The sequence below is a fragment of the Aureimonas sp. Leaf427 genome, assembly GCF_001425485.1.
Taxonomy (GTDB): Bacteria; Pseudomonadota; Alphaproteobacteria; order Rhizobiales; family Rhizobiaceae; genus Plantimonas.
Genome location: NZ_LMQW01000052.1, coordinates 224365 through 282035, shown reverse-complemented (window position 1 = coordinate 282035; position 57671 = coordinate 224365). Strand labels below are relative to the sequence as shown.

General features: G+C 68.3%; 47 protein-coding genes (1 of these 47 running past the window's edge). 17 read left to right on the top strand and 30 right to left on the bottom strand.

Going from position 1 to position 57671, the window contains the following annotated elements:
* From odhB to ASG62_RS23850, 13 genes are all read right to left on the bottom strand, one after another.
* Positions 1-860: the 5' portion of a 2-oxoglutarate dehydrogenase complex dihydrolipoyllysine-residue succinyltransferase gene (gene odhB / locus ASG62_RS23910; RefSeq protein ID WP_056692485.1), read on the bottom strand. It extends 418 nt beyond the left edge of the window; only the first 860 of its 1278 coding nucleotides appear in the window; the start codon lies at positions 858-860; its stop codon lies off the left edge, out of view.
* A 142-nt stretch (positions 861-1002) separates the two neighbouring features.
* The gene (locus ASG62_RS23905) at positions 1003-3987 is read right to left on the bottom strand and encodes a 2-oxoglutarate dehydrogenase E1 component (protein ID WP_056692488.1); all 2985 of its coding nucleotides are present in this window, start codon (positions 3985-3987) and stop codon (positions 1003-1005) included.
* A 200-nt stretch (positions 3988-4187) separates the two neighbouring features.
* Positions 4188-5090, bottom strand: a complete 903-nt coding sequence (gene sucD, locus ASG62_RS23900; protein ID WP_056692491.1) for a succinate--CoA ligase subunit alpha — start codon at positions 5088-5090, stop codon at positions 4188-4190.
* A 23-nt stretch (positions 5091-5113) separates the two neighbouring features.
* Complete coding sequence (locus tag ASG62_RS23895) at positions 5114-5506, bottom strand: PIN domain-containing protein (RefSeq protein WP_057180613.1); 393 nt, start codon at positions 5504-5506, stop codon at positions 5114-5116.
* Positions 5460-5753 carry a hypothetical protein gene (locus ASG62_RS26840; RefSeq protein WP_056692498.1) on the bottom strand — a complete coding sequence of 98 codons (294 nt, stop codon included), beginning with the start codon at positions 5751-5753 and terminating at the stop codon, positions 5460-5462. The genes ASG62_RS23895 and ASG62_RS26840 overlap by 47 nt, the downstream gene beginning before the upstream one ends.
* Positions 5754-5814: 61 nt before the next feature.
* The gene (gene sucC / locus ASG62_RS23885) at positions 5815-7005 is read right to left on the bottom strand and encodes an ADP-forming succinate--CoA ligase subunit beta (RefSeq protein WP_056692502.1); all 1191 of its coding nucleotides are present in this window, start codon (positions 7003-7005) and stop codon (positions 5815-5817) included.
* An 86-nt stretch (positions 7006-7091) separates the two neighbouring features.
* On the bottom strand, positions 7092-8057 hold the full coding sequence (gene mdh / locus ASG62_RS23880) for a malate dehydrogenase (RefSeq protein ID WP_056692505.1): 966 nt from the start codon (positions 8055-8057) through the stop codon (positions 7092-7094).
* Positions 8058-8613: 556 nt separating this feature from the next.
* Entirely contained in the window at positions 8614-9783 is a 1170-nt protein-coding gene (gene zapE, locus ASG62_RS23875) for a cell division protein ZapE (protein WP_056692508.1), read from the bottom strand.
* 336 nt (positions 9784-10119) lie between these two features.
* Positions 10120-10656, bottom strand: a complete 537-nt coding sequence (locus ASG62_RS23870; RefSeq protein WP_056692510.1) for a protease inhibitor Inh/omp19 family protein — start codon at positions 10654-10656, stop codon at positions 10120-10122.
* Positions 10657-11072: 416 nt separating this feature from the next.
* Positions 11073-11735: a carbonic anhydrase gene (locus ASG62_RS23865; protein WP_056692514.1), complete on the bottom strand. Its 663-nt coding sequence runs from the start codon at positions 11733-11735 to the stop codon at positions 11073-11075.
* Between the two features lie 72 nt (positions 11736-11807).
* Positions 11808-12590: a DUF429 domain-containing protein gene (locus ASG62_RS23860; protein ID WP_056692517.1), complete on the bottom strand. Its 783-nt coding sequence runs from the start codon at positions 12588-12590 to the stop codon at positions 11808-11810.
* A 25-nt stretch (positions 12591-12615) separates the two neighbouring features.
* Complete coding sequence (pdxY, locus tag ASG62_RS23855) at positions 12616-13503, bottom strand: pyridoxal kinase PdxY (RefSeq protein ID WP_413814231.1); 888 nt, start codon at positions 13501-13503, stop codon at positions 12616-12618.
* A gap of 11 nt (positions 13504-13514) precedes the next feature.
* Complete coding sequence (locus ASG62_RS23850) at positions 13515-13742, bottom strand: hypothetical protein (RefSeq protein ID WP_244487522.1); 228 nt, start codon at positions 13740-13742, stop codon at positions 13515-13517.
* Positions 13743-14000: 258 nt separating this feature from the next.
* Here ASG62_RS23850 and ASG62_RS23845 point away from each other — a divergent pair, with 258 nt between their 5' ends.
* The 3 genes from ASG62_RS23845 to ASG62_RS23835 all read left to right on the top strand — a co-directional run bounded on the left by ASG62_RS23845 (position 14001) and on the right by ASG62_RS23835 (position 16248).
* Entirely contained in the window at positions 14001-14630 is a 630-nt protein-coding gene (locus tag ASG62_RS23845) for a LemA family protein (protein ID WP_056692523.1), read from the top strand.
* Between the two features lie 149 nt (positions 14631-14779).
* Positions 14780-15613 (top strand): TPM domain-containing protein, encoded by an 834-nt coding sequence (locus ASG62_RS23840; protein WP_056693143.1) that lies wholly within the window; start codon positions 14780-14782, stop codon positions 15611-15613.
* Positions 15607-16248, top strand: coding sequence for a TPM domain-containing protein (locus ASG62_RS23835; RefSeq protein WP_056692526.1), 642 nt, complete (start codon positions 15607-15609; stop codon positions 16246-16248). The genes ASG62_RS23840 and ASG62_RS23835 overlap by 7 nt, the downstream gene beginning before the upstream one ends.
* 833 nt (positions 16249-17081) lie before the next feature.
* Here the strand turns inward: ASG62_RS23835 and ASG62_RS23830 are convergent.
* Together ASG62_RS23830 and ASG62_RS27340 are read right to left on the bottom strand one after the other, a co-directional pair.
* On the bottom strand, positions 17082-21980 hold the full coding sequence (locus ASG62_RS23830; protein ID WP_056692530.1) for an NAD-glutamate dehydrogenase: 4899 nt from the start codon (positions 21978-21980) through the stop codon (positions 17082-17084).
* 356 nt (positions 21981-22336) lie between these two features.
* Complete coding sequence (locus ASG62_RS27340) at positions 22337-22477, bottom strand: hypothetical protein (protein ID WP_164470474.1); 141 nt, start codon at positions 22475-22477, stop codon at positions 22337-22339.
* 197 nt (positions 22478-22674) lie between these two features.
* Here ASG62_RS27340 and ASG62_RS23825 point away from each other — a divergent pair, with 197 nt between their 5' ends.
* Positions 22675-24132 (top strand): MFS transporter, encoded by a 1458-nt coding sequence (locus ASG62_RS23825; RefSeq protein WP_056692532.1) that lies wholly within the window; start codon positions 22675-22677, stop codon positions 24130-24132.
* Positions 24133-24189: 57 nt separating this feature from the next.
* A complete protein-coding gene (locus ASG62_RS23820; protein ID WP_162246005.1) occupies positions 24190-25230 on the top strand; it encodes a DUF4424 family protein in 1041 nt (346 codons plus the stop codon).
* Between the two features lie 3 nt (positions 25231-25233).
* Here the strand turns inward: ASG62_RS23820 and holA are convergent, their stop codons facing one another.
* Genes holA through leuS form a run of 3 tightly spaced genes read right to left on the bottom strand, consistent with a single transcriptional unit; the run spans position 25234 to position 29485 of the window.
* Positions 25234-26280, bottom strand: coding sequence for a DNA polymerase III subunit delta (gene holA, locus ASG62_RS23815; RefSeq protein WP_056692541.1), 1047 nt, complete (start codon positions 26278-26280; stop codon positions 25234-25236).
* 6 nt (positions 26281-26286) lie between these two features.
* The gene (locus ASG62_RS23810; RefSeq protein ID WP_056692545.1) at positions 26287-26847 is read right to left on the bottom strand and encodes a hypothetical protein; all 561 of its coding nucleotides are present in this window, start codon (positions 26845-26847) and stop codon (positions 26287-26289) included.
* The gene (leuS, locus tag ASG62_RS23805; RefSeq protein ID WP_056692547.1) at positions 26834-29485 is read right to left on the bottom strand and encodes a leucine--tRNA ligase; all 2652 of its coding nucleotides are present in this window, start codon (positions 29483-29485) and stop codon (positions 26834-26836) included. The genes ASG62_RS23810 and leuS overlap by 14 nt, the downstream gene beginning before the upstream one ends.
* Before the next feature lie 431 nt (positions 29486-29916).
* Here leuS and ASG62_RS23800 point away from each other — a divergent pair, with 431 nt between their 5' ends.
* The 5 genes from ASG62_RS23800 (at position 29917) to ASG62_RS23780 (ending at position 35358) form a co-directional block, all read left to right on the top strand.
* Entirely contained in the window at positions 29917-30588 is a 672-nt protein-coding gene (locus ASG62_RS23800) for a YggS family pyridoxal phosphate-dependent enzyme (protein WP_056692550.1), read from the top strand.
* 342 nt (positions 30589-30930) lie between these two features.
* On the top strand, positions 30931-32001 hold the full coding sequence (locus tag ASG62_RS23795; RefSeq protein WP_056692552.1) for an AI-2E family transporter: 1071 nt from the start codon (positions 30931-30933) through the stop codon (positions 31999-32001).
* Positions 32002-32183: 182 nt separating this feature from the next.
* Positions 32184-34133 carry an acetate--CoA ligase gene (gene acs, locus ASG62_RS23790; protein WP_056692557.1) on the top strand — a complete coding sequence of 650 codons (1950 nt, stop codon included), beginning with the start codon at positions 32184-32186 and terminating at the stop codon, positions 34131-34133.
* Between the two features lie 632 nt (positions 34134-34765).
* Positions 34766-35053: a type II toxin-antitoxin system RelE/ParE family toxin gene (locus ASG62_RS23785; RefSeq protein WP_056692560.1), complete on the top strand. Its 288-nt coding sequence runs from the start codon at positions 34766-34768 to the stop codon at positions 35051-35053.
* Positions 35053-35358 carry a HigA family addiction module antitoxin gene (locus tag ASG62_RS23780; RefSeq protein ID WP_056692563.1) on the top strand — a complete coding sequence of 102 codons (306 nt, stop codon included), beginning with the start codon at positions 35053-35055 and terminating at the stop codon, positions 35356-35358. Before ASG62_RS23785 ends, ASG62_RS23780 begins: the two co-directional genes overlap by 1 nt.
* 25 nt (positions 35359-35383) lie before the next feature.
* On the opposite strand, the gene ASG62_RS23775 is transcribed toward ASG62_RS23780, so the two are convergent.
* Positions 35384-36697 carry an SAM-dependent methyltransferase gene (locus ASG62_RS23775; RefSeq protein WP_056692566.1) on the bottom strand — a complete coding sequence of 438 codons (1314 nt, stop codon included), beginning with the start codon at positions 36695-36697 and terminating at the stop codon, positions 35384-35386.
* Between the two features lie 483 nt (positions 36698-37180).
* Between ASG62_RS23775 and ASG62_RS23770 the strand changes: the two genes are divergently transcribed.
* Entirely contained in the window at positions 37181-37597 is a 417-nt protein-coding gene (locus ASG62_RS23770; protein WP_056692569.1) for a hypothetical protein, read from the top strand.
* Between the two features lie 3 nt (positions 37598-37600).
* Here the strand turns inward: ASG62_RS23770 and ASG62_RS23765 are convergent, their stop codons facing one another.
* Positions 37601-38089 carry a thermonuclease family protein gene (locus ASG62_RS23765; RefSeq protein ID WP_056692572.1) on the bottom strand — a complete coding sequence of 163 codons (489 nt, stop codon included), beginning with the start codon at positions 38087-38089 and terminating at the stop codon, positions 37601-37603.
* A gap of 173 nt (positions 38090-38262) precedes the next feature.
* Positions 38263-38478 carry a DUF1674 domain-containing protein gene (locus tag ASG62_RS23760; RefSeq protein ID WP_056692576.1) on the bottom strand — a complete coding sequence of 72 codons (216 nt, stop codon included), beginning with the start codon at positions 38476-38478 and terminating at the stop codon, positions 38263-38265.
* A gap of 178 nt (positions 38479-38656) precedes the next feature.
* On the opposite strand from ASG62_RS23760, the gene htpX reads away from it, so the two are divergent.
* From htpX to purH, 5 genes are all read left to right on the top strand, one after another.
* Positions 38657-39622: a zinc metalloprotease HtpX gene (htpX, locus tag ASG62_RS23755; RefSeq protein ID WP_056692581.1), complete on the top strand. Its 966-nt coding sequence runs from the start codon at positions 38657-38659 to the stop codon at positions 39620-39622.
* A 140-nt stretch (positions 39623-39762) separates the two neighbouring features.
* Positions 39763-41103: an RsmB/NOP family class I SAM-dependent RNA methyltransferase gene (locus ASG62_RS23750; protein WP_056693148.1), complete on the top strand. Its 1341-nt coding sequence runs from the start codon at positions 39763-39765 to the stop codon at positions 41101-41103.
* Between the two features lie 372 nt (positions 41104-41475).
* Positions 41476-43134, top strand: coding sequence for a heparinase II/III family protein (locus ASG62_RS23745; protein WP_244487523.1), 1659 nt, complete (start codon positions 41476-41478; stop codon positions 43132-43134).
* A gap of 52 nt (positions 43135-43186) precedes the next feature.
* Positions 43187-43357 (top strand): hypothetical protein, encoded by a 171-nt coding sequence (locus ASG62_RS26835; RefSeq protein ID WP_156382335.1) that lies wholly within the window; start codon positions 43187-43189, stop codon positions 43355-43357.
* A gap of 123 nt (positions 43358-43480) precedes the next feature.
* The gene (gene purH, locus ASG62_RS23740; protein WP_056692587.1) at positions 43481-45145 is read left to right on the top strand and encodes a bifunctional phosphoribosylaminoimidazolecarboxamide formyltransferase/IMP cyclohydrolase; all 1665 of its coding nucleotides are present in this window, start codon (positions 43481-43483) and stop codon (positions 45143-45145) included.
* A gap of 85 nt (positions 45146-45230) precedes the next feature.
* Here the strand turns inward: purH and ASG62_RS23735 are convergent, their stop codons facing one another.
* From ASG62_RS23735 to rho, 7 genes are all read right to left on the bottom strand, one after another.
* Positions 45231-46229 carry a ParB/RepB/Spo0J family partition protein gene (locus ASG62_RS23735; RefSeq protein WP_056693151.1) on the bottom strand — a complete coding sequence of 333 codons (999 nt, stop codon included), beginning with the start codon at positions 46227-46229 and terminating at the stop codon, positions 45231-45233.
* Between the two features lie 20 nt (positions 46230-46249).
* Positions 46250-47047 carry a ParA family protein gene (locus ASG62_RS23730; RefSeq protein ID WP_056692590.1) on the bottom strand — a complete coding sequence of 266 codons (798 nt, stop codon included), beginning with the start codon at positions 47045-47047 and terminating at the stop codon, positions 46250-46252.
* A gap of 79 nt (positions 47048-47126) precedes the next feature.
* The gene (rsmG, locus tag ASG62_RS23725; RefSeq protein ID WP_056692592.1) at positions 47127-47783 is read right to left on the bottom strand and encodes a 16S rRNA (guanine(527)-N(7))-methyltransferase RsmG; all 657 of its coding nucleotides are present in this window, start codon (positions 47781-47783) and stop codon (positions 47127-47129) included.
* A complete protein-coding gene (gene mnmG, locus ASG62_RS23720) occupies positions 47773-49650 on the bottom strand; it encodes a tRNA uridine-5-carboxymethylaminomethyl(34) synthesis enzyme MnmG (protein WP_056692593.1) in 1878 nt (625 codons plus the stop codon). The genes rsmG and mnmG overlap by 11 nt, the downstream gene beginning before the upstream one ends.
* Before the next feature lie 55 nt (positions 49651-49705).
* Positions 49706-51010: a tRNA uridine-5-carboxymethylaminomethyl(34) synthesis GTPase MnmE gene (gene mnmE, locus ASG62_RS23715; protein WP_056692594.1), complete on the bottom strand. Its 1305-nt coding sequence runs from the start codon at positions 51008-51010 to the stop codon at positions 49706-49708.
* Positions 51011-51062: 52 nt separating this feature from the next.
* A complete protein-coding gene (locus tag ASG62_RS23710) occupies positions 51063-51536 on the bottom strand; it encodes a YbaK/EbsC family protein (RefSeq protein ID WP_056692595.1) in 474 nt (157 codons plus the stop codon).
* A 28-nt stretch (positions 51537-51564) separates the two neighbouring features.
* On the bottom strand, positions 51565-52830 hold the full coding sequence (gene rho / locus ASG62_RS23705; protein ID WP_156382334.1) for a transcription termination factor Rho: 1266 nt from the start codon (positions 52828-52830) through the stop codon (positions 51565-51567).
* 334 nt (positions 52831-53164) lie between these two features.
* Here rho and ASG62_RS23700 point away from each other — a divergent pair, with 334 nt between their 5' ends.
* Positions 53165-55669, top strand: a complete 2505-nt coding sequence (locus tag ASG62_RS23700) for a glucose/quinate/shikimate family membrane-bound PQQ-dependent dehydrogenase (RefSeq protein WP_056692602.1) — start codon at positions 53165-53167, stop codon at positions 55667-55669.
* 287 nt (positions 55670-55956) lie between these two features.
* Here ASG62_RS23700 and hemJ read toward each other — a convergent pair whose 3' ends face one another.
* Both hemJ and hemE read right to left on the bottom strand, forming a co-directional pair.
* Complete coding sequence (gene hemJ / locus ASG62_RS23695) at positions 55957-56391, bottom strand: protoporphyrinogen oxidase HemJ (protein ID WP_056692606.1); 435 nt, start codon at positions 56389-56391, stop codon at positions 55957-55959.
* Positions 56388-57416 carry a uroporphyrinogen decarboxylase gene (gene hemE, locus ASG62_RS23690; RefSeq protein WP_056692609.1) on the bottom strand — a complete coding sequence of 343 codons (1029 nt, stop codon included), beginning with the start codon at positions 57414-57416 and terminating at the stop codon, positions 56388-56390. Before hemE ends, hemJ begins: the two co-directional genes overlap by 4 nt.
* Between the last annotated feature and the right edge of the window lie 255 nt (positions 57417-57671).

The following is a 57671-nucleotide window of genomic DNA, read 5'->3' as shown; positions in this document are numbered from 1 at the left end:
GCGTAGTTCTTGTAGATGAGGTCGGTGCCGTCGATCTCGGCGTTCACGGCCGGGATCTCCTTCAGCGCATGGACGACCGCCTTCGTGAAGAAGCCCATGAAGCCGAGCTTCACCTTGTGCTTCTTCTCGAAGAGATCCTTGTACTTGGTGCGCAGCTGCATGACCGCCGTCATGTCCACCTCGTTGAAGGTGGTGAGCATGGCCGCCGTGTCCTGCGCGTCCTTCAGGCGCCGGGCGATGGTCTGGCGCAGGCGCGTCATCTTCACCCGCTCCTCGCGCGGGCCGTCGGCGGCCGGCGAGGCGGCGCGGGGCGCGGCGGGAGCCGCCGGCGCCTTCTCCGTGACGCCGCGCGCCAGCGCCGCGAGCACGTCGCCCTTCAGAACCTGGCCGCGGCGGCCGGAGCCGTCGACGTCGCCCTCCTTCAGGTTGTTCTCGGCCATGATCTTGCTGGCCGAGGGGGCGGCGGGCATGGACGTGCCCTTGGCCTCGCCCGAAGCCGAGCCGGCCTCGGCGGGCGCGGGATCGGCCTTGGCACCGCCGCCGTAGTCGGCGGTCTGGGCGGGAGCGGCCGCTGCCGCGGCAGGCGCCTCGGCGGCGGGCTTGGGCGCAGGCGCGGAGCCGTCTCCGGCGCCGATCGAGCCGAGAATGCCGCCGACGGCGACGGTCTCGCCGTCCTTCACCGAGATCTCCTCCAGAATACCCGCCGCGGGCGCGGGAACCTCGACCGTCACCTTGTCGGTCTCGAGTTCGGCGATCGTCTCGTCCTGTTCGACGCGGTCGCCGATCTTCTTGAACCACTGGCCGACGGTCGCCTCGGTGACGGACTCGCCCAGGGTCGGGACTTTGATCTCGGTGGCCATGATGTCGTGTTCCTGAAAGGTTCGATGGGGCGGGCGCCGCGGGGGACAGGCGCGAAAAGGGGGTGGAACGGGCGGAGGCGGCTATCGCCGCGACCGCGAAAGGAGAGGACGCGGGCGGTTCGTCCGCCCGCGTCCCGGACCGTCAGCCGAGCGCTTCTTCGAGGAAGGCCGCGAGCTGCGAGAGGTGCTTCGACATGGTGCCGGCGGCCGGCGAGGCGGAGGAGGCGCGGCCTGCATAGCGAACGCGGCGCTTCTCGGCCGAGATCGTCTCCAGCACCCACTGGAGATAGGAATCGATGAAGCTCCAGGCGCCCATGTTCTTGGGCTCCTCCTGGCACCAGACGATCTCGCAGTGCTTGAAGCGCGACAGCTCCCCGATCAGCGCCTTCAGCGGCACCGGGTAGAGCTGCTCCAGGCGCAGGAGATAGACGTCGTCGATGCCGCGCTTCTCGCGCTCCTCGTAGAGGTCGTAATAGACCTTGCCCGTGCACAGCACGACGCGCCGCATCTTGGCGTCCTTCACCAGCTTGATGCCGGCGTCCTTCTTCATCTCCGCGTCGTCCCAGAGGAGACGGTGGAAGGACGTGTCGCCCGAAAGCTCCGACAGGTCCGAGACCGCCCGCTTGTGGCGCAGCAGAGACTTCGGCGTCATCAGGATCAGCGGCTTGCGGAAGTCGCGCTTCATCTGGCGGCGCAGGGCGTGGAAGTAGTTCGCCGGCGTCGTGATGTTGGCGACCTGCATGTTGTCCTGCGCGCAGGCCTGCAGGAAACGCTCCAGGCGCGCCGAGGAATGCTCGGGGCCCTGGCCCTCGTAGCCGTGCGGCAGGAGCATCACCAGACCCGACATGCGCAGCCACTTGGCCTCGCCCGACGAGATGAACTGGTCGATGACCACCTGCGCGCCGTTCACGAAGTCGCCGAACTGCGCCTCCCAGAGCGTCAGCGCGTTCGGCTCGGCGAGCGAATAGCCGTATTCGTAGCCGAGCACGGCCTCTTCCGAGAGCATCGAGTTGATGACCTCGTAGACCGCCTGTCCCTTGGCCAGGTTCGACAGCGGCACGTAGCGCGTCTCGTCCTCCTGGTCGTAGAGCACCGAATGGCGCTGCGAGAAGGTGCCGCGCTCGGAATCCTGGCCGGAGAGGCGGACGGGATAGCCCTCCGTCACCAGCGTTCCGAAGGCCAGCGCCTCGGCGGTCGCCCAGTCGATGTCGTTGCCGGTCTCGATCGCGTTGGAGCGGTTGTCGAGGAAGCGCTGGATCGTCTTGTGGACCTTGAACCCGTCGGGCACCTTGGACAGCTTGCCGCCGATCTCGCGCAGCGTCTTCAGCGGAACGCCGGTCACGCCGCGGCGCGGCTCGTCCTCCTGCTCGGCGCGGCGAAGCCCGGACCAGGCGCCGTCCAGCCAGTCGGCCTTGTTGGGATTGTAGTGCTGGCCGGCCTCGTGCTCGTCCTCCAGATGCTTGCGCCACTCGGCCTTGCGCGACTCGACGTCGGCCTCGCTGATGACGCCCTCCTCGACGAGCTTCTTGGAATAGATCTCCAGCGTCGTCGGGTGCTTGCGGATCGCGCGATACATGATCGGCTGCGTGAAGCCCGGCTCGTCGCCCTCGTTGTGGCCGTAGCGGCGATAGCAGAACATGTCGACCACGACGGGCTTGTGGAACGTCATGCGGAACTCGGCCGCGATCTTGGCCGCGTAGGTCACGGCCTCCGGATCGTCGCCGTTCACGTGGAAGATCGGCGCCTCCACCATCTTGGCGACGTCGGACGGATAGGGCGAGGAGCGCGACAGGCGCGGATTGGTCGTGAAGCCGATCTGGTTGTTGATGATGAAGTGCACGGTGCCGCCGACGCGGTGACCGCGAAGGCCGGACAGGCCGAAGCACTCGGCCACGACGCCCTGGCCCGCGAAGGCCGCGTCGCCGTGGATCAGCAGCGGCAGGACCTTGGCGCGAACCTCGGCCGGCACGACCTCGGTGCGCGTGCGCCCGAGCAGCGCGTCCTGCTTGGCGCGCGCCTTGCCCATGACGACCGGGTTGACGATCTCCAGGTGCGAGGGGTTGGCGGTCAGCGAGAGGTGGACCTTGTTCTGGTCGAACTCGCGGTCGGACGAGGCGCCGAGATGGTACTTCACGTCGCCGGAGCCCTCGACGTCCTCGGGCTTGTAGGAGCCGCCCTTGAACTCGTGGAAGATCGCGCGATGTGGCTTGCCCATGACCTGGGCGAGCACGTTCAGCCGGCCGCGATGGGCCATGCCGAACACGATCTCCTTCATGCCGAGCTGGCCGCCGCGCTTGATGATCTGCTCGAGCGCGGGGATCAGCGCCTCGCCGCCGTCGAGGCCGAAGCGCTTGGTGCCCTTGTACTTGACGTCGATGAACTTCTCGAAGCCCTCGGCCTCGATCAGCTTGTTGAGGATGGCGCGCTTGCCCTCGGGCGTGAAGGCCACGCCCTTGTCGGCGCCCTCGATGCGCGACTGGATCCAGGCCTTCTCGGCCGGGTTCGAGATGTGCATGAACTCGATGCCGAGCGTCGAGCAATAGGTCCGCTGCAGGATGTCGACCATTTGGCGGAGCGTTGCGAACTCCATGCCGAGAACGTTGTCGATGTAGATCTTGCGGTCGTAGTCGGCCTCGGTGAAGCCGTAGGACTTCGGGGAAAGCTCGTTGTAGTCGTTGTCGGGCTGGGCGGCGATGCCGAGCGGATCGAGCTTGGCGTGGAGATGGCCGCGCACGCGATAGGCGCGGATCAGCATGAGCGCGCGGACCGAATCCTGCGTCGCCTGCGTCACGCCGGACGCGCTGACCTCGGCTCCGGCGGCCTGCGCCTTCTCCTTGACCTTGGTCTCGACCTTCGCCTGGATCGTGCCCCAGTCGCCGTCGAGCGCCGAGACCAGCTCGCCGTTCGCCTGGACGGGCCAGCCGGGCTTGGCCCAGGAGGCGCCCGCGGCGTTCTTGAGAACGGTCGCCTTCTCCTCCTTCAGCTCGCGGAAGAAGTCGGCCCATTCGGCCGCGACGGAGGTCTCGTCCTTCTCGTAGGCTGCATAGAGACCCTCGATATAGTCGGCATTGCCGCCATAGAGGAAAGAGGTCTCAGCAAAGATGTCGTTCGCCGGGTCACGTGCCATGTGCGTTGCGGGGCGCCGGATGGGGCGCCGTCTCCTTGAGGTTCATCGCTGACATCCGGCGGGACGTCCTCGTCCCGACCCGGAAGCCGTTCACTCTGCGAGATCCGGAACACGGAACCCGCCATCACATCCCCTCGCCCCGAAATCCGGCCTTTTGCCGGTCGGCGCGGCGAAAGCCCCCTCGCCGCGCCGAAGGACGATCAGCCCTTCAGGACGTCGACCAGCGTCTTGCCGAGGCGCGCGGGCGAGGGCGAGACGCGGATGCCCGCCGCCTCCATCGCCGCGATCTTGTCCTCGGCGCCGCCCTTGCCGCCGGAGACGACGGCGCCCGCATGGCCCATCGTGCGGCCGGCGGGGGCCGTGCGGCCCGCGATGAAGCCGGCCATCGGCTTCTTGCGGCCGCGCTTGGCCTCGTCGGCGATGAACTGCGCGGCCTCTTCCTCGGCCGAGCCGCCGATCTCGCCGATCATGATGATCGACGTCGTCTCGTCGTCGGCGAGGAACATTTCCAGCATGTCGATGAACTCGGTGCCCTTCACCGGATCTCCGCCGATGCCGACCGCCGTCGTCTGGCCGAGGCCCTCGTTCGTCGTCTGGAACACCGCCTCGTAGGTCAGTGTTCCCGAGCGCGACACGATGCCGACCGAACCTTTCCGGAAGATGTTGCCGGGCATGATGCCGATCTTGCACTGGTCGGGCGTCAGAACGCCCGGGCAGTTCGGTCCGATCAGGCGCGAGGAGGACCGGTCGAGCCGCTCCTTGACCTTCACCATGTCCATCACCGGAATGCCCTCGGTGATGCAGACGATCAGCCCGATCTCGGCCTCGATGGCCTCCAGGATCGCGGCGGCCGCGCCGGCCGGCGGCACGTAGATGACGGAGGCGTCGGCCCCGGTCCGCTCCTTGGCCTCGGCCACGGAAGCGAAGATCGGGAGCTTTTCGCCCTTGGAGCCTTCCCAGGTCTCGCCGCCCTTCTTCGGGTGCGTTCCGCCGACCATCTGCGTGCCGTGATAGGCCAGCGCCTGCTCGGTGTGGAACGTGCCGGTCTTGCCGGTCAGGCCCTGCACGATGACCTTGGTGTTCTTGTCGACGAGAATGGACATGGAATTCCTTGAAGTCGAAGGACTTAGAGAAAGGGGTTCACGACGCGGACGGCGCCGTAGATCTGACCGTGGTTGAGGTCTGCCGAATAGAAGACGGGAGCGCCGAGACGCTCGGCGGCAGCAAGGAGAGCGGCGTCGTAATACTGAATCCGGTAGCGGCGGCAGAGCCAGTAGCCCCTCCGCACGATGTCGGCGTCGAGAGCCGTGAAGGGCATGGTCGAGAGGAAATCGATCCATCGATCGACCTCCTCCGTCCGCAGCCTGACCTTAGCCCGCGTTGCGCAATTGACGAATTCGGCAATGCTCTGCGCCGAGACGCCGAAGGTTTCCGACAGAACGAGTTCGCGCGCGATACGGGATTTTCGAAGGTCATCTGGTTTGGACTCGGCCGCCAGCACCAGGATGTTCGTGTCCATGAAGCTCGTCGTCGGAGACATAGCGGCGGCTCAGTTCCTTGATATTGGTCCCCGGCTCGAACTCGAGCGTCGAATTCTCCATGAGTTCCCTCATCCCAGCACGCGCCAACGCGATCTGAGCTTCCCGATCCACCTCGTGGAGGAGAAGGCTTCGGATCATCGCGTTCAACGACGTGCCTCGGCGCTCGGCCAAGCCGCGTGCCTGGTCGAGAAGCGCATCGTCGATGGCGAGAGTGACGTTCTTCATCGGAGAATCTCCACAGGATCACACAGCCGAAATATGTGTGATCCTGTGTTGGGTGACAAGATCAGCCGACCGCCGCCACGATCTTCTGTGCGGCGTCGTCGAGGTCGTCCGCCGCCGTGATGGCGAGGCCGCTCTCGTTCAGGATCTTCTTGCCGAGATCGACGTTCGTGCCCTCCAGGCGAACCACCAGCGGGACCTTGAGGCCGACATCCTTCACCGCGGCGACGACGCCTTCGGCGATGACGTCGCACTTCATGATGCCGCCGAAGATGTTGACGAGAATGCCCTTCACGTTCGGATCGGCGGTGATGATCTTGAAGGCCGCGGTGACCTTCTCCTTGTTGGCGCCGCCGCCGACGTCGAGGAAGTTCGCGGGCTCCTTGCCGTAGAGCTTGATGATGTCCATCGTCGCCATGGCGAGGCCCGCGCCGTTGACCATGCAGCCGATGTCGCCGTCGAGCGCGACATAGGCGAGGTCGAACTTGGAGGCCTCGATCTCCTTGGCGTCCTCCTCGCTTTCGTCGCGCAGCGCCTTGATGTCGTCGTGGCGATAGAGCGCGTTGCCGTCGAAGGAGACCTTGGCGTCGAGCACGCGCAGGCGGCCGTCCTTCATCACGATCAAGGGGTTGATCTCGAGGAGCGCCATGTCCTTCTCGGTGAAGGCCTGGTAGAGGATCGGGAAGAGCAGGAGCCCGTCCTCGCGCGCCTTGTCGGTGAGGCCGAGCGCGTCGCAGAGCTTGGCGCCGTCCTCGTCCGTGACGCCCGTCGCCGGGTCGATCGGCACGTTGATGATCTTCTCGGGCGTGTCGTGGGCGACCGTCTCGATGTCCATGCCGCCCTCGGTGGAGACGACGAAGGCGATGCGGCCGACCGCGCGGTCGACGAGGATCGAGAGATAGAGCTCGCGGTCGATGTCGGCGCCGTCCTCGATGTAGAGGCGGTTCACCTGCTTGCCGGCCTCGCCCGTCTGCTTGGTGACGAGCGTGTTGCCGAGCATCTCGCGGGCGTGGGCGACCGCTTCCTCGACCGATTTCGCCAGCCGCACGCCGCCCTTGGCGTCCGGGCCGAGCTCCTTGAACTTGCCCTTGCCGCGTCCGCCGGCATGGATCTGGCTCTTCACGACGTAGAGCGGGCCCGGCAGCTGGCGCGCCGCGGCCTCGGCCTCGTCGGCGGAGGTGATCGGAACGCCGGCCGCGACCGGTGCGCCGAAGCTCTTGAGGACGTCCTTGGCCTGATACTCGTGAATGTTCATGAAATCTCTCGGCAGGTTGGGGAGCGGCGCCGGAAGCGCGCGGCATCGAAAATGCGAAAGAGCCGGGCGTCTCCGCCCGGCCCGTTTCACGACTTCAGGTTCGGCGCGATGCCCTCGCAGGCTTCCATGAGCCCGCGCACGGAGGCGACCGATTTCTCGAACTGGGCCTTCTCGTCGCCGATGAGCTCGATCTCGATCACGCGCTCGACGCCGTCCGCGCCGATGACGCAGGGCACGCCCACATACATGTCCTTCTGGCCGTACTCGCCCTTGAGGGCGGCGGCGCAGGGCAGGACGCGCTTCTTGTCCTTGAGGTAGCTCTCGGCCATCAGGATGGCGGAGGCGGCCGGCGCGTAATAGGCCGAGCCGGTCTTGAGCAGGCCGACGATCTCGGCGCCGCCGTCGCGGGTGCGCTGGACGATCTCTTCCAGGCGCTCGGCCGAGATCCAGCCCATCTTCACGAGATCGGTCAGAGGCACGCCGGCGACCGTCGAATAGCGCGTCAGCGGAACCATCGTGTCGCCGTGGCCGCCGAGCACGAAGGCGGTGACGTCCTCGACCGAGACCTTGAACTCGTCGGCGAGGAAGGTGCGGAAGCGGCCCGAATCCAGGACGCCGGCCATGCCGACGACCTTGTTCTTCGGCAGGCCGGAGAACTTCTGCAGCGCCCAGACCATCGCGTCCAGCGGGTTGGTGATGCAGATGACGAAGGCGTTCGGCGCATACTTCTTGAGGCCGGCGCCGACCTGCTCCATGACCTTCAGGTTGATGCCCAGAAGATCGTCGCGGCTCATGCCGGGCTTGCGCGGCACGCCGGCGGTGACGATGCACACGTCGGCGCCCTCGATGGCGGAATAGTCGTTGGCGCCGGAAAGCTTGGCGTCGAAGCCCTCGACCGGGCCGGACTGCGAGATGTCGAGCGCCTTGCCCTGGGGCGTGCCTTCCGAAATGTCGAAGAGGACGATGTCGCCGAGTTCCTTGAGGCTCGCGAGGTGGGCGAGCGTGCCGCCGATCATGCCGGAGCCGATGAGTGCGATCTTGTTACGGGCCATCTGTCCTGGTCGTCCTTTGCGGGAGGTCTTAAGCTGCCGTCATCGCGCCGACGCGGGTGGGGATCTGCCCCGAACGCGGCCACGCCGTCGATCGATCGCCGTCCGATATGTGCGTTGCAACCGTCCGGGACGGGCGCGCGGCGCCACCCGGCCCGGCAATGCTGCCCGCGGGCTTAGGCCCCAAGCGTTAAAAATTCAACCGGCCAAGCCGCTGCATAGCGAATTCAACCGGTTAGAGCACTCGGCATTGACGTAAACGTCAAAGTGATTCGCCAAGCGGATCAAGGTGCAATCGCTCTCCCGCCCTGCAGCGAAAATTTCATGTCGCCTTTCGATGACATGACGGTTTTCGCCGCCCATCGCCGTTTCAGTCGAACGAAACCGCTGCCGAGCGAGCCTGATTCGGAACGATCGCGCCCGATCCGGCCTGCCAACGCAAGAACCGAACACCGTCGCCACGCCGTGGAGTCCGGCGGACGCGACGTCAACCGACGAACGTCGCCCGGTCCGCTCCAGGATCGCCTCGTCCTTCGCGGGTGGCGTGACCCAAGACCCGTCAGGGGGTCGCGACATGGGCGGCGAGATATTCCTCGGTCCGCATCTCGTTGAGGCGCGAGATCGTGCGGGCGAACTCGAAGGCCTCCGCCCCCTGCCGCCCGACATAGAGCGCCTCGGCCGGCGTCTCGGCCGACAGGACGATCCGCCGCCCGACATCGTAGAGCGTATCGACCAGCGTGATGAAGCGCTTGGCCTCGTTGCGCTCGGCATCGCCCATGACCGGCACGCCGTCGAGCACGACCGTGTGGAAGCGCTTGGCGATGGCGAGGAAGTCCTGCGCGCCGACCGGCTTCAGCATGAGGTCGGAAAAGGCGAAGCGGGCCGCCCCATTGCCGGCGCGCGGCACGGCGATCGTGTGGCCCTTCACCGAGAGCGAGGCCGGCGCATCCCTCTGCCCGTCGAGAAGCCGCGCCCAGATCGCGTCCATGCGCGCGCCCGCATCCTCGGCGAGCGGCGTCACGTAGAGATCGTCGGAGCCGAGCGTCGCCATCCGGTAGTCCGCCGCGGCGTCGAGGCGCATGATATCGGCATGGCACTTCAGGTCTTCCACGAAGGGCAGGAAGAGCGGCCGGTTCAGGCCGTTGCGGTAGAGGTCGTCCGGCGCGACGTTGGAGGTCGCGACGAGGACGACGCCCTCCGCGAAGAGCACCTTGAAGAGCCGCGACAGGATCATCGCGTCCGCGACGTCGGTCACGGCGAATTCGTCGAAGCAGAGAAGCCGCGCCTCCGCCGCGATCGCCGCGCCGACGGGGGGCATCGGATCGTCGCCCTTCGCCGTCCCGGCCTTCACCGCCTCGCGATGCGCGCCGATCCGCTCGTGGACCTCAGCCATGAAGGCGTGGAAATGCACGCGGCGCTTGGGGTTCACCGTCGCGGAGCGGAAGAACATGTCCATGATCATGGTCTTGCCGCGCCCGACATCGCCATGGATATAGACGCCGCGCACGGGCTCGGCCGCCTTGGCCCGCCCGAAGAGCCAGCCGAGCGCACTCGACTTGGCGGCGAGCGTGGAGGCCGACAGGTCCTTGTCCAACTGGTCCAGCCGGTCGGCGAGCCGCCGCTGCGCGCCGTCCGGCTCGATCTCGCGGGAGGCGACGAGCCGGTCGAGCGCGGCACGCACGGGCCCCGGGCGCGGCGAGCCGTCGGCGGTTCGCGAAGAGGTCGGCATGGCATGGCTCCGTCAGCGGAGCGACCACGCTCCCCGCACCCGGCATAGACGAGAAGCCCCCAAGGAACCGTTTCCCGCCCCGTGCCGCTTGCGAACATCTCGTCACGAGGGCATCGAAGACGCCCCGGCCTGTCACGAAGAGGCCCCGCGCCTCTGCGCCGGAGTCCCCACGCATTCGACGGCTGGATGCCTTAGCACCCCGCCGTCTCGATGAGGATGCACCACCGCTTCGACGAAATCCAGCCCGAAGCTCGGATCACCCGGTCGCGGACTGCAACAAGGCACGGCGCGCGATCATCGCGACCGGCCCCTGCGGCATCGAAGGCCAAGCGGCCTTTAGCGGTAGAGGCTGATCGCCTGCCCGCCGGACGTCGTGCCGTCGTAACGCGTGCCGCCCGAATTGGAGAGGTTGGCGACGGTCCCGCCGCTGGAATCCTTGAGGACGACCTGGCTGCCCGAGACGTCCCAGGCCGAGACGTCCGCGACCTGGCCGGGGCAGCCGCGCGAGGCCGCGCGATAGCCGCCGGTCCACTTGGTCAGCGCCATGAAGATCTGGCAGTTGCCGCCGCCGGAGGAGACCTTCCAGGCGCCGACGAGACCGTCGCGCGAGACCGGCGCGGCCGAAGCCGTCTGGACCGGAGCCGTCGTCGTGCCGGGGGCGGCCGCCTGATCGACGGGCGGAGCGACCGGGGCCGAGACCGGCGGCGGCGGCGCGGGCGGCGGCGGAAGCTGGCTGGAGGAGACCTGACCGGTCGGGGCGGGGCGGAGCGGTTCGGGCTGAACCTGCACCATCCGCGTCGGCTGGGCGCTCACGCAACCTGCCGCCGTCAGCGCCAGGGCGAGCAGAGCGCCCGTCTTCATCATCCGCCTCATTGCCAGACTTCCTCTTCGGCGGTTCCGGCCCTTGGGGTCCGGATTTCCGCGCCATCGCCGCCGATCCTTCGCCGCCTCGCCCGGTCGGGCGCTCGGCGATATCGTTTCGAAGGCGACTCGTGCCCCATCGACACCCGCTCCGTCGCGCATCGTCCCAAAACGGAACGCCGCACGGAAAAAGCGGGCATGTGTTCACGCACTGTTAAAGCGGAGGTTCCGCCGGGTTCGCAAGCCGGAAGTGGCACGATTGCGCGAGGAAAGGCCGATTGCGTGCCGAAATAACACGGCCCCGACCGGGGTTGCGCCCGGCAGGCTAGGTCGGCCGACCTCACCTTCGCGAAAATCCTCGCAACCGGATGGTGCCGAGCCCGGCCGGCGCCGGAACAGAGGGCCGGATCATCCGGCCCGCGGGCCTCTCACTCCGCGTCGAGCGCCATCTCCGCCACGGGCCGTTCGAAATCGCCGGTCTGCGGGTCCATGGCCCAGAGCTCGCCGGTCGAGATGTCGAACCAGGCCCCGTGCAGCGTCAGCCGGCCCTTGCCCTCCAGGATGGAGACGCAGGGAAAGGTGCGCAGATTGGCCAGGGAGAAGCGGATCGAGATGCGCTCGAGCGCCGTCTGCCGCTCGCCCACCGTCATCAGCTCGTTCGCCATGACCATGCGGGCGGGTGCCTCGACCATGCTCATCCACTTCCCGATGAAATCGCCCGGCGAAAGCGGCTCCATGCCCGGCGAGAGCGCGGCCTTGATGCCGCCGCAGCGCCCGTGGCCGAGCACGACGATGTGCTCCACCTTCAGCGCCTGGACCGCGAATTCGAGCGCGGCGGAGGTCGAGTGATACTCGCCGTCAGGCTCGTAGGGCGGCACGAGATTGGCGACGTTTCGGATGACGAAGAGCTCGCCCGGCGCGGCGTCGAAGATCGTCTCGGGCGCGGCGCGCGAGTCGCAGCAGGCGATGACGAGCGTCTTGGGCACCTGGCCCGACTCCGCCAGTTCCCGATAACGCCGCTCCTCCGTCCGATAGCGGCCGGACATGAAGGCCTTGTGGCCGTCGAGAAGCGAAGGAGGCAGAATATCCATGAAACCCGTTCTACCGCATCGCAGCGTCTGCGACAATCGAGCGCCTTCTCCCCGCTCCCGGTTGGAGGCCGGTCAGAACCAGATGGCGATCGGCAGTCCCCGCGCATCGTGCTCGAGAGGCTCGGGATGGGGCCGGGCCTCGCCCCTGCGGTGGCGCTCGGCGACGAGCAGCATGGCGCTCGCATCGAGAACGTCGTCGGCCGCGGCGCCCGCCGGAGGCGCCGAATAGAGGAAGGCGCGCGGCAGGCCCCGCGCCACGAGCAGGCGCCGCCGCTCCTCCATCCCGGCCGGGTTCACCTGCCCCTTGATCTTCTTCGGCAGCGTCATCGCCGCCCCGTCGTTCAGCTGATGGAAGGCGAATTCCGGGTGACTCTCGATCACTCGTTCGGCCAGCGACGGGTCCGCGCCAAGGAGCCGGTCGATCTCCATGATTCTCGGGAAGAGGCCGAAGCCCTGGATCGAGACGCCGCGCGGCGGATGCGACAGGCGCTCGGCGAGCCGGCAGGCCGCGACATGCATCTCGCGCCGATGCAGCTCGGAGCGGAAGGGCCCCGCCCCCGCCTCGACCGCCGCACGCGCCGGAATGGAGAAGACGCTCGACTGCCGCGCCGAGAGGAGCGGGCGCACCGCCTTCTCCGCCGCGCGCCCCGGCCCCTCGATCCGCTCGGGCAGGCCGATCGGCATATCCACCGCCACCACGACCCCCGGCCCCAGCGCATCCAGGAGGAAGTCGAAGCGCGGAAAGACCCGCGCCTCCGGCGCCTCCTCGGGCCGGCGCCGGATGACCGCGATCCAGCCGGCGCGGCACCCGTCGACGCCGGCAGCGAACGGTTCCGGCTCGCCCGACCCGCTCACGCCGGCGCCCTCACGCCCGGCGCCCTCAAGCTCGTCGATTGCCGTTGGGAAGTCCGAGCCGGCGCATCTGCACCATGGCCATCGGGTGTTTCAGGCTCTCCGCGTCCGTCTCCAGCGTCAGCTCGTCCGCCCCGCGCTTGGTCGTGCGCGCCAGAATCTCGTAGACCGCCGCCGTCGTCGTCTGAAGCGCCTTCTCGGGCGTCGCGCCGGAAAGGATGCGCGCCAGAAACACGGCCGAGGTCAGATCGCCCAGCCCGTGCGGCGCACGCTCGATCTGCCGGTGCTCGGCGAGCAACGCGTGCGTTCCGTCCACGAGGAGATTGCCGATGCCGCCGCGCAGCAGCGGAAAGGCCGAGGTCACGACCACGGTCGGCGGCCCCAGCGCCTGCGCCGCGTCGATGAGATGGGCGTTCTCGTGGAATTCCAGCCCCGTCAGGAATTCCAGCTCGAAGCGGTTCGGCGTCGCGATGTCGGCGAGCGGCATCAGCCGGTCGCGGATGCCCGCCAGCGTCGGCTCGGGCTGGTAGAGCCGCCCGCCGTCGCCCGTCACGGGATCGCAGAGATAGATCGCCTGCGGGTTCGCCGCCTTCACCGCCTCGACCAGCCGCGCCGCCGGCTCCACTTGATGTGGCGCGCCGAAATAGCCGGTCACGATCGCCCCGACCTCCGACAGCCACGGCGCCGTCGCCAGATCCTCCATCAGCGCCGTGAAATCCTCGGCCGGCGCCACGATGCGCGTCGCCGGCCCGTGGCCGGGATGCCAGGGCAGCGTGATCGTCGGCACGCTCCAGACGGGAAAGCCGAGCGATTCCAGCGCGAACACGACGGCCCGGTTGCCCACCGTGCCGCGCGCGACATGGCTGGAGACCGAGATCACCGCAGGCTTGTCCCGGCGGTCGGACGGGTTCGTCATCGACATGGCGCTCAGTCGTAGAAGAGGTTGGAAGCCAGGACGAAGGCGAGGGTCACGAAGCCCACAAGCCCGAGAAGACGTCCGATCCGCGTGCCCAGAACCTCGATCGGATCGGCCGGATCAGCGTCGCGGGCCGCGAAATGCTTGGCGACCCCGCCCATCATGCCCGCCATGCCGGCGCCCACCTGCGGCTCCGTCTCCTGGCGGATACGCTTCAGGATGGCGCGCGATTCGGCCACCCCTGCCTCCTCGTGCGGCCGCGAAGGACCCTGCCTGTCGGACTTCGATATCATGGCGGCAAGCCTGACCGAAATACCCGCAAAGGGCAAGGGAAAGCCCGCCGCTCCGGGCCGCAGCGCCCGCTTGCCCGCGGGCGCGCCCGCCCCTGTCACGCCGCAACCCGCCGCGCTATAGAAGATGGCCCGCCGCGATCCGGTTCGAGCGGGGTCTCTCGGCGGAACCCCGCTCTGCGGCGCTGCCCCTCTCGGAGCCTCGACATGACCCATGCCCTGCCCGCCCATCGCTCCGCCCGGCGCCCCGCGGAGGCGCTGACGCTCCTCGTCCTCGCGCTTCTTCTCCCGCTTCTCTCCGCCTGCGGCATCAACAACGTGCCGACCTACGACGAGCAGGCCAAGGCCGCCTGGGCCCAGGTCCAGAACCAGTATCAGCGCCGCGCCGACCTCATTCCCAATCTCGTGGAAACCGTGAAAGGCTTCGCCGCGCAGGAGAAAGAGGTTCTCACCGCCGTCGTCGAAGCCCGCGCCAAGGCGACCTCCGTCACGATCGACGCCGGCCAGCTCACCGATCCCGAGGCCATCAAGCGCTTCCAGGAGGCGCAAGGCCAGCTCTCAGGCGCCCTCGGCCGGCTCCTCGCCACCGCCGAGGCCTATCCGGACCTGAAATCCAACGCCAACTTCCTCGCCCTGCAAAGCCAGCTCGAAGGCACCGAAAACCGCATCGCCGTCGCGCGCCGCGACTACATCGAGGCCGTCCGCGTCTACAACACCGAGCTGCGCACCGTGCCCGGCTCCTGGTGGGCCGCCATCTTCTACCGCGACGCCAAACCCCTCCAGCCCTTCAGCGCCGACGAAGCCGCCGCCAAGCCGCCCACCGTCACGTTCAACTGAGGGCGGGAGAGGTGGCGCGCCGAGAGCAGGGGACGCCGTCCCCCGCACCCCTTGCCAAGGGACGCAGTCCCTTGGAACCCATTCTCGTGTTGGATCATCCAGGGGGCCGGGGCCCCCTGGATGATCCAAAAAGAAAGAAGGGTCCGGGAATTCGTTCTCGGGCGGGGTTCGGGGCGGCAGCCCCGCTCCTGGCACTCCTTCTCCTCCTCACCCTGCCCGCAGCCGCGCAGGAGCTGCCGGCGCTGACCGGGCGTGTGGTGGATCAGGCGGGGTTGCTCGATCAGGCGACGGAGGCGCGGCTGACGCAGACGCTGGCGGCGTTCGAGGCGAAGGCGTCGGATCAGATCGTGGTGGCGACGGTTTCCGATCTTCAGGGCTATGCGATCGAGGAGTTCGGGGTCGCGCTGGGGCGGGCCTGGGGGATCGGGCAGGAGGGCAAGAACAACGGCGCCATTCTGCTCGTCTCCTCGGGGGACCGGAAGGTTCGGATCGAGGTCGGCTACGGGCTGGAGGGCACGCTGACGGACGCGGCGGCGCGCACGATCATCGAGACCGACATCGTGCCGCGCTTCAAGAGCGGCGACTATGCGGGCGGGATCGTGAAGGGCGTCGACGACATGATCGCGGTCCTGTCCGGCGACGCGGAGGAGCTGGAGGCGCGCGCCAGGACCAACGAGCAATGGTCGGGCGAGGACACCGGGATCGCGCTCGCGGTCGGCGTCTTCTTTCTGGTCTGGGTCTTCCTGATGGGCATGGGCATGCTGTCGGTGCTGGCCCGCACCTTCGGCCGGAAGGTCGGGCGCAACACATGGCGCTGGCTCGGCCGCGACTGGACCTCGCGCGTCGGGCGCGCCGGCGGCATCGCGATCGGCAGCGGCTCGTCCTGGGGCGGCGGCTCGTCCGGCGGGGGCTTTTCCGGCGGCGGCGGGTTTTCGGGAGGCGGCGGCTCCTTCGGTGGCGGAGGCTCGTCGGGATCATGGTGAAGCGTCTGACCCTCACCGCCGAGGACCACGAAACGATTTCGGAGGCGATTCGATCGGCGGAATCGCAGACGACGGGCGAGATCTTCGCCGTCTTCGCCCGCGCCAGCGACACCTATCTCGGCCCTTCGGTCGCCGCCGCCCTCGCCTTCTCGCTGGCGGCAGGCTTGGTCAGCTCGGCCATTCTCGCAGCGGCCGGCATCGCGGTTCCATCGCTGGCTCTGGAGGCGGCGCAGGCGCTCGGCGCCCTCGCCCTCGTCGGTCTGCTCCTCGCCGTTCCGACCGCGCGGCTTCTCCTCGTGCCGCGCAGCGTCCAGCTTCGGCACGCCAAGCGCATGGCGCTGGCGCAGTTCCTGTCGCACAACGTCCATGCCACCGCGGAGCGGACCGGCATCCTCCTCTTCGTCTCCGAAGCCGAGCATCACGCGGAGGTCGTCGCCGACAGCGGCATCGCCGCCCGCGTTCCGCAAGAGGCCTGGGACGAGATCGTCGACCGCCTGACGGAGGCAGCCGCCACCAACCGCCTCGCCGAAGGCTTCGCCTCCGCCGCCACCCTCTCCGGCACCCTCCTCGCCCAACACTTCCCCGGCCACCCCGGCAACCGCAACGAACTCCCCGACCGCATCGTGGAGATCTGATGGTTTCGAGGATAGGTGTCGCGCAACGTGCGTCAGCGGATGGCTTGATCTCCGCCGTTGTGAGAGAGATGCCCGCAGACAGATGAGGGAGCCTCCCTCAAAGTCTGCTGGCAAAGCTTTTGGACCAAGTGCAAATCCCTCAGAACCTGATTCTTCTCCCCTGCGGGGAGAAGTGACCGGCAGGTCGATGAGGGGCATGCCAACCCCGACAGGATACAGCGCCTCTGGCGCTTCCCCTCATCCGGCTGCCGCCACCTTCTCCCCGTAGGGGAGAAGAACCAAGACGAGCAACCGTTTGGGCTGAAGAAGCAGCGGTCCCCTCGACAATGGCTCGGGAGGACAGAGGGAGTGCCTCCCACAAGGTCGGCCCGGCAAGCTCTTCGGACCAAGCGCCAACGCCTCAGAACCTGGTTCTTCTCCCCTGCGGGGAGAAGTGACCGGCAGGTCGATGAGGGGCATGCCATCCCCGACAGAATATAGCGCCGCCTCCGGCGCCCCCTCATCCGGCTGCCGCCACCTTCTCCCCGTAGGGGAGAAGAACCAAGACGAGCAAGCGTTCAGGTTGAAGAACAAGGGCGTCGGAAAGTCAGTGCGATGCACCCCCCTCTGCCTGCCGGCATCTCCCCCGCAAGGGGAGAGATCAGGCTCGTCGCATGCGGCTGTGGTTTCGATCGACCGGCGGAGCTGCCGATCTCCCTCCTTGCGGGGGAGATGGCCGGCAGGTCAGAGGGGGGTGCCTCCCGCGAAAGTTCGACGGGCAGGCGCCAGACCAAGAACTCGCGCCGCTCAGGCCCCGGTTCTTCTCATCGTTCTCCCGCCGGTCCCCGCCCCGCTCAGGCCGACAAATCCGCTAGCAGTCCCGCCGCCACCGTCAGTCGTGCGACCGAGGTCTCGCCGGAGCCGGCGAGCTGGGTGATCTGACGGCCGATGCGCTCCACGACGTCCCGCTTGCGCTCCGCCCAGGCCGCGACAGGCGATTGGCCGTCGGCGGGCGCCTCCTTCAGCGCCTGTCCGGTCAGCGTGCGGCGGGCATTGCCGATCTGGCCGGCCGCGCGGTCGAGCGCGAGCATCTCGTAGTAGTCCGTCGGTTCCAGGCGATAGAGCGCCGATTCCAGGCGCCCGATCTCGAAGAGCCGCGTGATGTCGAAATAGCTGGCGATCGTCTCGTCCAGAGGCCGCGATGTTTCACGTGAAACGGATGCGATGTCTGGCACGAGCGCCAGGAGGGGCAGGAGCGCGATATCGGCGGCGAGGTCTTCGGGCGTGCCGGCCTCCACGAACCGACGGCGGCGGTCCTCCGCCTCGTTGCGGGCGCGCTCGGTGGAAAGGTCGAGCAGGCGCGGCTTCAGCGACTCCACGCCGGCCTTGACCGACGTCACGATCGAGCCGCGCCCCTCCGCCGCCCGCCCGCTGCGCACGAACCAGCGCGTCGTCGCCTGGAGGAAGAGGCCGAGCGCCTCGTAGAGATCGTTCTGCGCCTCGCCGGAGACGATCCCGTCCAGCGCGTCGATCCGCGCGTAGAGCCCGGCCGCGCCGAACCCGTCATGGGCGGCGAGGAAGCCGGCCACGACATCAGCCGCCGAAGCGCCTGCCGCGTCGCGGAGCGCGGTGACGAAGGTCGGGCCGATCCGGTTGACCGCGAGATTGGCGACGATGGTGGCGACGATCTCCCGGCGCAGGCGATGGCCGTCGATGTCGCAGGTGAAGTCGCGACGCATCGGGCCGGGGAAATAGGCGTGGAGACGCTGCTCCAGATAGGGATCGTCGGGCAGGCCGCTCGCGATCAGCTGGTCGAAGAGCACGATCTTCGAATAGGCGAGAAGCACCGCCAGTTCCGGCCGCGTCAGGCCCTTGCCGGAGGCGCGCAGGTCCGCCAGCGCGGCCTCGCCCGGCAGCGTCTCGACCTCACGGTTGAGCAGCCCGCCCTCCTCCAACACTGTCATGAACCGCGCCTGGAGCGGCAGGGCCTTGGCGCCTTTGCGCTGCTCCAGCGAGAGCGCCAGCGTCTGCTCGTAATTGTTGGCGAGCACGAGCTCGGCCACCTCGTCGGTCATCGAGGCCAGCAGCGTGTTGCGCGCCTCGCGTGTCAGGCGTCCGTCCGCCATGGCGCTCTTCAGCGCGATCTTGATGTTCACCTCGACGTCGGACGTGTTGACGCCGGCCGAATTGTCGATCGCATCGGTGTTGATCCGGCCGCCGTGGCGGGCGAACTCGATGCGGCCGCGCTGCGTCGCGCCGAGATTGGCGCCCTCGCCCACGACCTTGGCCCGCACCTCGCGCCCGGTCACGCGAAGCGCGTCGTTGGCGCGGTCGCCGACCTCGGCATTGGTCTCGGCGGAGGCGCGGATGTAGGTGCCGATGCCGCCGAAGAAGAGAAGGTCCACCGGCGCCTTCAGGATGGCGGTGATGACCTCCGTCGGCGTGCCCGAGCGCCGGTCCCAGCCGATCGCCGCCGCCGCCTCCTCGGAGAGGCGGATCTCCTTCTCCCGCCGGGAGAAGACGCCGCCGCCCTTGCAGATCAGCGCCCTGTCATAGTCGGCCCAGGAGGAGCGCGGCGTGTCGAAGAGGCGCCGCCGCTCGGCGAAGGAGGCGGCCGCATCGGGCGCGGGATCGATGAAGATGTCGCGATGGTCGAAGGCGGCCAGAAGCCGCGTCTCCCTCGAGAGCAGCATCCCGTTGCCGAAGACGTCGCCCGACATGTCGCCGCAGCCGACCGCCGTGAAGGGCATGGCCTGGATGTCGAAGGGGCGCCCGTCCCGGTCGGTCTCGCGGAAGTGCCGCTTCACCGCCTCCCAGGCGCCCCGCGCTGTGATGCCCATGGCCTTGTGGTCGTAGCCGACCGAGCCGCCGGAGGCGAAGGCGTCGTCGAGCCAGAAATCCTCCGACTGCGCGATGGCGTTGGCCGTGTCGGAGAAGGTCGCCGTGCCCTTGTCGGCCGCGACGACGAAATAAGGGTCCTCGGCGTCGAAGCGCACGACGTTCTCGGGCGTCAGGATATCGGCGCCGACGATGTTGTCGGTGACGGAGAGAAGCGAGGCGATGAAGACGACATAGGCGGAGCGCCCAGCCTCGAAGACCGCCTGCCGGTCGCCCGTCTCGGGCAGGCGCTTGGGATAGAACCCGCCCTTGGCCCCGACCGGCACGATGACGGCGTTCTTCACCTGCTGCGCCTTGACCAGGCCCAGCACCTCCGTCCGGTAGTCCTGCGCCCGGTCCGACCAGCGAAGACCGCCGCGCGCCACGCGCCCGAAGCGCAGATGGACGCCCTCGACGCGCGCGTCGAAGACGAAGATCTCGCGGAAGGGCACGGGCGCCGGCAGACCCTCGACGGCCGAGGAATCCAGCTTGAAGGCGAGCGCCGGCTCGACCCGGCCGGGCTCCGAGCCCGGCGCCGCCGAGATGCCGTCGACGGCGTAGAAATTGGTGCGCAGCGTCGCGAGGATCACGCCGACGAAGCGGTTGAGGATGCGGTCCTCGTCGAGGCTCTCGACCCCCTCCAGCGCCTGCCGGATCTCGGCCAGAACCGCGAGCCCGCCCCGCTCGGCGGCAAGCCGCGTCTGGCGGTCCTCGGTCCCGTCGAGGTGGGCGGGCGCCTCGTCCAGCCGATCGGTGACGTCCCGCCGCGCGGGGTCGAAGGCGGCGTCGAAGAGGCGGAAGAGCAGCGTGGCGATCGCCGGCTGGCGCACGAGCACGGAGGCAAGGAGGTCCTGGCCATAGGGAATGCCCGCCTGCCGGAGATAGCGGGCATAGGCGCGCAGCACGTTCGCCTCGCGGAAGGAGAGGCCCGCCTCCAGCACCAGCGCGTTGAACCCGTCGCTCTCGATCCGGCCGGCCGAGACCGCCTCGTAGGTCGCCTCCAGCGCGGCGCCCCGGTCTTCCAGCGCGATCGGCCCGCCCCGCTGGCGGCGCAGTTCCATGTCGTGGAGATGGACGCTCTCGCCGTCCGGCCGGCGGATCTCGAAGGTGCGCTCGGAAACGACGGCAAAGCCCATCGCCTCCAGCACCGGCACGCGCGTCGAAAGCGCCACGGCGCTGCCGAGATGGAAAAGCTTCAGGCGCAGAAGCTCGTCCCAGTCCTCCGCCCGGCGGTAGAAGTCGATGGAGAGCGGCGTCTCCGGGGAAAGACCCGCCACCGCCTCGACGTCGCCCACGGCCTCGACCGGCGAGAAGGCCTCGCGATAGCCGTTCGGCAGGCGCGCGGCGGTGCGCGACAGCTCGCCCGGCCGGCCGGCCTCGGCCAGCGCCTTGTCGAAGGCGTCGCCCCAGGTCTTCGCCATGTCCGCGATGCGCGCTTCGAGCTCGGCCGGATCGACCTCCGGCGTCGCGCCGCCGCGCCGGCCGATGATGAAGTGGACGCGAGCGAGCGGCCCCTCCGGCAGCGCCGGATAGTAAGCCGAGACATGGCCGGCGAAGCTCTTGGCCAGAAGCTCGCCGATCCGCTCGCGCAGCCGCGAATCGTAGCGCTCGCGCGGCACGTAGATCAGAACGGAGACGAATCGATCGAAGCGATCGGGGCGCACCAGCACGCGCACGCGCGGCCGCTCGCCGAGCTCCAGGATCGCCCCGGCGAAGCGCTCGAGACGGTCGGTGTCGAGCTGGAAGAGATCGTCGCGCGGATAGGATTCCAGCGTGTTGAGCAGCGCCTTGGCCGAATGCGAGCCGGGCTGGAGGCCGAAGCGCGCGATCACCGTCTCGGCCTTCAGCCGCAGATAGGGAATGGTCAGGATCGAGCGCGTGTAGGCGGTGGAGGTGAAGAGGCCGACGATGCGCAACTCGCCCGCGAAGGCGCCGGAGGCGTCGTATCGCTTGACGCCGATGTAATCCATGTAGACCCGCCGATGAACCAGCGAGCGGGAATTGGCCTTGGTCACGATCAGCGGGTTCGGCGCCTGCAGGAAGGCGCGGATCTCCGGCGTCACCGTCACGGCCTCGCCCTCGCGGGACAGGACGCGCACGCTCGGATCGTTCAGGATGCCGAGAGCGGGCTCCTCGCGCCGCTTCAGGACCTCCTCGTTCTCGCCGCCGACATAGTCGAACTCGCGCGCCCCGAGAAAGATGAAGTTGTCGTCGAGAAGCCAGGCGAGAAGCCTTGCGGATTCCGCCACCATCTCGCGCGCGGCCGGCTCGCTCTGCCCCTGCGCCCGGCGTTCCAGATCGGCGACCGCCTGCTCGACCCGCCCGCGCATGGCGGCGAAATCGGTGACGGCCATGCGCACCTGCCCAAGCACGCGCGTCAGGTTCTCCACGAGAAGCGCCGCCCCGTCCGCGCCCCCGGCGAACTCGATGGCGAGCTGGATCAGGCTGACCCGGTTGCCCTCCGGCGCCATCGAGGGCGCGGCGGCCGAAAAGCTCGTCACGCGGCCATCGGAGCCGCGCACCGTGTCGAGGATCGGATGGGAAATGTAGCGGATCGACAGCGCCCGCTCCGTGATCTCCGCCATGACGGAATCGAAGAGGAAAGGCATGTCGTCGTGAACGATCGTGACCAGCCAGAGCGGCTCCGTTCCGGCTCCGAATCCATCCGGCTGCTCGACCCGGACGGTCGGCGCGCCCGGCCGGTGGTCGAGGAGCGCGGCGCCCGCGCGCTCGGCGGCGATGGCGAGCGCCTCCGGCGCGAAGGCGGCGAGATCCTCGGCGGGCGGGCGGGCGAGGAGAAGATGGGCGAGCGGCGCCTCGAACCGGTGCGCCTCGATCCGCGCCGTCACGGCCGCCAGAAGATCAACCTTGGTCATGTCCTGCTCTCCCCTCGGCCCCACCGCCCGGCATCGACCGCGCGGCGGACCGTTCCAGCCCGATGCGAATCGCGCCGAGGCTGATTCTAGGGCACGAAGCTGACATGTCGTTGGTGGATGGAAAACGGCCCGCGATCGGGGTCGCCAGAAACGTGTCCGCTCGTCACGGAAAGCACGAGGCGCCCCCTCTGTCCTGCCGGACATCTCCCCCTCAAGGGGGGGAGATCAGCGGTTGCGAAGCGGAGATCGTTCTGAGACGTCGGCGACGAGCTTGACCTCCCCCTTGAGGGGGAGATGCCGGCAGGCAGGCAGAGGGGGCGCCTCACGCCAACGCCGGCCCCCTCCCCCCCGCCCGCTCACTTCTTCTTCGAAACCGTCGGCACTTCCTTCTGCGGCGTCGCGAACTTGCCGGCGACGGTAGCGGGCGCTGCGACCTTCGTCTTGTCCGCCTTCGGCTTGCGGGTTTCCTTGTTGCTGCGCATCTGACCCTTGGCCATGACGTTTCTCCCTGCTGGCGTCGATTGGACGATCAGACTAGCACGCGGCGCCGGGCGCGAAATGGCCCCCGCCCCGTCCCGCGGAAATTTCATGCGCGCGCCACGATACGCCGGCGCAGACGCCGCGCTATGAGCGCCTCCGAAACCATCGAGTCGCGCCGGGCGTTCCCAAGCGCGGAGGCGGGAGACGATCGGACATGGCAGACATCGAGCGCGATCGTCGCGGCCCGCTCCGGCGCGGCGCCGTCCGGGGCTGGATCGGCTTCGACATCGCCGCGCAGCCCTTCTTCACTGTCGTCATCACCTTCGTCTTCGGCCCCTATGTCGTGGCGAGCGTCGCGGAGAACCCGGCGGCGGGTCAGGCCGCCTGGGGCCTCGCGGCGACGGTCGCGGGCCTTCTCATCGCCATGCTCTCGCCCGTGCTCGGCGCCATCGCCGATCGCGTCGGGCCGCGAAAGCCGTGGATCGCGGGCTTTGCGGCCCTCAAGATCGGCGCGCTCTGCCTGCTCTGGTTCGCCGCCCCCGGCGCCCCGCTCCTGCCGGTCCTGGCGCTCGTCGTCATCGCGCAGGCCTCGGCGGAGTTCTCCATCGTCTTCAACGACGCGATGCTGCCGAGCCTCGTCGCGCCCGCCGAGATCGGGCGCGTGTCCAACGTCGCTTGGGGCCTCGGCTATGCGGGCGGCATGGTCTTTCTCATGGCGACCCTCGCCTTCCTCGCCGCCGACGCGGCGACCGGCCGGACGATCATCGGAATCGCGCCGCTCTTCGGGCTCGATCCCGCGAGCGGCGAGGGCGCTCGGGCGACGGCGCCGCTGGCCGCGCTCTGGTATCTCCTGCTGCTCCTGCCGATGATGCTCCTCACGCCCGACCGCGCCACGCGCTCGGCGCTGGGGCCGGCGGTGCGCGGCGCCATGGCCGACCTCCTGGCGACAGGCCGCGAGGCGCGCCGACGGCCCGCGCTCTTCCGCTTCCTCGTCGCGCGCATGATCTACCAGGACGGCGTCAACGCGCTGCTGATCCTCGGCGGCACCTTCGCGGCCGTGCTCTTCGGCTGGACGATCACCGAGAGCGGCCTCTTCGGCATCCTGCTCAACGTCGCGGCCATCGTCGGCTGCCTCGTCGCGGGCCGCCTCGACCAGCGGCTCGGCCCCAAACCCGTCGTCGCCACCTCCATCGCGATCCTGCTCGTCGCCACGCTCGGCATCGTCTCGACGAGCACGGGCTCGACGCTGTTCGGCCTCGTCCCTCTTCCGGCCACTCCCTTTACGACCGGCCTGGTCCCGGCGGGCGAGGCGGCCGGGCTCTTCGCCACGCCGGCGGAAAAGGCCTATCTCCTCTGGGGCAGCCTGATCGGCCTCGCCTTCGGCCCGGTCCAGGCCTCCTCCCGCTCCTGGCTGGCGCGGAGCATCGCACCGGAGGAGGCCGGCCGCTTCTTCGGCTTCTACGCGCTGACCGGCCGGGCGACGTCCTTCGTCGCCACCCTCTCCGTCTCCGCTCTTACCGCAGCCGCCCTGCCCTTCACGGACGCAGAAAGCGCCGCGCGCATCGGCATGTCCGTCCTCGTTGCCTTCTTCGCCGTCGGGCTCCTCGCGCTTCTGGCGACGCCGGCGCCGGCAAGCCTCCCCCTCGAGCCGCAGGAAGCGCCTCTTCCCTAGCGTCGCAACTTCTGGAACATGGCGCAGGCGGCGCGAGGCCGCGGGAGCCTGCTGCCCATGCCGCCCATCCGCCCCGCCTCGGCTCTTCTGGCGATCCTCGCCCTCGCCGCCGCATCCCTGCCGGCAAGCGCCAACGATTCCGCCGCAGAGAAAGCCGCCGGCGGGCTCGTTCTGACGAAAAGCCATTCCGTGACGATGGAAAGCGAAGACCTCGTGATCTCGCCGACCGCGATCGACATCACCTACGTCTTCCGCAACACGACCAAGACGGACGAGACGCTGACCGTCGCCTTCCCGCTCCCTCCGATCGAGGGCTACGGCGTCTCCATGGAGCCGATCGACCTGGCCGAACCGGAGGCGCAGAACTTTGTCGGTTTCACCGTGGAGGCGAACGGCAGGAGCATCGAGCCCGAGATCGACGAACACGCCTTTCTCGGCACGCGTGACGTTACGGCGCTTCTGGAGGAGAACGGCCTGCCGCTGAACCCGGTCGTCTCCCGGCTCGGCGCCGCGATCGCCAACCTCTCGCCGAAGGTCCATGCGAGACTGGAGGCCGAGGGGCTACTCACCGAACGCGATCTCGGCGAAGCGCTCTGGCGCTACGAGGTGCGCTTCCACTTCGACCAGCTCTTCCCGGCTGGAGAGCCGGTGACGATCCGGCATGCCTACAAGCCTGTGGCCGGCTCGTCCTTCCTCACCAAGTCGTCCTTCGCGGAGCCCGGCTTCACCACGCTTCACTGCATCGACCTCGGCACTCGGAAAGCCATGGAGGCCGTGCTTCGCAAGGCGGGAAAGGACGCCTTGGACGGAGATCCCGTCGGCAATTCGCCGCTGAAAGGCGACCCGCTCGGCGGCCTCGCCTATCTTCGCACCGTTTCCTACATCCTGACGACGGCCAACAACTGGTCCGGCCCGATCGGCCGCTTTCGGCTGGTGATCGACAAGGGGGCGCCGGGCAATGTCGTCAGCCTCTGCCAGGACGGTATCCGCAAGACCGGTCCGACACGCTTCGAATTCGAGGCCAGGAACTACACGCCGAAGCGCGACCTCCATATTCTCTTCGCGAGCCCTGATGCGGCGGGATTCTTCGCGGAGTAGACCCTACCGCCGCGACCTGAGCCTTGCCGCCTCCACCGCGACGCCGAGCAGCGTCGCCTGGACCATGGTCTGGGAGAGGGCGGCCTCCTTGCGGCTGGCGAGGATCTCCGCTTCGATCCGGCCGAGAACGCCGGCGATCTCGGCGAGGGGCCAGAGGCCGAGGGCCGTCTCCAGCGCGGCCTTGCGACGGAAGTGCGGATGCCGGCTTTCGACGACGCGGGGGATGCTCTGCCCGCCCTTCTCCACCGACTGGCGCATCAGCTGAAGCGCCTGGAAATGGCGGAGCAGGCCCTGCTGCAGGAGGAAGCCCTGCGTGCCCGCCGCCGTCAGGCGCTCGATCAGCTCGGGCAGCTTCTTCACCTCGCCAGTGGCGGCCGCGTCGATCGTCTCCTCCACCGTGTCGACGGAGACGTCGCCGACGATCGCCTCGATGTCCGCGATCTCGATCGCGCCCTTGCCGTGGCAATAGAGGCAGAGCTTCTGGACCTCGCCGCGCGAGGCCAGGCGATCGGCGCCGAGCCGCTCGCGCAGCGCATCGCGCGCCTCGCGCGAAATGGTGAGCACGGCGATCTTCAGCTCCGCGTCGATCATGCCGTCGAGAGCCCGCGCCTCGTCGGGATAGCAGGGCAGGGCCATCGCGGCCCGCGCCTTCTCGGCGGCGAGGCGCAGGGCGGCGCCCTTCTTCATGTCGCCGCCTTCGACGACGATCGTCGCATCGCGCGGCGGATCGGCGCCGAGCACCGCGATCGCCTCGGCCAGCCCCTTGCCCGAGCCCGAGCCCGCCCCGCGCACCCGCACGAAGCGCCGACCGCCGAAGAGCGAGACGGTCCGCGCCTCGTCGAAGAGGCGGCCCACATCCTTCTCCACCTCGTCCGCCTGGAGCGTGATGGCCGAAAAGGGGTCGCCGGCATCGACGCCGGACAGCTCCGCGATCCGCGCCGCGCGCTCGGCGACGAGCCCGGCATCGGGCCCGTAGAGGAGCACGACGGGAAAGCTCGTGTCGGGCCGCGAGAGGAAGGCCTCGACCTCGCCGGCCTTCTTCTGCGCCACGGTCCGTTAGACCCCGCCCCGCAGATCCTTGGCGATCGCGGTGGCGACCGAAAGGGCCACGCGCTCGGCGGCCTCCTTGCCGGCCGTCTCGCGCGCGTCGAGCAGCGCGCGCGACGCGGCATAGAGCTGGTTGGTGCGGTCGAACGGCGTCGAGGCGAAGCGCGACCCCTTGTCGATGACGGCCGAATCGGAGAGGCGCACGACCTGATAGGCGACGGTGACGCGATAGAGGCTGGCGGCGGGCACGCCGGAGCCGCTCTGGATCGAGACGACGGTCTCGCCGCCGCTCACGGTCTGGCGAACCTCGTAGAGCAGCGGCGAGCGCGGCTCCAGTCCGCCGTTCAGCGCGAAGATCAGCCGGTTGCGCACGATCTGCGCGGTGCGCGTGTCGGCGGCGGAAATGCCAATCCGTCCCTTCGCAGCGGCCAGACCCGGCAGGGTCGGCGACTTCAGGTCGCGTGCTGCAGCGCCGTCGCTCTTGTAGAGCGGCTGCACCGTGCAGCCGGCGGAGAGCGCGAGCAGCGAGGCGAGCGCGAGGGCCCGAACGGCGCTCTTAGACCACGACATTCACGATCCTTCCGGGAACCACGACGATGCGCTTGGGCGTGCGCCCTTCGAGCGCGCTGACGACGACGTCGAGCGCCATCACGGCGGCCTCGACGTCAGCTTGGGACGCCTTCGTCGATACCGTCAAGTCGCCGCGTTTCTTGCCGTTGACTTGGACGGGCAGCACGATCTCGTCGACGACGAGAAGCGCGGGGTCGGCGGCCGGCCAGGGCGCGGCGGCGCAGAGGCCCTCCTGGCCCAGCGCCGACCAGCATTCCTCCGCCAGATGCGGCATCATCGGCGCGACCAGCCGGACGAGGAAGGACAGCGCCTCGCGCGCAGCGTCCGCATGGCCCGCATCGCCCTCGAGATCGAGCTCGACGAAGGCGGAGGACAGCGTGTTGACCAGTTCGTAGAGCCGCGCGACCGCCTTGTTGAAGGCAAGGCGCTCGATGTCGTCGCCGATGCCGGCCGCCGTGCGATGCGCCGCCCGGCGCACGGCCGTGGCCTTGGCGGTCTCGGTCCCGGCCGAGGCCGCCGCGCCATTGAGTGTCGCGATCCGGGGCGCGGTCTCGGAAACGAGCCGCCAGAGCCGCTGCACGAAGCGGTGCGCGCCTTCGACGCCCGCCTCCGTCCAGATCACGTCGCGCTCGGGCGGCGAATCCGACAGCATGAACCACCGCGCGGTGTCCGCGCCGTAGGAGGCAATGATGTCGTCGGGATCGACCACGTTCTTCTTCGACTTCGACATCTTCTCGATGGAGCCGATCTCGATGGGCGCGCCGTCGGAAAGGCGCGTCGCCGTCCGCGTGCCGTCCTTGTCGGTGATGCGGATATCGGCCGGCGCCACCCAGTCGCGGCCCGAGCGATAGGTCTCGTGGACGACCATGCCTTGCGTGAAGAGGCCCTTGAAGGGCTCGACGAGATCGAGATGCCCGCATTCCTTCATCGCCCGCACGAAGAAGCGGGAATAGAGAAGGTGCAGGATCGCGTGCTCGATGCCGCCGATATACTGATCGACCGGCAGCCAGCGATTGGCGATCTGCGGGTTGGTCGGCTCCTCGGCGCGCGGCGCGGTGAAGCGCGCGAAATACCAGGAACTGTCGACGAACGTGTCCATCGTGTCCGTCTCGCGCAGAGCCGGCCCGCCGCATTGCGGGCAGGTGGCCTGGCGCCAGGTCGGATGGCGGTCGAGCGGATTGCCCGGCTTGTCGAAGTCGATGTCGTCGGGCAGCTTCACCGGCAGGTTGGCTTTCGCCTCCGGCACGACGCCGCAGGCCTCGCAATGGAGAACCGGGATCGGGCAGCCCCAATAGCGCTGGCGCGAGACGCCCCAGTCGCGCAGGCGGAAGTTCACCCGTCGCTCGGCCTGCGGGCGTCCGTCGAGGAGCGTGGCTTCGAGCCGCTTGGCAACGGTGTCGAAGCCCTCCGCCGGCGTCATCCCGTCGAGGAAGGCCGAGTGGAAGAGCTTGCCCTCGCCGTCATAGGCCGTGACGCCCACCTCGAAGGTTTCGGCATCCGCGCCCTCGGGCAGGACGACGGGCACGACGGGCAGATCGTATTTGCGGGCGAAATCGAGATCGCGCTGATCGTGCGCCGGGCAGCCGAAGATGGCGCCCGTGCCGTATTCCATCAGCACGAAATTCGCGACGTAGACCGGCAGCGTCCAGGCGGGATCGAACGGGTGCACCGCGCGGAGCCCCGTGTCGAAACCGCGCTTCTCCGCCGTCTCGATCTCCTCGGCCGAGGTTCCGCCGCGCTTCACCTCCTCGATGAAGGCGGCCAGTTCCGCGTTCGTCTCGGCGGCGAGCTTCGCCAGAGGATGGTCGGCGGCGACCGCCAGGAACGAGGCGCCGAAGAGCGTGTCCGGCCGCGTCGTGAAGACGGACAGCTCGGCCTGCCCTGCAGGCGCGTCGGCCAGCGCGAAGCGGACCACGAGGCCTTCCGAGCGCCCGATCCAGTTCTTCTGCATCAGCCGGACCTTGTCCGGCCAGTTCGGCAGCGTGTCCAACGCGGCGAGCAAATCCTCGGCATAGTCGGTGATGCGGAAGAACCATTGCGTCAGCTCGCGCTGCTCGACCTCCGCGCCCGAGCGCCAGCCGCGCCCGTCGATCACCTGCTCGTTGGCGAGCACGGTGTTGTCGACGGGGTCCCAGTTGACCTTGGACTTGCGGCGATAGGCGATGCCTTTTTCGAGGAAGTCGAGAAAGAGCATCTGCTGGCGGTGGTAGTATTCGACGTCGCAGGTGGCGAACTCGCGGGACCAGTCGAGCGACAGGCCCATCGACTTCAGCTGCCCGCGCATGGTCGCGATGTTCTGGTAGGTCCAGTCGCGCGGATGGACCTTGTTCTGCATGGCGGCGTTCTCGGCCGGCATGCCGAAGGCGTCCCAGCCCATCGGATGCAGGACGTTGAAGCCCTTGGCGCGCTTGTAGCGCGCGACGACGTCGCCCATCGCGTAGTTGCGCACATGGCCCATATGGATGCGGCCCGACGGATAGGGAAACATCTCGAGCACGTAATAGGTCTCGCCGGCCGCGTCGTCCCGCGTCTCGAAGAGCTTGGCCGCCTCCCAGGCCTCGCGCCAGCGCGGCTCGGCCTCGCGGGGGTGATAGCGTTCGATGGACCGATCGCTCGGCCGTTCGCTGGTGGTGGACATGATGCGCGCGTCTCGCTGGGGTCAGGCGTCAATCAAAATTGACTTACATCCGGTTGCCGTCGTTCAACACGGGAGCCGGACGCACGTCAACCGGATCGCGGTCCAGCTGGGCGGCGCGCGGATCGTGGGCTAGAAGCGGATCGGATCGAATTTCGGGGGCGGAAGCAGCAGCGCCGGGCCAGCGGCGCGACCGGGGGAGACGGGCTCCCCCGGCTGAGGCGACAGCCTCGCTCCCGAGAAGGAGGTGATACGATGTGGTTTTTGCCACTCAGTATCGCGCTTGAGGTGAGGAGGACCCGGAAACACTGGCGAGTGACGTTCCGGGTCCAATTTACACTTTAGCAAAGGGTGTCGGCCTCGCGGCCGGCACCCACTCCCGCAATATAGCCTATGTCGACCGGCGTTTCAAAGCGCTTGCCAGAAAGCCTCCCATGACCGCACTCGACCAGTATCGCACCGTCGCCGCCGCCATCGCGGACGCCGAAAGAGAGGCCTCCCGCCCCGCCGGCGCCGTGACGCTCGTCGCGGTCTCCAAGACCTACGACGCCGAGGCCATCCGCCCCGTGCTCGACGAGGGCCATCGCACCTTCGGCGAGAACCGCGTGCAGGAGGCCATGGGCAAGTGGCCGGGACTGCGCAAGGCCTATCCCGGCATCGAGCTCCATCTCATCGGCCCGCTCCAGTCCAACAAGTCGGCGGAGGCGGTCGCCTGTTTCGACGTGATCGAGACGATCGACCGCGAGAAGATCGCCGCCGCGCTTGCCGCCGAAATGGCCAAGCAGGGCCGCCGGCTCGCGACCTATGTCCAGGTCAACACCGGCGAGGAGCCGCAGAAGGCCGGCATCGCGCCGCGCGAGGCCGTGGCCTTCGTGGAGCGCTGCCGCAGCGTTCACGGGCTCGACGTGGTCGGCCTGATGTGCATCCCGCCCGCCGAGGAGAATCCCGGCCCCCACTTCGCGCTTCTGGAAAAACTGGCACGAGAAGCCGGCTTACCAAAGCTCTCCATGGGCATGTCCGGCGACTACGAAACCGCCATCGCCTTCGGCGCCACCAGCGTTCGCGTCGGCTCCGCCATCTTCGGCGCTCGCCCGCCGCAAGGCTGAAACGGGTCGCGACACCTCAGAACGGCTTTCTTCGCCCCTCCGGGGAGAAGTGCCCGGCAGGGCAATGAGGGGTCTTTGCGCCCACCCGTCCGATCGTCGCGCCAGGGCCCCCTCTTCCCGCTGCCGCGACCTTCTCCCCGTGGGGGAGAAGAAACCTATCCTGATCGGGCATGCCCTGACCCCCGCCTTTGAGCCGCCAACGCCTCTCCCGCCACCTTCCATCGAACCGTCATGGAACGGCAGGCCGGCCCCCGCATTCCCGTGCCGCCGCCCTCGTCCGAACGGGCGGCGTGTCATGAGCCCGTGACGCCGCGGGCCGGCGCACCAGCCGGGGGATCGCCGATGTCCAAGGTCACCGTCGTCGCGGACAAGCGACGGCTCGCCACCGATACGTTGACGGTCACGGCCATCGCGCTCGGCTCGGTGCTGCTCGTCCTCGTCCTCTATGCCGCCTCGACGGCCTTTCTCCTCGTCTTCGCCGCGCTGCTCCTCGCCGCGATCTTCTGCGGGCTCGGCCATCTCCTGCAGCGGATTGGCCTGCCCCGCTGGCTCGCGATGATCACGGTCTATCTTCTGGCGCTGGCCGCGATCATCGCGCCGATCGCCTGGGGCGGCGTGGCGCTCGTCCAGCAGTTCAACGATCTCCTGAACGGCGCGCTGAACCAGGCGGACCGGCTGTGGACGATGCTCGGCGAGATGGGCCTGCCCGTCGGCGGCGAGGAGGGCAAGCCGATCGCGAGCACCCTGCAGGACCTTTTGCCGAACTCATCCGGCCTCGTCGCCTCCGCCCAGAAGGCGATCTTCTCCTTCCTCGGCGGCTTCGGCAATTTCTTCGTCGTCGTGTTCCTGGCGATCTTCATCTCCTGGCAGCCGCGCCTCTATCGCGCGGGCGTCACCAGCCTCGTCCCCCGCCACAAACGCGCCCGCATCGGCGAGGTGCTCGACAAGTCCGCCCGTTCGCTGATCCTCTGGGTCGCGGGCGACGCGATCTCCATGGCGACGATCTTCGTCGTGTCCTGGCTCGGCCTCTGGCTGATCGGCATGCCGAACGCCTTCCTCCTGGCGCTTCAGGCCGGCCTTCTCGCCTTCATCCCGACGCTCGGCGCCTTCGTCGCCGGCATCATCATCGTCCTCTCCGCCCTCGCGGTGTCGCCGGAGATGGCTCTCTGGGCGCTCGGCGTCTACATCCTCATCCAGGGCATCGAGAGCAACGTCACGACGCCCATCGCCCAGCGCTACATGACCGCCCTTCCCCCGGCTCTGACGCTCGGCTTCCAGATCCTGTTCGGCCTCCTCTTCGGCCTTCTCGGCTTCATCCTCGCCGTGCCCTTCCTGGCGGTTCTGAAGGTCCTCGTGAACGAGCTCTACATCGAGGACGTGCTCGGCGGCGGCGACGAGCCGATGGACGACTGAGCACGACCCGAACGGGTCCTCCGACACTCGCGCGACAGAACCCAAAGTCTAAGGCCGCGCCGCTGGACCCCCCGGTCGCGCCTGACTAAGTTGCGCGGATCAACGGGACCGGCCGCGTCGCGCGGCCGGAAGGCTTCCGCAGAAGAGGAGCCGCCCTTTCGGATCGAACGGGGAGAACGACCATGGCGACGATCGCGGTGAAGGACGAGTGGAAGGCGGGCGCCGCCATCGACGAGGCGGGCTACGAGGCCGCCTACCGCCGCTCGGTCGAGGACCCCGACGGCTTCTGGGCCGAGGCCGCACAGCGCATCACCTGGATCGAGCCCTTCAAGACGGTGAAGAACGCCTCCTTCGCGCCCGGCGCCGTCTCCATCAAATGGTTCGAGGACGGCCGGCTCAACGTCTCCGCCAATTGCCTCGACCGGCATCTCGCCTCCCGCGGCGACCAGACCGCGATCCTCTTCGAGGGCGACGATCCCGCCGACTCCAAGGCCATCACCTACCGGCAAGCCCATGAGGAGGTCTGCCGCATGGCGAACGTCCTCAAAGGTCGGGGCGTCAAGCGCGGCGACCGCGTGACGATCTACATGCCGATGATCCCGGAAGCCGCCTTCGCCATGCTCGCCTGCGCGCGCATTGGCGCGGTCCATTCCGTCGTCTTCGGCGGCTTCTCGCCGGATGCGCTGGCCGGCCGCATCGAGGGCGCGACCTCCAGCGTCCTCATCACCTCGGACGAAGGCAAGCGCGGCGGCAAGACCGTGCCGCTGAAGGCCAATGCCGACCGCGCCGTCGAGATCGCCGCCAAGGCCGGCCAGACCGTCGAGACCGTCCTCGTCGTGAAGCGCACCGGCGGCAAGGTCGCCTTCGACCCCTCGCGCGACGTCTGGTGGCATGAGGCCCGCGAGACGGTCTCCGCATCCTGTGAGCCCGAAGCCATGGGCGCGGAGGACCCGCTCTTCATCCTCTACACGTCGGGCTCGACCGGCAAGCCGAAGGGCGTGCTCCACACGTCCGGCGGCTATCTCGTCTATGCCGCGATGACGCATCAATACGTCTTCGACTATCGCGAGGGCGAGATCTACTGGTGCACGGCCGATGTCGGCTGGGTCACGGGCCATAGCTACATCGTCTACGGCCCGCTCGCCAACGGCGCGACGACGCTGATGTTCGAAGGCGTGCCGAACTATCCCGACGCCTCCCGTTTCTGGCAGGTCATCGACAAGCACAAGGTCAACATCTTCTACACCGCGCCGACCGCCATCCGCGCCCTGATGAGCCAGGGCGAAGGCCCCGTGAAGTCCACCTCCCGGGCTTCGCTTCGCATCCTCGGCTCCGTCGGCGAGCCGATCAACCCGGAGGCCTGGAACTGGTACTACCGCGTCGTCGGCGACGAGCGCTGCCCGGTCGTCGACACATGGTGGCAGACCGAGACCGGCGGCATCCTCATCACGCCGCTGCCGGGCGCGACGCCGCTGAAGCCCGGCTCCGCCACGCGCCCCTTCTTCGGCGTGGTGCCGCAGCTCGTCGACAACGAGGGGCAGGTTCTGGAAGGCGCCGCCGAGGGCAATCTCTGCATTACCCAGAGCTGGCCCGGCCAGATGCGCACGGTCTACGGCGACCACGAGCGCTTCGAGCAGACCTATTTCTCGACCTATCCCGGCAAATACTTCACCGGCGACGGCGCCCGCCGCGACGAGGACGGCTACTGGTGGATCACCGGCCGCGTCGACGACGTCATCAACGTCTCCGGCCACCGCATGGGCACGGCCGAGGTCGAATCCTCGCTCGTCGCCCATCCGAAGGTCTCGGAAGCCGCGGTCGTCGGCTATCCCCACGACGTGAAGGGCCAGGGCATCTACTGCTACGTGACGCTCATGGCCGGCATCGAACCGTCCGAGGAGCTCAAGAAGGAGCTCGTCGCCCACGTGCGCAACGAGATCGGCCCGATCGCCTCGCCCGACAAGATCCAGTTCTCCCCGGGCCTGCCCAAGACCCGCTCCGGCAAGATCATGCGCCGCATCCTGCGCAAGATCGCCGAAGACGATTTCGGCGCGCTGGGCGACACGTCCACCCTCGCCGATCCCGGCGTCGTCGACGACCTCATCGCCAACCGCCAGAACAAGCGGGGCTGAAAGCGCGGCACGCCAAACCCGTCAAACCTAGGTTCTTCTCCCCTCTGGGGAGAAGTGCCCGGCAGGGCGAAGAGGGGCCTTCGCTCCCGCCTTTCCAAACGGTGCGTCAGAGCCCCTCATCCGGCTGCCGCCACCTTCTCCCCTGCGGGGAGAAGAACCAGACCCTCGACCCGCCGCCGAAGCGACGACCTGCCGCGCAAAACTCCCCTGTCCCGCCCGCGGCTTGCGTCAATCTGACTTCTTTTTCCGCACGCCCTTGCTCTGCCACATTTCGCGCCCCATACTCTTCTCGTGTTCAACGAAGGAAAAGGAGGTGATCCAATGTCGAGTGATTTCCAAATGCCGGTTGGGTCTTTGTATCTCAGCGTCGGGACGAAGCAGCCTTCTTCCTTCGCCTAAGGATATGTCGATCCGGTAAGGTCGCCCGACCCCCGGCATGACAGGACTTCACGGGGCCGCTCCTTGGAAACAGGGAGCGGCCTTTTCTGTTTTCTGGTCGTCGTCTTTTCACCAGGAGCCGCCCGTTCGAACGATGCCGTTGGATGCTGAGGACCAATCATCTCGGAAGACCGAAGCGGCATGCACTGTAAAGCGTCAATTGACACTTGACGACTGGACAATTAGCTTGAAGCGTGGACATAGCGAGCATCAGGCACAAGGCATTGCAGGACTTTGCGCAGACCGGGCGTTCGAAAGGGCTACCCGGCAATCTGGTCGGCCGGCTTCGAAACATGCTGGCCTATCTCAACGCCATCGTGACGACCGAAGAGCTGAAGCTTCCGCCCAATTTCGGCGCGCATCAGCTTGGGGGAGATCGTGCCGGCATCTGGTCGCTGACGCTCACGAAGAACTGGCGCATGACCTTTTGCATCAACGAGGCACTGGAGATCGAAGACCTCGATCTGGAGGATTATCACTGATGGCCATCAAACTTCATGGAAGTTTCGCGGTTCATCCGGGTGCATGGCTGAAGACGGAGATGGTCGAACCCTTCGGGTTAAGCGTCACGTCGGCTGCCGAAAAGCTCGGTGTGACCCGTCAGGCCATGAGCCATCTTCTGAACGCCAGATCGGGCCTGTCTGCCGACATGGCGCTCCGGTTCGAGAAGGCTTTCGGGCTCGAAGCCGAGACCCTGCTTCGAATGCAGGCGTCGCACGATCTCGCGGTCGCCCGTGCCGGCGAGAAAAACATCAAGGTCGAGAGACTGGTCGCAGCCGGCGGATGACCCGCCCGCCCGGCCGAGCGGAGCTTCAGGCCGAGCGATACAAATCCCCCCGCGTCGGCGGCATGCCCGATGCCCCGCGCTGCTTCCGCGTCGCCACCGTCTGGAACACGCCGACCGTGTTGCGCTCGAAGGCGATGGAGCAGGCGCCGAGATAGGCCAGCCAGAGTCGCGTCTTCGGCTCGCCGACTTCGGCCACCGCCGCATCGTAGTTGGCCAGCAGCCGGTCGTGCCAGAGGCGGCAGGTGCGCTGGTAGTGTTCGCGCCAGCCTTCGACGTCGTGGATCTCGAAGCCGTTCTGTTCGAGCCGCATCAGCGTGTCGCCGATATGGTCGAGTTCGCCGCCGGGGAAGATGTATTTGGTGAGGAGGGCGAACTCCTTGTTCTTCCGGCGAAAGCGCTTCTTCTTGGCCGGCCGGGTGATGGCGTGGTTGAGGAAGATGCCGCCGGGCCTCAGGACGCGCTTCACCGTCCGGTAATAGGTGTCGTGCTGGTCGAGCCCGATATGCTCCTGCATGCCGATGGAGGAGATCTTGTCGTAGGGGCCGGTCACGGTCGTGTAATCGCGAAGCTCGATCGTGACGCGATCCTCCAGACCGAGGCGGCGCACCTTCTCCTTCGCATAGGCCACCTGCTCCTCCGAGAGCGTCACGCCATGGGCGGTGACGCCATGGTGGAGAGCGGCATGGCAGACGAGCGCGCCCCAGCCGCAGCCGATGTCGAGCATGTGGTCGCCGGGCTTCAGCCGAAGCTTGCGGCAGATCATCTCCAGCTTGTCCGCCTGCATCCGGTCGAGATCGCCGGCCGCCGCCACGTCCCAATCGGTCGCGTAGCCGCACGTATAGACCATCTCCCGGTCGAGAAAGAGCGCGTAGAAGGCGTTGGAGACATCGTAGTGATAGGCGATGTTCTCCTTGTTCTCGGCGGTGTCGCCGCTGCCGGGCTTCTCGCTCGGCTGCGCCTCCAGCGGCCAGGGCCCGCCGCGCGGCAGCGTCAGGAACATCAGCGCGGTCTTCAGCGCCAAACCCTTGTCGAGGCTCTTGCGGAAGGCGCGCGTCTTGACGCTCGGCCGCTGCTTCACGAGGTCGAACATCGTGCCGTTGACGATGTCGATGCGCTTGGCGACCCAGAGATTGGCGAGCGTCTCCAGCCGCGGATTGCGGATGAGCGCCGAGACGAGGTTCTCGTCGGCCAGCCGGATCGCGAGCGCGTCGGGCGCCAGATCGCCGGGCACGGTGGACCCGTCCCAGAGGTGGAACCCGATACCGAGGCCGAGCCGCTCGCGCGCATGGCCGAGAAGCCGCCGCATCTGCTCCGCCCGCACCGACGCCTTGCGATCCATGCCATGCTCCCCAACAGTCGAGCGAACAGATAGGGCATCCGCCGGAAAATCGCATGTCTTCTCGGACGATCGAACGCGGATCGGAATGGGCAGTGACGATAGAGAGAGTGATCTCCCTCCTTGCGGGGGAGATGCCTGGCAAGGCAGAGGGGAGTGCCTCGCGCCGGCCGTTGGAAATCTCGTAAAGCGCCACGCTCGACGACACCCCCCTCTGTCCTACCGGACATCTCCCCCGCAAGGAGGGAGATCAGGCTCGTCGCCGTCGTGCTTTCTTTGCAAATGCTGGGTAAGGCCGCATCGGCAGACCGGCGACCTGCCTCATGCCTCGTCGTCACCCGCCGCAAGCTCCGGACCACGCGAAGCGCTTAAAGCCTCTACGCACCGCCCCGGTCCGCAGCCCTTTTCGAACCGCCCGCGCATCCCATGTTTCACGTGAGACGCGCCCGATCCCCGCGCATTGCCATCGTCACGAGTAGGCCGACCATGCCCCGCCGTTTCCGCTTCCTTCTCGCGGCGTCCGCCTGCATCGCCTCGTCGGGCTGCGTTTCGGCGCAGGAGGAGACCGCGCCGCTGCCGGCGCCGACCGTTCAGGGCATGCTGCAGGAGCAGGTCGCGCGCTGCTGGAAGCCGCCGGTCGTGAAGGGCACGGAGGCCGAGGGCGGGCTTGCGCGCATCCGCGTCGCGCTATTGATGGATGGCGTGCTGGAACACGAGCCTCTGATCATCGACAAGCCGGCCGGCCCGATCGGCCTGCGCTTTGCAGAGAGCGCCGCCAAGGCGGTGGCGCAATGCGCGCCCTACAAGCTGCCGCCGGAGCTTTACGAGAACTGGAAGGACGTCATGCTGCACTTCGACACGATCAGCTTCGACGCCGCTCCCCTGCCGCGACAGACGCCGTAAGCGTCAGCCGGGCCAGTCCGGCAGGAAGCTCGACAGCTTCGGCGCGCCGGCGCACCAGTCGCGGCGCCGGCCGCCGTCATAGGGCGCGACCAGACCCTCGCGAAGAAGCAGCTTGGCGAGATCGGGCTCCTCGCCCGAGGCGACCTTCGCCAGGACGCGACCGAAATACTTGTCGCCGGAAATGTCGAACAGCGTCACGCCGTCCGTGCCGACCAGTGCGGTCAGCCGGTCGCGCGCCACCAGAGCCGCAGTCTTCTCGCTGTCGCATTTCGCCTTCAGCTCGGGCGCATCGACGCCGCGCAGGCGCACCGCGACCCGGGCCACCTGCCCCGGCCAGATATGCGCCTCCACCTCAAGCGTGTCGCCGTCGCGAACCTTCACGACCTCGGCCGAAACGGGCCCCGAGATGCGACCGCCCTCGTCCGCCCACGCGCCCGTCGACGCCAGGAGCATCGAGACGGCGCAACCCAAAAGGGCAATCGAACGAAGCATGAAGAGTCGGCTTTCGTGATGGATAGGATGTTGGTCCTATATGTGGGCGCTAGAACACCCGAACGCAAGCCTCTCACGACAAGCTTTCTCAATCCTTGAGAACCGATCCCTTTCTCCGTCCAGACCCGCGAATTCCAGCTCGCTCCCTGCATCGCAACCGTAAGGCGCAGGTTCTAGAAGTCCGAGATGATCCCGTTCTTCTCCCAGTCGCCGTAGCGCACGGGCTCCGGGCCGTTGCGACCGCCCTTCTCGGTGGGGCGCGCGGGTTCGGCCGCCGCCGCGCGCCGGGCCTCGGCTTCCGCCAGCGCCCGCCGGGCGGGGTCCGACAGCGGGCGGGCCGGGCGGTCGTCGGCTGCCGTCTCGGGCGGTCTCTCCGGGTCTTTCGACATGACGATTTCCTCTTTTTTTCGAAGACGCGCGGCGCGGCGTCTGTCATCACGAATTTCGATGTAGTCGCGGCGCGCTCCCGGGAAAAGCCGCCGGGCCTCGCGCGATTGAAGGGGCCGCCCGGCGCCCCCAAATATCGGCCGACCCATTCAACGCCAGCGAGAAGGCAGGACAGGCTCCATGAACAGGCTGAAGACCGCGATGCTCATCGGCTTCATGACCGCGCTCTTCATGGGCGTCGGCCTTCTCGTCGGCGGCGGGCGCGGCATGGGCATCGCCTTCGTCGTGGCGGTGGCGACGAACCTTCTCGCCTATTGGAACGCCGACAAGATGGTGCTGCGCATGCACGATGCCGAAGAGGTCGATGCCCGGACGGCGCCCGACTACTACGCCATCGTCGAGGGCCTCGCCCGCAATGCCGGCCTTCCCATGCCGCGCGTCTACCTCATCCACCAGGACCAGCCGAACGCCTTCGCGACCGGCCGAAATCCCGAAAACGCGGCGGTCGCGGCGACCACCGGCCTGCTCCAGCGCCTCTCCCGGGAAGAGGTCGCGGGCGTCATGGCCCATGAGCTCGCCCATATCCAGAACCGCGACACGCTGATCATGACGATCACCGCGACGCTTGCCGGCGCCATCTCCATGCTCGGCAACTTCGCCTTCTTCTTCGGCGGCAACCGCCAGAACGGCAATCCGCTCGGCGCGATCGGCGTTCTCGTCGGCATCGTCGTCGCGCCCTTCGCGGCCATGCTGGTGCAGATGGCGATTTCGCGAACCCGCGAATACTCGGCCGATCGTCGCGGGGCGGAGATCTGCGGCCAGCCCCTATGGCTCGCCTCGGCGCTGGCCAAGATCGCGACCGCCGCCGGCCGCACCGTCAACGTCTCCGCCGAGCGCAATCCCGCGACGGCCCATATGTTCATCATCAATCCCCTGAACGGCCAGCGGATGGACGGTCTCTTCTCGACCCATCCCGACACCGGCAACCGCATCGAGGCCCTTCGCGCCATGACCGACATCGCCCCCATCTCCGCCGCGCGCGTGACGCAGGGCTCGCCCCGCGCGCCCGCCGCAGGTTCCGCCCCCGGCCCCTGGTCGAGCGGCGCCGACCGCCGTCCCGGCGGGCGCAAAGGACCCTGGGGTTGAGCGCCGACGGGACCGGCCCCGGAAAGCCCCCCTACGGCAAGACCAAGCCCCGCGGCGGAAACTTCGACAGCACGCGCTCCGCCCCGCGCAAGCGCCCCCTGCCCGCCAAGCCCGTGACGCTGAAGCCCGACGGCACGATCATGCCGGACGGCTATAGCGCCGGCGACCGGCCGGGCCTCGGCGCCCGCCTCGTCGCCGCCAAGCTTCTCTCGGCCATCGTCGATGCCAAGACCTCGGCCGACGGGCTTCTCGACGCGCGCACCGGCCATCCCGGCCTTCGCGCGCTCGAGCCCCGCGACCAGGGCCTCGTGCGCGCCATCATTCTCTCCGCGCTGCGCTTTCGAGGAAGCCTCGAGACCGCGATCTCGGAGCGGCTGGACAGGCCCCTGCCGCCGAACGCGCTGTCGCTGCGCCACATCCTCCATGTCGGCGCGACGCAGATCCTCCATCTCGACGTGCCCGATTCCGCCGCCGTCGATCTCGCGGTCGCCTCGGCCACCGTGGATTCGCGCACCCAGCGCTTCTCCGGCATGGTCAATGCCGTCCTGCGCCGTCTGGCGCGCGAGAAGGACGAGGTCCTGCGCGGCGACGCCCTGGCTGCCGTGCCGGACTGGCTGCGCACCCGCCTCGTTTCGGCCTATGGCGCCGAGGGCGCCGATGCGATCGCGCGCGCGCACCTCACCCCCGCCCCGCTCGACATCACGGTGAAATCCGATCCCGCCGGCTGGGCCGAGCGGCTGAAGGGCAAGGCCCTTCCCACGGGAACGGTGCGTCTGGCGGAGATCGACGGACCGATCACCGCCCTTCCCGGCTTTGCGGACGGCCAATGGTGGGTGCAGGACGCCGCCGCCGCCCTGCCCGCGCGGCTGATGGGCGATCTCGGCGGCAAGCGCGTGCTCGACGCCTGCGCGGCACCCGGCGGCAAGACGGCGCAGCTTCTCAATGCCGGCGCCCGCGTCACCGCGCTCGACATCAACGCCAACCGAATGAAGCGCCTGCGGGAGAATCTCGGACGGCTCGGCTTCGAGGCCGAAACCCACGTGACGGATCTGGCGGCCTTCCAGCCGGAGGGCGGCGCCTTCGACGCGGTCCTCGTCGATGCGCCCTGCTCCTCCACCGGCACGATCCGCCGCCATCCCGACGTCGCCTATACCAAGGACGGCGCCGAGGTGGAGAAGCTCGCGGGCGTCCAGGCCCGCCTGCTCGGCGAAGCCGCACGGCTCGTCGCCCCCGGCGGCCTGCTCGTCTTCTCCAACTGCTCGCTCGATCCGGCCGAAGGCGAGGCGCTGATCCCGGCCTTCCTGCGCGAGAACGCCGATTTTGCGGTCGAGCCCGTGCGCCCGGAGGAAATGCCCGGCCTCGAAGCGGCGATCGACGCCTCCGGCTTCCTGCGCACGACGCCGGCCATGCTGCCGGACGAGGACCCCCGCCTCTCCGGCCTCGACGGCTTCTTCGCCGCGCGCCTGCGCCGGAAGGGCTAACGGGCGCCAGCCCCCCGCTTCGGCCGGCCCGCGCGGCGTCGGCCGATGCCGCCATAGTGCCTCGGTCTTCCCCGCCCGGAAGATCGAGGCCACCGGCCGAGCTGGAGCTTGGCGGACGCGGCGCCCTGCACGGCTTCTCCCGCCGCTCTTCCGCAGTCGTCACCCGGCCATGGATTCCATCGCCGCGCATCGCGTCGCGCTTTGCTAAGCTCCCCTGGTTAGCGATGCGTTTACCTTGATGCGAGATAGTGTGCCCGGCGCCGTGATCTTCACGGCGTGGAAACGAACGGATCGGCGCAGCGCCGATGTTCGGCAAGCGGCGGGTGTCTCATGGGACCGGGAGTTGCGGGGGAGTTGGCGGATACACCGCGCTTGGCGGGGTTGGTCATCTCGGAGGCCGTGCGCCGCGCGCGCCGGCGTCTGGCGATCGGCCCGCTCCATCGCTGGCGGTTTTCCGGCGGCGCGCCCGAGCGCCTTCTCGTCACGCCGCCCGATCTGCGCAAGGGCGATCCGCAGGTCGCCGCGGACATCTATGCCGGGCTCTTCTATCTCGGCGGCGAGATGCTGGAGACTCAGGGGCGCTCGCCCTTCCTTCTGAAAGCGCCCTCGCGCGAGTGGGAGGCCGAGCTTCATGCCTTCGGCTGGCTGCGCCATCTCGCCGAGGCCGACGATCCCCTGGCCCGCTCCAATGCCCGCGCCCTCGTCTCCGACTGGATTCGCTGCGCCGGCACGCAGCTCGGCTCGCGCACCCATAGCGTCGACATCACCGCGCGCCGCGTGATCGCCTGGCTCAGCCATGCCGGCACGATCCTCGGCGAGGCCGACTATCCCTTCTATCGCCGCTTCATGCGCTCCCTGGCGCATCAGCTGCGCTATCTGCGCTCCGTCGCGGCCGAGGCGCCGGACGGCCCGCCGCGCCTTCGCGCGCGCATCGCGCTGGCCTTCGGCTCGCTCTGCATGCCGACGCCCGCCAAGCACATGAAGAACGCGGCGCGCAACCTCTCCGACGAGCTGGACCGCCAGATCTTCGCGGACGGCACGATCACGACGCGCAATCCCGCCACGATCCTCGATCTCCTCGCCGATCTCCTGCCGCTGCGCCAGACCTTCGTCGAGCAGTCCCAGCCCGTTCCGCGCGGCCTCTTCACCGCCATCGACCGCATGCTGCCGGCGCTGCGCTTCTTCCGCCATGCCGACGGCGCGCTGGCGCTCTTCAACGGCGCGGCCGTCACCGAGACGCATCTTCTGGCCGCCCTCCTTCGCCACGACGAGACGCTGGGCGAGCCGATCAGCCAGGCGCGCCAAGGCGGCTACCAGCGCCTTGCGGCGGCCGGCACGGTGATCCTCGCCGATACCGGCCTTCCCCCGCCCTCGGCGCTCTCCGGCGAGGCCCATGCGGGCACGCTCTCCTTCGAGCTCTCCTCGGCGGCGGGCCGGCTCGTGGTGAATTGCGGCGCGCCCTCGCGGGCCGACCGCGAATGGCGCCGCCTCGCCCGCACGACGGCGGCCCATTCCACCCTCACCGTCGCCGACCAGTCCTCCTCGCGCTTCTCCCGGCCGGGGCTTGCCGAGCGCTTTCTCGGCGCCGCCCTCGTCGCCGGGCCGACGCGCGTCGCGCTCGCGCGGGAAGACGAGGACGAGGGCCAGCGCTTCACCGCCGCCCATGACGGCTATCTCAAGCGCTTCGGCCTCGTCCACGAGCGCCAGCTCTTCCTGTCGCGCGCCGGCGATCTCGTCGACGGCACGGACCGCCTGACGATGCCCGGCCTGCGCGGTCCCCTGCGCCATCCCGAGCCCGCGGCGCTCCGCTTCCATCTCCATCCCGCCGTCGTCGCCCAGCGCACGGGCTGGGGCGTCGAGCTTCAGCTGCGCGGTCAGACCTGGCGCTTTTCCGCCGATGTCGAGCCGACCCTAGAAGAGTCCGTCTTCTTCGCCGATAATATGGGCGCCCGGCGCACGCTGCAGATCGTCGTTCCCTTCGATCCCGCCGCGCGCACCGAGATCGCCTGGCGCTTCGAACGGCTTCGATAGGGGTCCTGCGTCGGGCGCGAAGCCCTGGCCCGCACGACCCGGAGACCCGCCGATGAAACCGACGCTCCTCGCCTTGGCGGCGCTTCTCGCTCTCGCCGGATGCGGCGGCATGACGAGGGCCGTTGCCATCCTGCCCAACACGACGGACGATCTGGCGAAGAAGAGCGAGGCCTTTCGCAAGCCGGCGCCGACACAGAAGGCGGAGCCCGCCCGGGCGCCCTGATTCGAAAGGCGCCCGATCCCCGCCATGCGTTGTGCGCGGGCGCCGGGGCCTTTATGGGACGGGCATGAGCCCGCGCCGAACGATCCCGGCCCGGACGACCCCAATCGCTCCAGGAGCCGAGCCATGGCCGTTGCCGCCAACCTTCACCCCGCGCCCGACCGCGTGCGCATTTCGCGCGCGCTTCTCTCCGTCTCCGACAAGACCGGTCTTCTCGACTTCGCCCGCGCGCTCGCCGGCCTCGGCGTCGAGCTCGTCTCGACGGGCGGCACGCGCAAGGCCCTGGCCGAGGCCGGGCTCACGGTGCGCGACGTCTCCGAGCTGACCGGCTTTCCCGAGATCATGGACGGGCGCGTGAAGACGCTGCATCCCGGCGTCCATGGCGGCCTTCTCGCCGTGCGCGCCGATCCCGCCCATGCAGAGGCGATGGCAGCGCACGAGATCGCGCCGATCGATCTTCTCGTCGTCAATCTCTATCCGTTCGAGGAGACCGTCCGCTCCGGCGCCGACTTCGCCTCCGCGATCGAGAATGTCGATATCGGCGGCCCCGCCATGATCCGCGCCGCGTCCAAGAACCATGCCTATCTGACGGTCGCGACCGACCCGGCCGACTATGCCGAGATTCTGTCGGCCATCGAGAGCGGGGGAGGGGAGACGACCCTGGAGCTGCGCCGCCGTCTCGCCGCCCGCGCCTTCGCCCGAACGGCGTCCTACGACGGCGCCATCGCATCCTGGCTCGGCGGCGAGGTTTCCGACGGCCCCGCGCGCCATGCAAGCTTCGGCGGCCGGCTCGCCGAGACGCTGCGCTACGGCGAGAACCCGCACCAGTCCGCCAGCTTCTACACGACCGGCGATCCGCGCCCCGGCGTCGCCACCGCGCGGCAGGTCCAGGGCAAGGCGCTCTCCTACAACAACCTCAACGACACGGATGCCGCCTTCGAGCTGGTCGCCGAGTTCGACGCGGCCCGCACGGCGGCGGTCGCCATCATCAAGCATGCCAACCCCTGCGGCGTCGCGGAGGGCGCCAATCTCCTCGACGCTTATCAGGCCGCGCTCGCCTGCGATCCCGTCTCCGCCTTCGGCGGCATCGTCGCGCTCAACCGCACGCTCGACGCGGACGCCGCCCGCGCCATCACCGAAATCTTCACCGAGGTCATCGTCGCGCCCGACGCCGATGCCGAGGCCATCGCGATCGTCGCGGCCAAGAAGAACCTCCGCCTTCTTCTCACCGGCGCTTTGCCGGACCCGCGCTCGGTGGGTCTGATGGTGAAGTCGCTGGCCGGCGGGCTTCTCGTCCAGTCTCGCGACAACGGCGTCGTCGACGACCTCGACCTTCGCGTCGTCACCAAGCGCGCCCCGAGCGCGGCCGAAATGGCGGATCTGCGCTTCGCCTTCCGCGTCGCCAAGCATGTGAAGTCCAATGCCATCGTCTATGCCAAGGATCTGGCGACGGTCGGCATCGGCGCCGGCCAGATGAGCCGCGTCGATTCCGCCCGCATCGCCGCCCGCAAGGCCGAGGACGCCGCCTTGTCGCTTCTGGTCGAATCGGTCGGCCTCGAACAGGCGACCGGCCAGCGCGCCGCCGGCCATCTCAAGCCGAAGACCCACGGCTCGGTCGTCGCCTCCGACGCCTTCTTCCCCTTCGCCGACGGTCTTCTCTCCGCCGTCGAGGCGGGCGCTACCGCCGTCATCCAGCCCGGCGGCTCCATGCGCGACGACGAGGTCATCGCCGCCGCCGACGCCCACGACCTCGCCATGGTCTTCACCGGCATGCGCCACTTCCGCCACTGAAACGAGAAAAGGCCGGCACCTGGTTCAAGGTGCCGGCCTCTTTCGATCGGAAGCAAAGGTCGGCGGAGCGGAAGGCTCCGCCGGATCAGAGACTGCGGATCTTCGGCTCCGAGACGGACCCGGCCTGCCGGGCCTGAAGCAGGCGGCAGATCTCGTCCAGCTGCTCCAGCGTCCCGTAGTCGATGCGCAGATCGCCGCCCTCGCCGGGCAGGCGGATTTCCACACGCATGCCGAGCGCATCGCTGAGGAGCCGCTCCAGCGCCTGCGTGTCCGAATCTTTCGGCTTTGCCGGGGAGGGGGCACTCGTCGGAGGCGCCGCGCGGGCACCGCGCACGCGCCGCGGCGTCGGCTCGGTCGTGGCGGCCGGCCCGCGCGCCAGTTCCTCCGCCTGACGCACGCTGAGCCCGCCCTCCACGATGCGGCGGGCGAAGCCTTCGGGATCATCGGCGGAAACGGCGGTACGGGCATGGCCGGGGGAAATGTCGCCGCGCGAGAGCATGTCGCGAACGGCTTCCGGCAGCTTCAGGAGGCGCAGCGTGTTCGCGACATGGCTGCGGCTCTTGCCGAGCACGTCGGCGAGATCGGCCTGCGTATAGCCGTGCTCCTCAATCAGCATCTCGTAGGCCTTGGCCTCTTCGAGCGCGTTCAGGTCCGCCCGCTGAACGTTTTCGATGATCGCGATCTCAAGCGATTCGCGGTCCGTGATGTCGCGCGAGACGACCGGGATCTCGGAGAGCCCCGCCTTCTGCGCGGCGCGGAAGCGGCGTTCGCCCGCGACGATCTCGAACGAGCCGGGGACGCCCGGCTTCGGCCGCACCAGGATCGGCTGCACGACGCCATGCGTCTTGATCGAGGCCGTCAGGTCGCCGAGTTCGGACTCGTCGAAGTTGCGCCGGGGATTGCGCGGATTGGGCGAGAGGCGGGCGATCGCGACCTTCTGACCCGCGTTCATTTCGGCGCCGAATCCACCGCCGGCTCCCATGGCGCGCACGGGTCCGCCGATGCCGCCGCTGCCGATCAGCGAGGCGAGGCCGCGGCCGAGCCGCTGGCGGGACTTGTCGTCGTTGCGCGCGTCGTCGCTCATGGGCTGGAGATCCCTCTTCGTCATGCGGCCTCGGTCAGCCGGCGTTCGCGCTGGATGACCTCGGAAGCGAGGCGGATATAGGCTTGGCTGCCCGAGCATTTCATATCGTAGAGGATCGCCGGCTTTCCGAAGCTCGGCGCTTCCGACACGCGCACGTTGCGCGGGATGATCGTGTCGTAGACATGGTCGCCCATATAGGAGCGCACGTCACGCACCACTTGGCTCGCCAGATTGTTGCGCCCGTCGAACATGGTGAGAACGATGCCGTGAAGGTCGAGCGCCGGGTTCAGCGTGTCGCGCACCTGCTCCACCGTCTGGAGCAGCTGACTTAGACCTTCCAGCGCGAAGAACTCGCATTGCAGCGGCACGAGGATCGAGTCGGCCGCCGCCATCGCGTTGACGGTCAGAAGGTTCAACGAGGGCGGGCAGTCGATCAGCACGAAGTCGAACTGCGGGTCCTCGACCGAATGGAAGTGCAGCGCGTCGCGCAACCGATAGGCGCGTCCCGCCGCGCCCGAGATTTCCGCTTCGAGACCGAGGAGATCGAGCGTCGAGGGAATGAGGAAGAGGTTCGGCACCGCCGTCGCCATGGCGCCTTCGCTGATCGAGGCCTTTTCCATCAGCACGTCGTAGGACGAGATTTCGCGGTCGTCGCGGTCGATGCCGAGGCCCGTGGAGGCATTGCCCTGGGGATCGAGGTCGATCAGCAGCGTCTTGCGGCCGACGGCGGCGAGCGCCGTCGCGAGATTGATCGCGGTGGTCGTCTTGCCGACGCCACCCTTTTGGTTGGCAAGGGTGATCACCCGCATGCGACGCATCGGTCCTGCATCCATCGCGTAAGATCTCCTCCACAAGAAGGCTCGAGGACGGGCTCGTTCTGTCGCCGAAACGAGCAGTTCAGGGGCGAGACGATGCCGGAAGGGGAGCGATGTCCCGCACTTCGAGGATCACGGAGTCAGTCTCGACCGTTGAACCATGCTTTACCATGGTGAATCCCCAATGGGCAGACGCTTCCGCGATTTCCTCGTCGTGACCTCTGCCTTTGGCAAAGTAGCAGGGGATATCCTGCCCGACACGGCCGGCGACCATGCCGAACAGCGTGTCGAGGCTCGCCAGAGCCCGCGCGCTGACGGCCTCCGCTCGGCCGAGAACGGCACCGGCCGACTCGATCCGCATCGCGTGCACCTTTGCGGGCAGGCCGAGTTCGCGGATAACGAGGCGCAGAAAGGCCGCTTTCTTCTCCGTGCTCTCGACGAGATGCACCTCCGCACTGTCCCGGTTCTTCAGAAGGATCGCGGTCACGAGACCCGGAAAGCCGCCGCCCGAACCGATATCCACCCAGCGCTGGGCCTTCGGCGCCAACGACGCGAATTGAAGCGAGTCGGCGATATGGCGTGTCCAGATGAAGGGGAGGGTGGACGGCGCGACAAGATTCGTCTTCGCCTGCCAGTTCGTCAGAAGGTCCACATAGCGATCGAGCCGCTCCAGCGTTTCACGTGAAACATCGGATCGTCCCTGGACGGCCGCTCGTCCACCATCGGTCTCAAGCGGCATTCTGGGTTTCCACCTTGCGCAACGAGACGAGGATCAAAGCGAGCGCCGAGGGCGTCATCCCATCGATGCGCTCGGCTTCCGCCAGCGTCGAAGGTCGCCGCTCCAAGAGCTTCTGCCGAAGCTCGTTCGAGAGCCCCTTCAGGACACTGAAGTCGAAGCTTGTGGGAATGGCGAGGTTCTCGCTCCGCCGCAACCGTGCGAGATCGCGGTTCTGGCGTTCGAGATAGACGTCGTAGCCCGCTTCGATTTCGATCCGTTCCCGAATCGAGGCCGGAATGGAGGCGATCTCGGGCCAGACCGCCGAGAGCCGATCCAGCGAGATATCCGGCTGCGAGAGCAGCTGCCACGCCGTGCGCGGACGCCCGTCCTGGTTGACGGAAAGCCCGGCGCGGCTGGCCTCCGTCGAGGTCACGCTGGAGGTTTCCAGCAACGTGCGGGCCAATGCCATCGCCTGCTCCGACGCTTCGAACACCCTGCGGCGCCGCTCGTCGATCAGACCGAGGTCGAGGCCGATGGGCGTCAGGCGGCGGTCGGCATTGTCGGCCCGAAGCGTCAGGCGAAACTCGGCGCGCGAGGTGAACATGCGATAGGGCTCGGTCACGCCGGTCCGCGTCAGATCGTCGAGCATCACGCCGATATAGGCGTCGCCGCGTCCGATCGTTACGGTTTCGAATCCACCCGATCTCCGCGCCGCATTCATGCCCGCCCAGAGCCCCTGCGCGGCAGCTTCTTCGTAGCCCGTCGTGCCGTTGATCTGGCCGGCCAGGAACAGCCCGCGCGCGAGCCGAGTCTCCAGCGTCGAATGAAGCTCGCGGGGATCGACATGGTCGTATTCGATCGCATAGCCGGGCTTCAGGATCTCGACATGCTCAAGACCGGGGATCGAGCGCAGGAAGAGGGTCTGCACATCCTCGGGGAGGGAGGTGGACAGGCCGTTCGGATAGATCGTCGGATCGTCCAGACCTTCCGGTTCCAGGAAGATCTGGTGCCCGTCGCGCTCGCCGAACTTGACGATCTTATCTTCGATCGAGGGACAATAGCGCGGCCCGACACCTTCGATCTCGCCGGAATAGAGCGCCGACCGGCCGAGATTGTCGCGGATGATGCGATGCGTCTCCGGCACTGTGCGCGTGATGCCGCATTCGATCTGGGGATTGGTGATCCGCTCGGTCAGATAGGAGAAAGGAACGGGCTCCGCATCGGCCGCCTGCCGGTCGAGGCCCGACCAGTCGATCGTCCGACCGTCCAGCCGCGCCGGCGTGCCGGTCTTCAGGCGTCCGAGGCGCAGGCCGAGCCGGCGAAGCGTGCCGGAGAGACCGACAGACGGGTCCTCGCCCATGCGCCCGGCGGGGATCTTCGTCGTGCCGATATGGATGAGGCCGGAGAGGAAGGTGCCGCTGGTCAGGACGACCGCGCCGCAACCGATGCGCCGTCCGTCCGAGAAGACGACGCCGGACACGGCCCCGCCGCCATCGATCTCCAGATCGAACACGTCGCCTTCGATCACCTGCAACCCCGCCTGAGCGCGGATCGCGGTCTGCATCGCGGCGGCGTAGAGCTTGCGGTCGGCCTGGGTTCGAGGCCCGCGCACGGCCGGGCCCTTGCTGCGGTTCAGAACCCGAAACTGGATGCCGGCGGCATCCGCGACCTCGCCCATCAATCCGCCCAGCGCATCGATCTCGCGCACGAGATGGCCCTTGCCGATCCCGCCGATGGCGGGATTGCAGCTCATCGCGCCGATCGTGGAAAAGCGATGGGTCACGAGCGCGGTCGCGGCGCCGGCGCGCGCGGAAGCCGCGGCAGCTTCGCAGCCGGCATGTCCGCCGCCGATGACGACGACGTCGAAGCGGGTGGGGAATTGGGTCATGGAAAGGGTTAAGCCGCTGTCGGCGGCCCCTGTCAATCCGACTGTTTCACGGGAATCATTTCCCGATGCAGAACTCGGAGAAGATCACGTCCAGCAGATCCTCGACGCCGACGCGGCCGGTCAGCATGCCCAACCGATCCGTCGCCCGCCTCAGATCCTCCGCCAGAACCTCCTCGGCATCGCGTGAGAGGAGCGCGTCGGCGAGGATGGCCCGGGCGGCCGAGACGATCTCGCGGTGCCGGACCCGCGTCGGCACGACCGCCGACGGATCACCCGCCGCGTCCCTGGCGGCCTCCGTAATGGCGAGGATCAGGCGATCGAGCCCGGTGCTGGTCTTGGCAGAGACCGCGAGACGGCCGTTATCAGCTTGGGCCGGGTCGAGATCGGCCTTGCCACGAAGATGAAGCGTTGGAACGCCCTGTTTCACGTGAGTCAGGTCCAGGGCACGATCGTCGTCCAGCAGGAGGACAAGGTCTGCCTCGGCCATCGCCTGTTCGGCCCTCGCGATCCCATGCCGCTCGATCTCGTCCTCCGTTTCCCGAAGCCCGGCGGTGTCGGTGATACGGACGGGGAGACCGCCGAGATCGAGCCGGACCTCGATGAGATCGCGCGTTGTGCCAGGGCGGTCTGAAACGATCGCGACGTCGCGTTCGGCGAGAGCGTTGAGAAGGCTCGACTTGCCCGCGTTGGGCGGCCCCGCGATCACGACCTTGAACCCGTCGCGCAGGATTTCGCCGCGCCGCGCCGAGGCGAGATGGGCGTCCATCTCCTCGATCAGCTGGCACATCATCGGGCGGACGGACGAGGCGACGTCGGCCGAGACGTCGCCTTCGTCGGAAAAGTCGAACGAGGCTTCGAGATGCGCCCGAGCCTGGATCAGCCGCCGCATCCAGTCTTCGTAGACCCGCCGCAGGGCACCGCCGCTCTGCGCGAGGGATTGCCCGCGTTGGGCCTCCGTTTCGGCGCTCAGGAGTTCGGCAAGCCCCTCGGCCTCCGTCAGGTCGATCCGCCCGTTCTCGAAGGCACGCCGCGTGAACTCGCCGGCCTCCGCCAGACGAATGCCGGGAAGGCGCGTCAGCGCTTCGAGACAGGCCGAGACGACCGCGCGCCCGCCGTGAAGATGAAACTCGGCGAGGTCTTCGCCCGTCGCGGTCGCGGGGCCGTCGAAGAGGATGACGAGGCACCTGTCGATCGGCTCGCCATCATGCGAGCGAAGGGTCCGCAAGCTGGCCCGGCGCGCGGGCGGGAGAGAGCCGGCAAGGGTGGTGATGGCGAGCTTCGCCGCCGGCCCGCTGATCCGAACCACGGCGACGCCCGAGGGCAAAGCGCCCGACGACAGGGCGACGATCGTTTCGGACACGACTCGAGCCTTTCTCGATGTAAAGTTGAGGATCGTTGCGAAGCCGAACCGATCAAGTCTTTGATGCGACTCGCAGAACTCTAGCGGAGACGGCGCTCCGCAGCGCAAGCGGAACGATTTCGAAGACATGGCGCGGCGTGCCTGCCGCGGCCCAGACGGTCGGATGGGCGAAGAGATCCTCATCCATCAGGATGCGGAGGTTCTCCGGTCTGCCGAAGGGCGAGACGCCGCCGATCGCAAACCCCGTCGCTTCGCGAACCTCCTCGGCGGTAGCCCGACGGATCGGCTCGCCGAGGCCGACGGCGACCGCCGCCTCGTCCACCCGGTTGGAGCCGGAGACGAGAAGGAGGACGGGCCGGGCGCTCTCCCTGCCCATGAAGACCAGCGACTTGACGATCCGCCCGACCACCGTGCCGAGGGCGCTGGCTGCGTCCTCGGCGCTGCGGGAGCCCTCCGTCTCGACGATCTCGACCACGACACCCTTCCGGGCCGCCGCCTCCACGACACGTCGAACGGATGGCGGCATGCGGCGTCTCCCGGCTTTCGGCCTTCGTTCAGGTGTTCATCGAGTCGAAGAAATCGGCATTGCTCTTCGTCTGCTTGAGCTTGTCGTTGAGGAACTCGACGGCGTCCGTCGTGCCCATGGGCGCGAGGATGCGGCGCAGGACGAAGATCTTCTGCAGATCGGCGCGGGGAACGAGGAGGTCCTCCTTGCGCGTGCCGGATTTGAGGATGTCCATGGCCGGGTAGATGCGCTTGTCCGCGACCTTGCGGTCGAGCACGAGTTCCGAATTGCCGGTGCCCTTGAACTCTTCGAAGATGACCTCGTCCATGCGGCTGCCCGTATCGATCAGTGCGGTCGCGATGATGGTGAGCGAGCCGCCCTCCTCGATGTTGCGCGCTGCGCCGAAAAAGCGCTTGGGCCGCTGAAGGGCGTTCGCATCGACGCCGCCGGTCAGGACCTTGCCGGAGGAGGGAACGACCGTGTTGTAGGCGCGGCCGAGGCGGGTGATGGAATCGAGGAGGATAACGACGTCGCGCCCGTGCTCCACGAGGCGCTTGGCCTTCTCGATCACCATTTCGGCGACCTGGACGTGGCGCACCGCCGGCTCGTCGAAGGTGGAGGAGACGACCTCGCCGCGCACGGAGCGCTGCATGTCCGTCACTTCCTCCGGCCGCTCGTCGATGAGCAGCACGATGAGGTAGCACTCGGGATGATTGGCGGTGATCGAATGCGCGATGTTCTGGAGAAGAACGGTCTTGCCCGTGCGGGGCGGGGCGACGATCAGGGCGCGCTGGCCCTTGCCGAGCGGGGCGACGAGATCGATGACGCGGGCCGAGAGGTCCTTGGAGGTCGGAACCTCCAGCTCCATCTTGAAGCGCTCGTTCGGATAGAGCGGCGTCAGATTGTCGAAATGGCTCTTGTGCTTGATGCGCTCGGGGTCGTCGAAGTTGATCGTGTTGACCTTGAGCAGCGCGAAGTAGCGCTCGCCGTCCTTCGGGCTGCGGATCGGGCCCTCGACCGTGTCGCCGGTCTTCAGCGAGAAGCGGCGGAGCTGGGAGGGCGAGATGTAGATGTCGTCGGGGCCGGGCAGATAGTTGGCATCGGGCGAGCGCAGGAAGCCGAAGCCGTCCTGCAGGACCTCGACGACGCCCTCGCCGATGATCTCGACGCCCTCGGCCGCCAGGTTCTTCAAAATCGCGAACATCAGCTCCTGCTTGCGCAGGACCGGCGCGTTCTCGACGCCGTTCTCCTCGGCGAAGGCGATGAGTTCGGGCGCCTTCTTGTTCTTCAGGTCCTGAAGCTTCATTTCGGACATTTTCGTTCGGGTGCTCCATCCCGCAGGCCGCGAAGACGATCGAGAGGCGGGATCTTGAGAAAAAGGGGAAACTGCGGGGGGAGGGATGCAAGGGACCGGACCCTGCGGGCCGGCCATCAAAGGGCGGGTCGGAACGGTCGGGACCCTGCATCGATAGGCGGAAGAACTCGACCATAGCTCTCCCGCCCCTTCCGCGCAAGACGCGAGATCGGCGCGGGGCGGCGGCTTTGACGGTCGCCGCAGAGCTTTGCCGCAGTGCGGCGCAACGGAATGCGGCGCCGATCGTTCCTGCCGAACCGCGCCGCATCGCGGCATTTGCTCAAGGGACGCCTCCATGACGACACGCCGAAGCCCGATCCTCTGGATCGCGGTCGCTCTCCTCCTTGTCTGCGGGGTGGCCTCGGCCATCGGCGGCGTCTGGCTCGCGGCCCTCGGAGGCTCCTTCTACTACATCGTGGCGGCCGTCGCCTTCCTTGCCACCGCCGGCCTTCTCGTCACCGGCAGCCCCTCGGCCCTCGTCGTCTATGCGGTCTTCGTCCTCGGAACGCTGCTCTGGGCGCTCTGGGAGGTCGGCTTCGACTGGTGGCCGCTCGCCGCGCGCGGCGACGTGATCTTCCTGATCGGTCTCCTGCTCCTCACCCCCTTCGTTACGCGCTCGCTCGGCCGGCGCTCCATCGCCGACGTGCTGGAAGGCCGGCACACCCACCCGACCGCCTTTCAGGGCGGCGGCCTGTTCCTCTCGACGTCGCTGGGTCTCGTCGCCGCCGTCGCGGTGGTCTCCTGGTTCACGGATCTCCATCGCATCGAGGGCACGGTCCCCGAAAACACGGTCGATCGTCAGGCCGCCTTCGCCGGCGACGTGCCCCCCGGCGAATGGCATGCCTATGGCCGCACGGGCGCCGGCGACCGCTTCTCGCCGCTCTCGCAGATCACCCCGGACAATGTCGCCAATCTCGAAGTCGCCTGGCAGTACAACACCGGCGACGTGAAGCAGGAGGGCGATCCGGTCGAGACGACCTTCGAGGTGACGCCGCTGAAGATCGCGAACCGCCTCTTCCTCTGCACGCCGCATCAGAACGTCATCGCGCTCGATGCCGATACCGGCGCCGAGATCTGGCGCTACGAGCCCGAGGTGAAGGGCGAGCTCGCCCTCCAGCACCTCACCTGCCGCGGCCTCTCCTACCGTTCGGCCGAAGCCGCAAGCGCTGCCACGGCCGCAGCCACGCCGCCGCCCGCCGCCGCCGCGATCCCGGCGACGACGGGCGATCCCGCGAACCTTCCCGTCGCCGCCGCCAATGCCGCGCTCGCGACCTGTGCGGCCAAGCTCTACATGCCGACGGCCGACGGCCGCCTCATCGCCCTCGATCCCGACACCGGCCGCGTCTGCAGCAATTTCGGCGGCGGGGACGGGCAGATCGACCTCTGGTCGCAGATGCCGAACGTGAAGCCCGGCGCCTACTACTCGACCTCGCCGGTCGTCGTCGCCAACGACCGACTCATCGTCGGCGGCACCGTTCTCGACAATGTCTCGACGGCCGAGCAGTCCGGCGTGATCCGCGGCTACGATGCCGATACGGGCGATCTCGTCTGGGCCTGGGATTCGGGCAATCCCGACCGCACGGAGCCGCTGCCGGAGGGCGAGACCTACACGCCGAACTCGCCGAACTCCTGGTCGATCTCGGCCAGCGACGAAGCGCTCGGCCTCGTCTACGTGCCGCTCGGCAACCAGCCGCCGGACCAGTGGGGCGGCAACCGCTCCGACAACGTCGAACGCTTCTCCTCCGCGGTCGTCGCGCTCGACACGCGCACCGGTGCCCTACGCTGGAGCTTCCAGACCGTCCACCACGATCTCTGGGACTACGACGTGCCGGCCCAGCCCAGCCTCGTCGATCTCGACGTGAACGGCGCGCGCGTTCCGGCCCTCGTCCAGCCGACCAAGCAGGGCGAGCTCTTCGTGCTCGATCGCCGCACGGGAACGCCGGTCCTGCCCGTGACCGAGCTGGCGGCACCGCAGGGCGCGGCGGCGGGCGACCACACGGCTGAGACCCAGCCGCGCTCGAACCTCTCCTTCGACCCCCCTCAGCTTCGCGAGAGCGACATGTGGGGCGTCTCCATGTTCGATCAGCTGGCCTGCCGCATCAGCCTCCACAGCCTGCGCTACGAGGGCCGCTTCACGCCGCCGTCGGAACAGGGCTCGCTGATCTATCCCGGCAATTTCGGCGTCTTCAACTGGGGCGGCGTCGCGATCGATCCGGCGCGCCAGATCGCCTTCACAACGCCGACCTATCTGGCCTTCGTCTCCAAGCTCGTGCCGCGCGAGAATGCGCAGGATCTCTACGTCCAGGACAAGAGCTTCGAGCCGGGCGAGGCGCTGCCGGCGCTGAACGAGAATTTCGGCGCGCCCTTCGCGGTGAAGCTGAACCCGTTCCTCTCGGCGCTCGGCCTGCCCTGCCAGTCCCCGCCCTGGGGCTATGTCGCCGCGGCGGACCTCATCACCGGCAAGGTCCTCTGGCAGCACAAGAACGGCACGGTGCGCGACCAGTCGCCGATCCCGGTGCCGTTCCGCATGGGCGTGCCGAACCTCGGCGGCCCCATCGTCACGGCCGGCGGCGTCGCCTTCCTGTCCGGCACGATCGACTACTACCTGCGCGCCTACGACGTCTCGAACGGCGAGGAGCTCTGGAAGGCTCGCCTTCCCGCCGGCGGTCAGGCGACGCCGATGACCTACGAGGGCTCGGACGGCCGCCAGTACGTCCTGGCGGTCGCCGGCGGCCACGGCTCGCTCGGCACCAAGACCGGCGACGCCGTCATCGCGTACCGGCTGCCCGCCGAGAAGTGAACACGGATCGTCGGATGTGAAAAAGGCGGCGTCCGCGAGGGCGCCGCCTTTTTGTTGGGATCGGAATGGGTTGGCGAGGTTGGCGAGAGGCACCCCCCTCTGGCCTGCCGGCCATCTCCCCCGCAAGGGTGGAGATCGGCAGCTCAAAAGGCGGTGACGATCCTGAGCCGTCCTCGACGAGACTGATCTCCCTCCTTGCGGGGGAGATGGCCGGCAGGCCAGAGGGGGGTGCCTCGCACGACCCCTCGCTCTTCGTGAAGCCCCCGACGAGCGAGCCCGCGCCCCGTTCAGAACGGCTTCACGATCACCAGGATCACGATCAGCGCCAGGATCACGGCCGGGACCTCGTTGACGATCCGCCAGAACTTGGCCGACTTCACGTTGCGATCGGCGGCGAAGCGCTTGGTGGAGGCGGAGAGGTAGCCGTGGAGGCCGGACAGGATCACGACGAGCAGGATCTTGGCGTGGAGCCAGCCCCCCTGGAAGGCGAAGCTCGACCAGGCGAGCCAGAGTCCGGCAGCCCAGGTGACGATCATCGAGGGCAGCATGATGCCCTTCAGAAGCCGCCGCTCCATCACCTTGAAGGTCTCGGCCTGCGGCGTGCCCGCGCCCGCTTCCGCATGGTAGACGAAGAGGCGCGGCAGATAGAGCATGCCCGCCATCCACGAGATCACGGCGAAGACGTGCAGCGCCTTGATCCAGAGATCGAAATCCATCGTCATCGCTTGAAGTCTCGCACGCGTTTGAGAAGCGCCTCGACATGGGCGATCGGCGCGTCCGGCGTAATGCCATGGCCGAGGTTGAAGATCAAAGGACCGCTGCCGAGGCGCTCCAGGATGCGGTCTATGCCCTCGTCCAGCGCCCGCCCGCCCGCGATCAGCCGCAGCGGATCGAGATTGCCCTGCACGGCGCCCTCGCGCTGCAGTTCCGCCGCGAAGGACAGCGGCACCTGCCAGTCCAGCCCGATCGCGTCGACGCCCGTTCGGCGGCGATAGTCCTTCAGGAGCGCGCCCGCGCCCTTGGCGAAGCCGATGATCTTCGCGCCCGGCACCGCCGCCCGAACCTGATCGACGATCCGCTTCACCGGGGCGACCGCGTAGGCCTCGAACGCGGCCTCGTCGAGCACGCCGGCCCAAGAATCGAAGATCTGCACGCAGTCCGCGCCCGCCTTCAGCTGGCGGATCAGGTAGGCGGCCGACATGTCCGCCAGAAGATCGATCAGCGCCGCCATGGCCTGCGGGTGGCGGTAGGAGAAGAGGCGGGCGGGCGCCTGGTCCGGCGTGCCGTGGCCGGCGATCATGTAGGTCGCGACCGTCCAGGGCGCTCCGCAGAAGCCGATCAGCGCGGTCTCGTCGGGCAGCTCGGCCCGCAGGCGCCGCACCGTCTCGATGACGGGCTCGAGATGCGTCTCGGCCCGCGTCGGATCGAGCCGGGCGATCTCCTCGACGGCGAGGGGACGCAGCATCGGGCCTTCGCCCTGCACGAAGCGCAGATCGCGATCCAGCGCATCGGGAATGACGAGAATGTCGGAGAAGAGGATCGAGGCGTCGAAGCCGAAGCGGCGGATCGGCTGGAGCGTGACCTCCACCGCGAAGTCCGGATTGTAGCAGAGGTCGAGAAAGCCTCCGGCCTTCTCGCGGGTCGCCCGATATTCCGGAAGGTAGCGGCCTGCCTGCCGCATCAGCCAGATGGGCGGGGGCGTGAGCGTCTCGCCCTCCAAAGCCCGGAGGAGTTTGCGCTGTCCCATGCGGGTCCGGCTCCATCTTCTCTTCTAAAAGATCTTATAGATCTGGATTCTGATTCTATGAGTCGGTGGATAGCCGGAATTAACAGAGGCCGATACGCCGCCGGGCGATTTCGCGCAGCCACGAGCCTGCGACATGGCGGCACCACCGTCTTCCCGCCGGTCCCGTGGACAAGGCCGCAGAAGAGGGAAAGATCAAAGGCTTGGCGGGCTCGTCGCCTGGGGACGATGTGGGAACGGTGCTAAGGACCTTCGCGA

Bases quoted from the DNA above. Each gene is read 5' to 3' on its own strand.
- ASG62_RS23905 (WP_056692488.1), bottom strand. From the start codon at position 3,987: ATGGCACGTGACCCGGCGAACGACATCTTTGCTGAGACCTCTTTCCTC.
- sucD (WP_056692491.1), bottom strand. From the start codon at position 5,090: ATGTCCATTCTCGTCGACAAGAACACCAAGGTCATCGTGCAGGGCCTG.
- ASG62_RS23895 (WP_057180613.1), bottom strand. From the start codon at position 5,506: ATGGACACGAACATCCTGGTGCTGGCGGCCGAGTCCAAACCAGATGAC.
- ASG62_RS26840 (WP_056692498.1), bottom strand. From the start codon at position 5,753: ATGAAGAACGTCACTCTCGCCATCGACGATGCGCTTCTCGACCAGGCA.
- sucC (WP_056692502.1), bottom strand. From the start codon at position 7,005: ATGAACATTCACGAGTATCAGGCCAAGGACGTCCTCAAGAGCTTCGGC.
- mdh (WP_056692505.1), bottom strand. From the start codon at position 8,057: ATGGCCCGTAACAAGATCGCACTCATCGGCTCCGGCATGATCGGCGGC.
- zapE (WP_056692508.1), bottom strand. From the start codon at position 9,783: ATGCCGACCTCTTCGCGAACCGCCGACGGCTCGCCGCGCCCGGGGCCC.
- ASG62_RS23870 (WP_056692510.1), bottom strand. From the start codon at position 10,656: ATGAGGCGGATGATGAAGACGGGCGCTCTGCTCGCCCTGGCGCTGACG.
- ASG62_RS23865 (WP_056692514.1), bottom strand. From the start codon at position 11,735: ATGGATATTCTGCCTCCTTCGCTTCTCGACGGCCACAAGGCCTTCATG.
- pdxY (WP_413814231.1), bottom strand. From the start codon at position 13,503: ATGACGAACCCGTCCGACCGCCGGGACAAGCCTGCGGTGATCTCGGTC.
- ASG62_RS23845 (WP_056692523.1), top strand. From the start codon at position 14,001: ATGACCCATGCCCTGCCCGCCCATCGCTCCGCCCGGCGCCCCGCGGAG.
- ASG62_RS23835 (WP_056692526.1), top strand. From the start codon at position 15,607: ATGGTGAAGCGTCTGACCCTCACCGCCGAGGACCACGAAACGATTTCG.
- ASG62_RS23830 (WP_056692530.1), bottom strand. From the start codon at position 21,980: ATGACCAAGGTTGATCTTCTGGCGGCCGTGACGGCGCGGATCGAGGCG.
- ASG62_RS27340 (WP_164470474.1), bottom strand. From the start codon at position 22,477: ATGGCCAAGGGTCAGATGCGCAGCAACAAGGAAACCCGCAAGCCGAAG.
- ASG62_RS23825 (WP_056692532.1), top strand. From the start codon at position 22,675: ATGGCAGACATCGAGCGCGATCGTCGCGGCCCGCTCCGGCGCGGCGCC.
- ASG62_RS23820 (WP_162246005.1), top strand. From the start codon at position 24,190: ATGCCGCCCATCCGCCCCGCCTCGGCTCTTCTGGCGATCCTCGCCCTC.
- ASG62_RS23810 (WP_056692545.1), bottom strand. From the start codon at position 26,847: ATGTCGTGGTCTAAGAGCGCCGTTCGGGCCCTCGCGCTCGCCTCGCTG.
- leuS (WP_056692547.1), bottom strand. From the start codon at position 29,485: ATGTCCACCACCAGCGAACGGCCGAGCGATCGGTCCATCGAACGCTAT.
- ASG62_RS23800 (WP_056692550.1), top strand. From the start codon at position 29,917: ATGACCGCACTCGACCAGTATCGCACCGTCGCCGCCGCCATCGCGGAC.
- ASG62_RS23795 (WP_056692552.1), top strand. From the start codon at position 30,931: ATGTCCAAGGTCACCGTCGTCGCGGACAAGCGACGGCTCGCCACCGAT.
- acs (WP_056692557.1), top strand. From the start codon at position 32,184: ATGGCGACGATCGCGGTGAAGGACGAGTGGAAGGCGGGCGCCGCCATC.
- ASG62_RS23780 (WP_056692563.1), top strand. From the start codon at position 35,053: ATGGCCATCAAACTTCATGGAAGTTTCGCGGTTCATCCGGGTGCATGG.
- ASG62_RS23775 (WP_056692566.1), bottom strand. From the start codon at position 36,697: ATGGATCGCAAGGCGTCGGTGCGGGCGGAGCAGATGCGGCGGCTTCTC.
- ASG62_RS23770 (WP_056692569.1), top strand. From the start codon at position 37,181: ATGCCCCGCCGTTTCCGCTTCCTTCTCGCGGCGTCCGCCTGCATCGCC.
- ASG62_RS23765 (WP_056692572.1), bottom strand. From the start codon at position 38,089: ATGCTTCGTTCGATTGCCCTTTTGGGTTGCGCCGTCTCGATGCTCCTG.
- ASG62_RS23760 (WP_056692576.1), bottom strand. From the start codon at position 38,478: ATGTCGAAAGACCCGGAGAGACCGCCCGAGACGGCAGCCGACGACCGC.
- htpX (WP_056692581.1), top strand. From the start codon at position 38,657: ATGAACAGGCTGAAGACCGCGATGCTCATCGGCTTCATGACCGCGCTC.
- ASG62_RS23750 (WP_056693148.1), top strand. From the start codon at position 39,763: ATGCCGGACGGCTATAGCGCCGGCGACCGGCCGGGCCTCGGCGCCCGC.
- ASG62_RS26835 (WP_156382335.1), top strand. From the start codon at position 43,187: ATGAAACCGACGCTCCTCGCCTTGGCGGCGCTTCTCGCTCTCGCCGGA.
- purH (WP_056692587.1), top strand. From the start codon at position 43,481: ATGGCCGTTGCCGCCAACCTTCACCCCGCGCCCGACCGCGTGCGCATT.
- ASG62_RS23735 (WP_056693151.1), bottom strand. From the start codon at position 46,229: ATGAGCGACGACGCGCGCAACGACGACAAGTCCCGCCAGCGGCTCGGC.
- ASG62_RS23730 (WP_056692590.1), bottom strand. From the start codon at position 47,047: ATGCGTCGCATGCGGGTGATCACCCTTGCCAACCAAAAGGGTGGCGTC.
- rsmG (WP_056692592.1), bottom strand. From the start codon at position 47,783: ATGCCGCTTGAGACCGATGGTGGACGAGCGGCCGTCCAGGGACGATCC.
- mnmG (WP_056692593.1), bottom strand. From the start codon at position 49,650: ATGACCCAATTCCCCACCCGCTTCGACGTCGTCGTCATCGGCGGCGGA.
- ASG62_RS23710 (WP_056692595.1), bottom strand. From the start codon at position 51,536: ATGCCGCCATCCGTTCGACGTGTCGTGGAGGCGGCGGCCCGGAAGGGT.
- rho (WP_156382334.1), bottom strand. From the start codon at position 52,830: ATGTCCGAAATGAAGCTTCAGGACCTGAAGAACAAGAAGGCGCCCGAA.
- ASG62_RS23700 (WP_056692602.1), top strand. From the start codon at position 53,165: ATGACGACACGCCGAAGCCCGATCCTCTGGATCGCGGTCGCTCTCCTC.
- hemJ (WP_056692606.1), bottom strand. From the start codon at position 56,391: ATGACGATGGATTTCGATCTCTGGATCAAGGCGCTGCACGTCTTCGCC.
- hemE (WP_056692609.1), bottom strand. From the start codon at position 57,416: ATGGGACAGCGCAAACTCCTCCGGGCTTTGGAGGGCGAGACGCTCACG.